The sequence below is a fragment of the Pontibacter qinzhouensis genome (assembly GCF_008017455.1).
Classification (GTDB): Bacteria; Bacteroidota; Bacteroidia; order Cytophagales; family Hymenobacteraceae; genus Pontibacter; species Pontibacter qinzhouensis.
Genome location: NZ_VRTY01000034.1, coordinates 1 through 55928, shown reverse-complemented (window position 1 = coordinate 55928; position 55928 = coordinate 1). Strand labels below are relative to the sequence as shown.

At 47.2% G+C, this 55928-nt stretch carries 42 protein-coding genes; 26 read left to right on the top strand and 16 right to left on the bottom strand.

Translation table 11 applies throughout. The features are described from left to right. The 6 genes from FVR03_RS10745 to FVR03_RS10720 all read left to right on the top strand — a co-directional run. A partial coding sequence (locus FVR03_RS10745) for a DUF808 domain-containing protein (RefSeq protein WP_147921750.1) occupies window positions 1-766 on the top strand: 766 nt, incomplete at its 5' end. A gap of 362 nt (window positions 767-1128) precedes the next feature. Then, window positions 1129-1389, top strand: coding sequence for a hypothetical protein (locus tag FVR03_RS10740; RefSeq protein ID WP_255474168.1), 261 nt, complete (start codon window positions 1129-1131; stop codon window positions 1387-1389). A gap of 512 nt (window positions 1390-1901) precedes the next feature. Next, window positions 1902-2882 carry an FtsH protease activity modulator HflK gene (gene hflK, locus FVR03_RS10735; protein ID WP_147921749.1) on the top strand — a complete coding sequence of 327 codons (981 nt, stop codon included), beginning with the start codon at window positions 1902-1904 and terminating at the stop codon, window positions 2880-2882. Beyond that, entirely contained in the window at window positions 2879-3817 is a 939-nt protein-coding gene (gene hflC / locus FVR03_RS10730) for a protease modulator HflC (RefSeq protein ID WP_147921748.1), read from the top strand. Before hflK ends, hflC begins: the two co-directional genes overlap by 4 nt. A gap of 221 nt (window positions 3818-4038) precedes the next feature. Continuing rightward, entirely contained in the window at window positions 4039-4368 is a 330-nt protein-coding gene (locus FVR03_RS10725; protein WP_147921747.1) for a T9SS type A sorting domain-containing protein, read from the top strand. Then, the gene (locus FVR03_RS10720) at window positions 4365-5039 is read left to right on the top strand and encodes a hypothetical protein (RefSeq protein WP_147921746.1); all 675 of its coding nucleotides are present in this window, start codon (window positions 4365-4367) and stop codon (window positions 5037-5039) included. Before FVR03_RS10725 ends, FVR03_RS10720 begins: the two co-directional genes overlap by 4 nt. Window positions 5040-5188: 149 nt before the next feature. On the opposite strand, the gene FVR03_RS10715 is transcribed toward FVR03_RS10720, so the two are convergent. The 3 genes from FVR03_RS10715 to FVR03_RS10705 all read right to left on the bottom strand — a co-directional run bounded on the left by FVR03_RS10715 (window position 5189) and on the right by FVR03_RS10705 (window position 8602). Further along, window positions 5189-6334: an FAD-dependent monooxygenase gene (locus FVR03_RS10715; RefSeq protein ID WP_147921745.1), complete on the bottom strand. Its 1146-nt coding sequence runs from the start codon at window positions 6332-6334 to the stop codon at window positions 5189-5191. A gap of 318 nt (window positions 6335-6652) precedes the next feature. Then, window positions 6653-7714 (bottom strand): lysylphosphatidylglycerol synthase transmembrane domain-containing protein, encoded by a 1062-nt coding sequence (locus tag FVR03_RS10710; protein WP_147921744.1) that lies wholly within the window; start codon window positions 7712-7714, stop codon window positions 6653-6655. A 123-nt stretch (window positions 7715-7837) separates the two neighbouring features. Further along, a complete protein-coding gene (locus FVR03_RS10705) occupies window positions 7838-8602 on the bottom strand; it encodes a segregation and condensation protein A (RefSeq protein WP_187270121.1) in 765 nt (254 codons plus the stop codon). A gap of 384 nt (window positions 8603-8986) precedes the next feature. On the opposite strand from FVR03_RS10705, the gene dxs reads away from it, so the two are divergent. The 3 genes from dxs to FVR03_RS10690 all read left to right on the top strand — a co-directional run bounded on the left by dxs (window position 8987) and on the right by FVR03_RS10690 (window position 13460). Continuing rightward, window positions 8987-10909 carry a 1-deoxy-D-xylulose-5-phosphate synthase gene (gene dxs / locus FVR03_RS10700; RefSeq protein ID WP_147921743.1) on the top strand — a complete coding sequence of 641 codons (1923 nt, stop codon included), beginning with the start codon at window positions 8987-8989 and terminating at the stop codon, window positions 10907-10909. 486 nt (window positions 10910-11395) lie between these two features. Next, window positions 11396-12172 (top strand): alpha/beta fold hydrolase, encoded by a 777-nt coding sequence (locus FVR03_RS10695; protein WP_147921742.1) that lies wholly within the window; start codon window positions 11396-11398, stop codon window positions 12170-12172. A gap of 100 nt (window positions 12173-12272) precedes the next feature. Continuing rightward, window positions 12273-13460, top strand: coding sequence for an MFS transporter (locus FVR03_RS10690; protein ID WP_147921741.1), 1188 nt, complete (start codon window positions 12273-12275; stop codon window positions 13458-13460). A 320-nt stretch (window positions 13461-13780) separates the two neighbouring features. On the opposite strand, the gene FVR03_RS10685 is transcribed toward FVR03_RS10690, so the two are convergent. Then, window positions 13781-14197 (bottom strand): hypothetical protein, encoded by a 417-nt coding sequence (locus FVR03_RS10685; RefSeq protein ID WP_147921740.1) that lies wholly within the window; start codon window positions 14195-14197, stop codon window positions 13781-13783. 223 nt (window positions 14198-14420) lie between these two features. Between FVR03_RS10685 and FVR03_RS10680 the strand changes: the two genes are divergently transcribed. Beyond that, complete coding sequence (locus FVR03_RS10680; RefSeq protein WP_147921739.1) at window positions 14421-14711, top strand: LysM peptidoglycan-binding domain-containing protein; 291 nt, start codon at window positions 14421-14423, stop codon at window positions 14709-14711. Between the two features lie 157 nt (window positions 14712-14868). Here the strand turns inward: FVR03_RS10680 and FVR03_RS10675 are convergent, their stop codons facing one another. Continuing rightward, window positions 14869-15288, bottom strand: a complete 420-nt coding sequence (locus tag FVR03_RS10675; RefSeq protein WP_147921738.1) for a nucleoside-diphosphate kinase — start codon at window positions 15286-15288, stop codon at window positions 14869-14871. A 247-nt stretch (window positions 15289-15535) separates the two neighbouring features. On the opposite strand from FVR03_RS10675, the gene FVR03_RS10670 reads away from it, so the two are divergent. From FVR03_RS10670 to FVR03_RS10660, 3 genes are read left to right on the top strand one after another with little or no spacing between them, the layout of a single operon-like run. Then, complete coding sequence (locus tag FVR03_RS10670) at window positions 15536-16555, top strand: DHH family phosphoesterase (protein WP_147921737.1); 1020 nt, start codon at window positions 15536-15538, stop codon at window positions 16553-16555. A gap of 25 nt (window positions 16556-16580) precedes the next feature. After that, window positions 16581-17561: an FKBP-type peptidyl-prolyl cis-trans isomerase gene (locus FVR03_RS10665; protein WP_147921736.1), complete on the top strand. Its 981-nt coding sequence runs from the start codon at window positions 16581-16583 to the stop codon at window positions 17559-17561. A 13-nt stretch (window positions 17562-17574) separates the two neighbouring features. Continuing rightward, entirely contained in the window at window positions 17575-18156 is a 582-nt protein-coding gene (locus FVR03_RS10660; protein WP_147921735.1) for an FKBP-type peptidyl-prolyl cis-trans isomerase, read from the top strand. A gap of 369 nt (window positions 18157-18525) precedes the next feature. Here FVR03_RS10660 and FVR03_RS10655 read toward each other — a convergent pair whose 3' ends face one another. From FVR03_RS10655 to FVR03_RS10635, 5 genes are all read right to left on the bottom strand, one after another. After that, entirely contained in the window at window positions 18526-19728 is a 1203-nt protein-coding gene (locus tag FVR03_RS10655) for an alpha/beta hydrolase family protein (RefSeq protein ID WP_147921734.1), read from the bottom strand. A 931-nt stretch (window positions 19729-20659) separates the two neighbouring features. Continuing rightward, window positions 20660-22102, bottom strand: a complete 1443-nt coding sequence (locus FVR03_RS10650) for a TolC family protein (RefSeq protein ID WP_187270120.1) — start codon at window positions 22100-22102, stop codon at window positions 20660-20662. Window positions 22103-22112: 10 nt separating this feature from the next. Then, entirely contained in the window at window positions 22113-23486 is a 1374-nt protein-coding gene (locus FVR03_RS10645) for an HlyD family secretion protein (RefSeq protein ID WP_255474167.1), read from the bottom strand. Window positions 23487-23489: 3 nt separating this feature from the next. Next, window positions 23490-25223, bottom strand: coding sequence for a peptidase domain-containing ABC transporter (locus tag FVR03_RS10640; protein WP_255474166.1), 1734 nt, complete (start codon window positions 25221-25223; stop codon window positions 23490-23492). A gap of 1 nt (window position 25224) precedes the next feature. Continuing rightward, the gene (locus tag FVR03_RS10635; RefSeq protein ID WP_147921732.1) at window positions 25225-25929 is read right to left on the bottom strand and encodes a TetR/AcrR family transcriptional regulator; all 705 of its coding nucleotides are present in this window, start codon (window positions 25927-25929) and stop codon (window positions 25225-25227) included. A 311-nt stretch (window positions 25930-26240) separates the two neighbouring features. Here FVR03_RS10635 and FVR03_RS10630 point away from each other — a divergent pair, with 311 nt between their 5' ends. Continuing rightward, a complete protein-coding gene (locus FVR03_RS10630) occupies window positions 26241-26963 on the top strand; it encodes an oxygen-binding di-iron domain-containing protein (protein ID WP_147921731.1) in 723 nt (240 codons plus the stop codon). A gap of 339 nt (window positions 26964-27302) precedes the next feature. Beyond that, window positions 27303-28571 carry a DEAD/DEAH box helicase gene (locus FVR03_RS10625; protein WP_147921730.1) on the top strand — a complete coding sequence of 423 codons (1269 nt, stop codon included), beginning with the start codon at window positions 27303-27305 and terminating at the stop codon, window positions 28569-28571. 60 nt (window positions 28572-28631) lie between these two features. On the opposite strand, the gene FVR03_RS10620 is transcribed toward FVR03_RS10625, so the two are convergent. From FVR03_RS10620 to FVR03_RS10610, 3 genes are all read right to left on the bottom strand, one after another. Next, window positions 28632-29120 (bottom strand): hypothetical protein, encoded by a 489-nt coding sequence (locus tag FVR03_RS10620; RefSeq protein WP_147921729.1) that lies wholly within the window; start codon window positions 29118-29120, stop codon window positions 28632-28634. Window positions 29121-29442: 322 nt separating this feature from the next. After that, window positions 29443-29997, bottom strand: a complete 555-nt coding sequence (locus FVR03_RS10615; RefSeq protein ID WP_147921728.1) for a dihydrofolate reductase family protein — start codon at window positions 29995-29997, stop codon at window positions 29443-29445. 105 nt (window positions 29998-30102) lie between these two features. Beyond that, on the bottom strand, window positions 30103-30537 hold the full coding sequence (locus FVR03_RS10610; protein WP_147921727.1) for a DUF2059 domain-containing protein: 435 nt from the start codon (window positions 30535-30537) through the stop codon (window positions 30103-30105). 297 nt (window positions 30538-30834) lie between these two features. On the opposite strand from FVR03_RS10610, the gene FVR03_RS10605 reads away from it, so the two are divergent. Beyond that, on the top strand, window positions 30835-31170 hold the full coding sequence (locus FVR03_RS10605) for a DUF2752 domain-containing protein (RefSeq protein WP_147921726.1): 336 nt from the start codon (window positions 30835-30837) through the stop codon (window positions 31168-31170). A 4-nt stretch (window positions 31171-31174) separates the two neighbouring features. Then, complete coding sequence (locus FVR03_RS10600) at window positions 31175-31537, top strand: TM2 domain-containing protein (RefSeq protein ID WP_147921725.1); 363 nt, start codon at window positions 31175-31177, stop codon at window positions 31535-31537. A 176-nt stretch (window positions 31538-31713) separates the two neighbouring features. On the opposite strand, the gene FVR03_RS10595 is transcribed toward FVR03_RS10600, so the two are convergent. Continuing rightward, window positions 31714-33672, bottom strand: coding sequence for a M1 family metallopeptidase (locus tag FVR03_RS10595; protein WP_147921724.1), 1959 nt, complete (start codon window positions 33670-33672; stop codon window positions 31714-31716). 394 nt (window positions 33673-34066) lie between these two features. Here FVR03_RS10595 and FVR03_RS10590 point away from each other — a divergent pair, with 394 nt between their 5' ends. The 8 genes from FVR03_RS10590 (at window position 34067) to FVR03_RS10555 (ending at window position 52799) form a co-directional block, all read left to right on the top strand. Then, entirely contained in the window at window positions 34067-34879 is an 813-nt protein-coding gene (locus FVR03_RS10590; protein ID WP_147921723.1) for an MOSC domain-containing protein, read from the top strand. Window positions 34880-35730: 851 nt separating this feature from the next. Then, window positions 35731-37392, top strand: a complete 1662-nt coding sequence (locus FVR03_RS10585; protein ID WP_147921722.1) for an amidase — start codon at window positions 35731-35733, stop codon at window positions 37390-37392. Between the two features lie 410 nt (window positions 37393-37802). Continuing rightward, window positions 37803-40205, top strand: a complete 2403-nt coding sequence (locus tag FVR03_RS10580) for a prolyl oligopeptidase family serine peptidase (protein WP_147921721.1) — start codon at window positions 37803-37805, stop codon at window positions 40203-40205. Window positions 40206-41452: 1247 nt separating this feature from the next. Beyond that, window positions 41453-44695, top strand: coding sequence for a SusC/RagA family TonB-linked outer membrane protein (locus tag FVR03_RS10575; RefSeq protein ID WP_147921720.1), 3243 nt, complete (start codon window positions 41453-41455; stop codon window positions 44693-44695). Window positions 44696-44707: 12 nt separating this feature from the next. Then, window positions 44708-46162 carry a SusD/RagB family nutrient-binding outer membrane lipoprotein gene (locus FVR03_RS10570; protein WP_147921719.1) on the top strand — a complete coding sequence of 485 codons (1455 nt, stop codon included), beginning with the start codon at window positions 44708-44710 and terminating at the stop codon, window positions 46160-46162. A gap of 1478 nt (window positions 46163-47640) precedes the next feature. Beyond that, window positions 47641-50757 (top strand): SusC/RagA family TonB-linked outer membrane protein, encoded by a 3117-nt coding sequence (locus FVR03_RS10565; protein WP_147921718.1) that lies wholly within the window; start codon window positions 47641-47643, stop codon window positions 50755-50757. A 13-nt stretch (window positions 50758-50770) separates the two neighbouring features. After that, window positions 50771-52249, top strand: a complete 1479-nt coding sequence (locus tag FVR03_RS10560) for a SusD/RagB family nutrient-binding outer membrane lipoprotein (protein ID WP_147921717.1) — start codon at window positions 50771-50773, stop codon at window positions 52247-52249. A gap of 25 nt (window positions 52250-52274) precedes the next feature. Further along, entirely contained in the window at window positions 52275-52799 is a 525-nt protein-coding gene (locus FVR03_RS10555; protein WP_147921716.1) for a hypothetical protein, read from the top strand. A 180-nt stretch (window positions 52800-52979) separates the two neighbouring features. Here the strand turns inward: FVR03_RS10555 and FVR03_RS10550 are convergent, their stop codons facing one another. Then, window positions 52980-53795, bottom strand: coding sequence for a phosphatase PAP2 family protein (locus FVR03_RS10550; protein ID WP_147921715.1), 816 nt, complete (start codon window positions 53793-53795; stop codon window positions 52980-52982). 294 nt (window positions 53796-54089) lie between these two features. On the opposite strand from FVR03_RS10550, the gene metK reads away from it, so the two are divergent. Next, on the top strand, window positions 54090-55343 hold the full coding sequence (gene metK / locus FVR03_RS10545; RefSeq protein WP_147921714.1) for a methionine adenosyltransferase: 1254 nt from the start codon (window positions 54090-54092) through the stop codon (window positions 55341-55343). A 445-nt stretch (window positions 55344-55788) separates the two neighbouring features. On the opposite strand, the gene FVR03_RS10540 is transcribed toward metK, so the two are convergent. Continuing rightward, the gene (locus tag FVR03_RS10540) at window positions 55789-55923 is read right to left on the bottom strand and encodes an HPF/RaiA family ribosome-associated protein (RefSeq protein ID WP_439651043.1); all 135 of its coding nucleotides are present in this window, start codon (window positions 55921-55923) and stop codon (window positions 55789-55791) included. Between the last annotated feature and the right edge of the window lie 5 nt (window positions 55924-55928).

Below are 55928 nucleotides of genomic sequence, written 5' to 3'. Positions count from 1 at the left end.
GCGGGAACTCTCGATTATATACCAGATCGCAAAAAAGTCGCTGCTAAACAAGGTGCTGTTGCTAAGCCCGGCGGCCCTTCTGCTCGGGTTCTTCGCGCCATGGGCCATAAGCCCCATATTAATGGTAGGAGGTGCTTTTCTGTGCTTCGAGGGCTACGAAAAAGTACATTCCATGTTTAGCAAACATCACACAGATGACCCACACCAAGCAGGCGAAGAAGTAGAGGTAATTACACCGGATGAATTAGAGAAAACACGTGTAAAAGGAGCAGTCCGTACCGATCTGATTCTTTCTGCGGAAATTGTAGCCATTACTTACTCTACGGTAGCCGACAAAGAATTAACGACCCAAATAGCCGTTATGCTGGCTGTAGCCATATTTATTACCTTCGCCGTTTACGGGTTTGTTGGGCTCATTGTAAAAGCCGATGATATTGGCATGCACATGGCCAAAGAAAATAACCATCCGCAAGTCAGGAAGTTTGGCCAAGGCATGGTGAAGGTTATGCCTGGTTTCTTACAGGCACTCGGGTATATCGGAACGGTTGCCATGTTATGGGTAGGAGCAGAGATTATTGCACATGGCATTCCTTTTACAAGCCACGCGCTGCATAACCTGGAGCATGCCCTGGAAAATGTACCAATTCTGGCCTGGCTTGCCAAAGCACTGGCTTGTGCTATTGCAGGTTTGGTAATAGGTGCTGTTATTGCTAAAGTAGTGGCCCTGGCAAGTAGCCTGAAACCTAAAAAGCAAGCGGTAAGTTAACTGTTGGTATTACTGTAACAAAAAGCAAAGCAGCTTTGGTGCAGCAGGAGCTTCAGGCAGGCATCTGGTCTTTTAGCTTTCTTATTAGAGCAGGCTAAAAGACCAGATGCGACGTATTTGCAGCAAAACCAGCACTTACTAAGTACATTTCGCTAAAACATATCGGGTGGACCCTTGGCAGAATTCGGATGCAAAATCTTCTGGAGGCTGTTTTCATTAGAATAATTTAGTGGCCAATACTGAACCGGTTACTATATCCGACAGAACTCCTTGGCAGGTACTTGGTTCGCAAATAAGCTTAAAATGAAACTAATTCGTAGCTGCCATACTTCATCAATAAAAAACAAATCAACCTGAGCACTTTGGAATATTCAATGTTTGAAAGGCTTCCGTTGCGGAGCCAGACAGAATCTTTAGCGAAAGACGGCATTGTGCTGGGCCGGCGGCAATATAAGGAGTGGCAGGTAACGCTGTACTCGCTAAATGGTGTGTTTGTGGAGCTATGGGCGGGTAAAGCAGCACAGGTTATCAGCACATTCAAAAAATCTGCTAACGCTGTTGCCGTAGTTGACCCTTATATTGAGCAAGTTGATTTTCAGGATTTCCTCACTCCGGATTTCTAGCCAAAGGGTTTAAATTTGCTTCTCTTTTACGCGCATGTTCTGCCACTACTGTCATTGCCTCAACTGAAGGTCTTCATTGTTATCTCTAAACCTGGTGTAGTTAGTAACAACACCTACATATTATTCGGCTAGAACAAACAGAACAGCAGAAGTAGTAAGGTGAGTCATAAACTAAGCCTTAAAATTATACAAGTTGACTGCCTCCACGTCTAATGCAGGATTCGAATTATTCGAATGAAAATAGCCTTCAGAAGGTTTTCTGGGTTTTACGGTCAAGGGTGCAAGCTATTACTCTATTTATTTTGGTCCGAAACTTTCACTAAATCAGATTTTTATCTTTTTTGTTTGGGCAGGTGCATGAGCTGCGCATGCTATGGGGTTATTACTGACCTTTGCAGATGCTACTTCTTTAAGGCTGCGGCACATTATTTATTTATTCTTAGCATAAGTTAGACTTTAGCACTATATTAGAATAAATCCTTAAATAGTTCAGTAATTGAGTCTGTAGCCTTATGTTCGAAGAAAATTACAAATTTCAATATTACCTGTATCTCTTTCAGAAACATTTTCGGAAGGTGCTGCTTGGTCTCTTTCTGCTGATTTTGATACTCACCTCGGTGAAGACTATTGGCCCCGAAGAAGAAGGCGTGGTGCTCTATGTGGGCCAGTATAACCGAACCGTGGAGCCAGGGCTGAGTTTTATTCTTCCGTTTGGGATTGAAAGAATGTACAAAATACCGGTGCAACGGCAGCTGAAGCAGGAGTTCGGCTTCCGAACGGCTAATACGGGCAACAACACCCGATACTCAAGCGAGAATTTTGCAGACGAATCGCTGATGCTGACCGGCGACCTGAACCTGGCCAATGTAGAGTGGGTGGTGCAGTACCGCATCGTGAACTCGTACTATTACCTGTTCCGGGTACGAGATGCCGAAAAAGCTCTCCACGACATGTCGGAGTCTGCAATGCGCAAAATCGTAGGCGACCGCACCGTGAACGAGGTCCTGACGGTAGGCCGCCAGGAAGTGGCCACCAGTGTGGAAGTGCTGCTCCAGAAAATGTGCGAAGAATATGAGAACGGCATCCGGATAGACCAGGTCGTGCTGCAGGATGTGAATCCGCCTGAACCGGTAAAACCGTCGTTCAATGCCGTAAACCAGGCCCAGCAAGAGCGCGAAACACTCATTAACCAGGCCGAGGCCGATTATAACCGCATTATTCCGCGTGCGCGTGGCGAGGCCGATGAAACGGTTCAATTGGCAGAGGCCTATGCGCTTACCAGGATAAACGGAGCCACCGGCGAGGCCGATCGCTTCACCTCCCTGTACCAGGAATACGCCAAAGCGCCCGAGGTAACCAAAAAACGCATCTACCTCGAAACCATGGAAAGAATCCTGCCCAAAATAGGCACCAAAGTAATTGTGGACGAACGGGGCAACAACGTGCTCCCCTTATTAAACCTCGACCAACAGCAACCCAAAAGTAACCCATGAGAACTTCCAGAATCATATATCTTGTAGTAGCCCTTGTAGTGGTGACCTTAGCTTTCAGCAGTGTTTTTGTTTTGGATGAAACACAGCAGGCTATTGTAACGCAATTCGGCAAGCCTGTGGGCGAGCCTCGCACAAAGCCGGGTCTCAACTTCCGGGTACCGGTTGTGCAGAAGGTGCAGTTCTTCGATAAGCGCTTTTTAGAGTGGGACGGCGATGCCAACCAGGTACCAACCAAAGACAAGAAATTTATATTTGTAGACACCTACGCCCGCTGGCAGATCACCAATCCGCTGCAGTTTTTTATCCGCCTCCGCGATGAGCGCTCCGGCCAGTCCAGGCTCGACGATATTCTGGACGGTGAAACCAGAAACGCCATAGCCAGCCACGAACTGCTGGACATCGTGCGCTCTACTAACCGTGAGCCAGAGGTATCTGAAGATTACATGGAAGACCTTGAGGTACTGGAAAAAATAACGGTAGGCAGAGAAAAAATTGAGGCCCTGATCTTAAAAAGAGCCAATGAGCGAACAGCAGACCTGGGCATCAGGATTCTGGACTTCAGGTTTAAGCGCATGAATTATGTAGATGAGGTGCGCAACCGGGTATACGACCGCATGAAAAGTGAGCGCGACCGTATTGCAGACCAGTTCCGCTCCGAAGGCCAGGGCGAAGCCCGGAAAATACAAGGCAACAAAGAACGCGACCTGGCCAAGATCAAGTCGGAGGCGGTTCGGGAGTCTGAGCAGATCAGGGGTAAAGCAGATGCGGAGGCTACCTCTATTTATGCCGCAGCTTACAACCGCAATACCCAGACAAAAGAGCTCTATAATTTCCTGAAATCGATGGAAACGCTCGAAAAATCTTTCGACGAGAAGACCAGCATCGTCGTGTCTACCGACAGTGAGTTGTTCCGGTACCTGAAGCGGGCTAATTAAGGTTTTGTGGTAAAAAATATTTAAATCTGTGCCTTGATTTCATAGCTGACAAATAATCAATATTGCTAAATTTATAAACCTTATTCAAATAGCAAACTAAAGCTGTCGTAATAAATCAGCAACCCGCAAATGAAAAACGGGTAAAAATGTCTTAATAAGGGCTATGAAAGCACATTATCCAACATTTCTAATTTTTAATTTGGCGAAGCTCTAAAGGCACCATGACAAAGTATATCTCAGCCTTAATTCTGGCTTGTATCTGTTTTATAAGTTGCAACGACAAACCTGACATAGAGCCAATCACTTCTCATGTACTGCAGGTATTCCCGAATCCGGCTTTCTATACTACGCAGATTATAGTAGACAACAGCGAGAACAAGCCTTACGTGCTGCAGGTATTTGATACAAAGGGGAAGGTGATGCTGGAACGGAACATTACCACCGGATCTAACAACTTTCAACTTGACTTAAGTGATCAGCCAGTTGGGAAGTATCAGGTAATACTGAAAGCAGATAAAATAGTCGCCACGCGTGCTTTTTTGAAACTATGAAGCTGACATGCTACCTGACGCTGTTTTTGCTGCTGGCAATTTCAGCGCCTTCATTTTGTCAAAATTCTGATAAAGAGTATTTTATAACCTTAAACGGCAACTTATATCTGCCGGTTCAGAATCCTGACAAGGGTGTATTTCCCATTTTATGGTACGACAAAGAGACAGATCCTAAATTGCTGATTGGGGGCATGGGTGCTGGCTTTACAATATTTAAGCCAACCACAATCCGTAACCTGAAACTGAAAGGGCAGGCAAACCTCTCCAGGTATACCTACTGGGATGAGCCCATGATCTTAATAGATGAGAACAATAACCCGCGCGAACCGTTCCTGGCAAGTTCTTCAGACTTCACAATAGGGGCGACAGGTACTGCTCATTACGCTTTCGCAGAAAAATTCTCTGTAGGCACAGGCCTTGGAGCGCAAGTTATGCTTTTTTCCCTGTCACGCCTGCCCGAAACAGAACATTCGGATAAATCGATCAGGCGGAACCGGCATTATAAGCCACTTGTGCCTATACTACCACTAGAACTTTCTTACAAGGCTCAGGCAACGCTGTTTAATCTTAGGTATGAACACGGCCTTATAAATAGAATAAGAGGTGATTTGAAAAACTACCGGACAGATAATTATGGGCTGCTTATTTTTGAAATAGGAGTCAGAATGTAAACAATAGCTGGCGCTCAGTAAAGGTTAATCTGCCGGGTTCGGCACCAAAGCCATTTACACCTAATTTGGCTCCGGAAGGCTGTTTTTATTAGAATAATTGAGGGATTAACCTGGCAAATGATTCGTGATGTCATAACTAGCACGGCTTCTCAAAAATCAACCTCATATAGCCATTCCATCTGGCGTTGCGTCATTGCTTTTGGCGTGAGCCGGAACAGCGCATTGCGGCTGCGATAAAGCAACGGATTCTCCCACTGCGATACTTCCCCTAACAAGCGCGAAAGCCTGATAACCTTTGCTGTGCGTGCTACTCTGCGCTTTTGGTAATTTTTTTCTAAAGCAACCGCTACATCCTGCTCCTGCTGCAGGCACTGCCCCAGCACCACAGCATCTTCTATGGCCTGGCACGCACCCTGCCCCATGTTGGGTGTGGTAGCATGAGCAGCATCGCCAAGTAACACAATACGGCCGTATACAAACTGCTTCAGCGGCTTCAGGTCGGCAATATCTCCCCAGATGAGTTGCCCGGGTTTGGTGGCCGCCAGTATGGCGGGTACGGCGGGCGGCAAGTTATGGAAATGCTCTGCCAGCTGCTGCGGTGTCATCAGGCGCATGCGTTCATCCTGTGCAGGCGCATTAAGGCAGGCGTACCAGTAAATCGTATTGCCCTGCAGCGGCGCAATGCCTACCCGCCCTTGCGGTGCCCAGGTTTCGGCAGAGATCATGTTGTTTATCTGCACGCCAGGGTTCTCGACAATGCCGCGCCAGCAAGTGTAGCCGGCATAGCGCGGCTGGCTCTGTGGCAACAGTTGCCGCCGCACCACCGAGCTTATACCATCTGCTGCAATCAGCAGATCGGTGGTGGTTTGGGTGCCATCGGTGAAAGTTACGTGTACCTGCTCGCCCTGCTGCTTTATGTGCTGGCAGCGCTTGTTCAGGGAAAGCGTATCGGGCTGCAGGTGCTGGTGCAGCACATCGTGCAGGTCGGCGCGGTGTATTACAAAGTTGTTGATGCCGTATTTGCTGCTGAGCGGGCGCGTGTCCATATCGCTGATTACGTTGCCACGCTCGTCCAGAATAGTCAGTGCCTGTAGTTGCTTGCCGCGAGCCACCACTTTTTCTGCCACGCCTAGCCTGGTCAGCGCCTGTATGGCATTGGCAGCCAGGCCTACACCTGCACCAACTGGTTTCAGTTCAGGAGCAGCCTCGTAGACTGTTGCCTCTATGCCCATTTGTTGCAGCGCAATGCCAGTGCACAAACCACCTATTCCACCACCAACTATAGCTACTTTCATGCTTCGCTTTCTGAGTTTAGATATTTCAAAAATAGCCTTGGCTCTTTGCATCAAAAAAACCATTGGAAGGCCATTTTCATTAGAATAATTGCTGCTTAAATTAGTTTAATGGCTTACTTGTTAAATGGTTGGTTTATAAAGGAGCGCTAAGACCTCGTAGCGTGCGCAGCTCCTGCGAGTGTCTGGGCAAAGCAGATGAACTATCAACAATCTCTTTCTCAGACATGCCTGAGGTCTGGCATCTAATACAGTTAAAAAGCTTCCGGAAGGGCTATTTCATTAGAAAAATTTAACTGCCTCCCAGCCCCGATATAGCGCTTAGCGGCGCAGTTCCTTTTCCGCAGCCGGCCTTCCGAACACTTTTGCCACCCACCTTGGCAGGAACACAGAACCTAGCAGCAGGTATGGGTAGTATGTTATTAAACGGTAGAGCACCACTACAATAGTACTGAAGCTGCCCAGAAAGCTGCCGAAAAAACTCGGGAAAGCCATCTCTACAATGCCTGCGCCACCAGGAGTAATAGCCACCAGCATCACGATCCAGAAAATAAGGTTGCGCGATATAATCAGCATGTGCTCGCCGAAGGTAACATCGGTAAAGGCAGCTATCAGGCAGTTGAGCAGGAAATAACGGGCGCTCCACACAAATATCGTAGAGATAATGGCACGGGCCCAGTAGTTGAAATCTTTGCCTTTGAGTTGCTGCGATGCCCACATAATTTCGTTGCCATGCTGAAAAGCACCAACCCGCCACCTGCGCAGAAAACCCCAGGAAGTAACCTTTAACAGCAGCCATTTAAACGCTCGCGGCCTTACGAAAAGCGCATATATCATGAGAAACGTATACACAGCAATAAGCATGTAGCTTACATAAAACGCCACTTGCAGGTTAGCTACAAAAGAAGGATCCAGGTCGAAGGTGGGGAAAACCTGCCCTTGTGTAGCCAGTAGCACCAACGGGGCCGCCAGTATAAAAAACATATTATCGAGCACAGCCGTGAACATAACATAGGCCAGCGACTTGCCCAGCGGTATGCCTTCTTTGTTCAGGATAATGGTAGCTACGGCAGTACCACCCACCACCGAAGGCGTAATAGCCGATGCAAATTCCCAGAGCATAATTACATCGAGGCTGTTGCGCCAGGTCAGAAACTTATCGGTAAGGCTCCTGATGCGGTACATGTAGCCCAGGTCGCGGATAATAAGCACCAGTACAGCGGCAAATAGCCATCCCAGGTGAGCTTGGGTAATGCCTTTTAGCTCACTCAGGCGGTCGTCCTTTATAAAAAGCCAGGCCGTAGCTCCAAGCCCCAGCAGCACCGGGATCAGGACTTTTACAGGGCTAAAACTCTTCAGTATTGTCTTTTTATTCTGGTCCATGTAGGTGTTGTGGTCACCTGCCTCCAATAGCAGCTGTTTCGCAAGTGGCAGGCAAAGAAACTAAAAGATTCTGATAAGCTAAATACTGCTTCGCTGGCAGTTTACCTGTATAACGTGTTCCTACTAACGCAGTTCTGTTACCTGGTTAGCGTCTCCCTCTGCTACCCTTAACACAAAATCGTTAAAGCCATCGCCTACTTCAATATCTATCTGGTTGAGTTGCAGCATTTCCAGTATGGCCAGGAAGTTAAAAATCATCCCGATCTTGTCAGGGAAAGCCGAAATAACCTCCGAAAAAGTCATCCGATATTTTGCTTTAATGGCTTTCAGAATATACTCTTTCTGATCTTCGATGGTGTAGGGGTAGGTAATAACCGTGTGCCGGGGGTGGTTCTGCTCCTCTTCGAAGCGGCGCATTACCTTGTCGAACACGCGCATAATTTTGTAGAGGCTCAGGTCCTGCAACTCGTACTCGAAGTGGTTGGCGTTGGCGATTTGCTGGAGTTCCTGGTGTATGTTGCCGCGGTTCTCCTGTGCCAGCCGTTGCTCCTCCATAGTGCTGAGGTCAGGTATAATATCTTTAAACCGCTTGTACTCGAGCAGGTGCTGCACCAGTTCCTGGCGTGGGTCAATTTCGTTGCCTTCCTCGTCTTTCTCGGTGCGGGGCAGCAGCATCTTGGCTTTTATGCGCATAAGGGTGGCAGCCGTCAGGATAAAATCGCTGGCGACCTCGATGTTCAGTTTCTCCAGCTGCCGGATGTAACCCACAAACTCGTTTGTAATCTGGAAAATAGGAATGTCATGAATGTCTAGTTCATCGCGTTCAATAAAAAAGAGCAACAGGTCGAACGGCCCCTCAAACAACGGTAATTTAATCTCGAAACTCACCTATATAGCTATAATTTAAGCGTAACATGCTTCACTTCACACAAAAATAAGTATTTTCAGGATAAGGAAAGCACCCTCGCCCGGCAACAACAGCTGTTCTTTTAAAATTCAGTTTTAAACTATTTGACCCTAAGCCCTGTATACAAAAACATTTGTTAGCCTAAAACTATTGAATGGTACTATGTTGGCTGGCAAAGCGCAGGAGGAAAGATAGTTTTGGAGCGGTCATATAGTTAATTTTATTTAACTTTACATTTTGGCTATAAAGAGTACCCGAAATTAATGTTTCTGTTTATGTATAAATTCTTTCGGGCATTGAAATGAGACTTACGCAAAGCAAACTTTTGCTGCAATAAATTGTTAGAAGTCTATAAAGACAATTCTATGATTCTTAAACCAGGAGAGCTGCTTGCCTCCATAGACAAACCTGCCGACCTCCGGAAACTGAAGGAAGAGCAATTGTTGCAAGTGTGTCAGGAGCTGCGGCAATACATTATTGACGTAGTATCGATTCATGGCGGGCATTTTGGTGCCAGCCTGGGTGTGGTAGAACTCACAACAGCACTCCATTATGTTTTTAATACGCCTTACGACCAGCTGGTGTGGGATGTAGGCCACCAGGCTTACGGCCATAAAATATTAACCGGCCGAAGGGATATTTTTCATACCAACCGCAAATACGGCGGCCTTTCCGGTTTTCCGAAACGCAAAGAAAGTGACTACGATGCTTTTGGTGTAGGACACTCCAGCACCTCTATTTCAGCTGCCTTAGGCATGGCAGTAGCCTCGCAGTACAAAAAAGAAAATAAGCGACAGCACATTGCCGTGATAGGCGATGGTGCCATGACGGGTGGAATGGCTTTTGAAGCTCTGAACCATGCCGGCGTTGCCAATGCCAACCTGCTGGTCGTGCTCAACGACAACTGCATGAGCATAGACCCGAATGTAGGTGCCCTCCGCGAGTACCTGACCGATATTACCACCTCCCGCACTTATAACAAGATGCGCGATGAGATCTGGAACTTATTAGGCAAAATCAGCAAGTTTGGCCCCAATGCCCAGCAAATATTATCTAAAGTAGAAAGTGGCGTAAAAGCGGCTCTCATGAAACAAAGTAACCTGTTTGAGGGCATGAATTTCCGCTATTTCGGCCCGATAGACGGTCATGACATTCATCATATGACGTCGGTGCTGAATGATCTGAAACATATTCCGGGTCCAAAAATACTGCACGTTCTGACCACCAAAGGCAAAGGATTTGCACAGGCCGAGAAAGAGCAGACCAAATGGCACGCGCCTGGCCTGTTCGATAAAATTACCGGCGAAATCTATAAAAAGCATTACGACACGCCGCAGGCACCTAAGTACCAGGATGTGTTTGGGCATACGCTGGTGGAGCTGGCTGAGCAGAACGCAAAAATAATGGGCGTAACTCCTGCCATGCCATCTGGTTGCTCGCTTAATATTATGATGAAGGCCATGCCAGATCGCGCTTTTGACGTGGGCATTGCCGAACAGCACGCGGTAACGTTCTCTGCCGGACTGGCAACACAGGGGCTTATTCCGTTCTGTAACATTTACAGCACCTTTATGCAGCGCGGTTACGACCAGGTAGTGCACGATGTGTGTCTGCAGAATCTGCCGGTAGTCTTCTGCCTCGACAGAGCAGGCTTTGCCGGTGCCGATGGCCCTACGCACCACGGTGCTTACGATATAGCCTATATGCGCTGCATCCCAAACATGGTGGTGTCGGCTCCTATGAATGAGCAGGAACTGCGAAACATCATGTTTACAGCCTCTCAGGATGGTGCAGGACCATTTACCATACGCTACCCACGTGGCGAAGGGGTGATGCCGCAGTGGCGTACACCACTGGAACTGATCGAGATCGGCAAAGGCCGTACGGTGCAGGAGGGGGAGGAAGTAGCTCTGCTAACCTTTGGACACATTGGTAATTACGCAGTGGAGGTTTGTCAGAAATTAAGCTTTGAAGGCATTACGCCTGGGCACTACGACATGCGTTTTGCCAAACCATTGGACGAGGAACTGCTGCACCACATCTTCAGCAAATACGATAAAGTTGTTACCGTGGAAGATGGCTGCCTGCAAGGTGGCTTCGGAAGTGCGGTGCTGGAGTTTATGGTTGACAATGGCTATACCGCCCAGGTGAAACGCCTTGGCATGCCCGACAAGATATTTGAACACGGTTCCCAGGAGGAGCTTCACAAGGAAGCTGGTTTCGACCAGGCTGCTATAGAACGTGCTGTACGCGAAATGGTGGGGGCGCGGGTAAAGGTGAAAATTTAGATAGCTGAAGTTATATTTTCAGCTAATCTTGCTTACTGTTAAATGCATGTTTATTCGTTCTGCCAACTGTATTGCAATCAGTTTGGTTTGCTACTTGAAGCTAGCTTTCACCTCGCCGGCTAGGCCTTACTTTTCTCCTTGCTGAGAATAGAGGGCCCCTGCACTCCCACTCGCTGAACGCTCTTTTTCGAGGGCCCCTTCCCCCACAAAAAATCGTCAATTGTGCACCTGGCAAACTTTTCAGCTTCGTAGCTTAAAAGGTTTTAATTTAATGTTTTAGGGTTCTACAAATTAGTTGATGACTATAAAGTTATTTGATTTTATGTAACATCATTTAAGCAAGACATAAATTACCAGAGAGCAGGCTATGGCACTTTCTCTGCCACAAATATAAACCAAACCGCCAGAGCTGCTGCAGCTTTGGCGGTTTGGTTTATATTTGTAACGTAAGCCACTACTTTAATTCAAAGCATCAAAACATAGACTATGGAAAACAAAACCTACTCCGATACTGGCTCCGGTCCTACACTGGTTTTTCTGCATGGCTTCTGCGAAAGCAAGCAGGTGTGGGAGGCGTTTACAAAGCCTCTGCAGCAGCAGTTCCGTATTATTGCCCTGGACCTGCCTGGCCATGGCGCTAATACCGGAAATAGCAGCAACTACAGCATGGAGTTCATGGCCGATGATGTAAAACGGCAACTGGATGAAATGCAGGTGCACCAATGTGTGCTGGTAGGCCACTCCATGGGCGGCTATGTAACCATGGCATTTGCTGAAAAGTATGGTAGCCTGCTCAAAGGTTTTTGCCTTTTCCACTCCTCCGCTCTCCCCGACACCGAAGAGAAAAAGGAGAACCGCAACAAAACAATAGCCTATGTGGAGCAGCATGGGGTTGATAATTTTATTAATCCGTTTATTGAGCCGCTATTTTTTAAAGGCAATCGTGCCCGCCTGAAGGCTGAGATTGAGTTGATGAAGACCATCGGGAAGCAGACACCACAGGCAGCTGTAACCGGAGCACTGGCTGCTATGCGCGACCGCCCCGACCGAACGCAGGTGCTACAGGAAGTAAAGTGCCCTGTGTTGTTCATTTTCGGGAAAGACGATGGTGCCGTGCCGCTTGAGAAGGCACTGGAACAATGCCACCTGCCATACAATAGTTTAGTACATTTTCTGGGGGATACTGGCCACATGGGTATGTTTGAGAGAAAAACCGAAACACAACAAACACTGCAGCAGTTCGCTGAAACCGTATTTGCCTAACAATAACCATGGCTGTGCCGGAAGCTGTTGATGCCTCTGACACAGCCATGCCTCCTTTAACTGCTGCTTTACATAAAGCCACTCCCATTCCTGTACTACCTTGACAACCAACGCCTCTTCAGTTCCCGGTATTATTCTGCCTGCCATTGTGGTATCGCAGTTTGCGGGTACCTCGTTGTGGTTTGCCGGAAATGCGGTGCTGCCGGAGCTGCAGCAGGTCATGCACTTGCAGAACGAAGCGCTGGCCCTGTTAACCTCAGCGGTGCAGCTTGGCTTTATTGCCGGTACCTTCTTTTTCGCATTCTTTTCTATTGCCGATAGAATATCGCCCCGGCTGCTGTTTTTGCTGTGCGCCTTGTTGGGAGCAGGTGCCAATGCCCTTATTTTGCCCCTGGCGCAAAACCTGACGGGAGTGCTGTTGCTGCGGACTCTCACCGGGTTTCTGCTGGCTGGTATTTACCCCGTAGGCATGAAGATTGCCGCTGGCTGGTACAGCAAAGGCTTAGGCAGAGCCATCGGGTACCTGGTGGGGGCGCTGGTGCTGGGCACGGCCTTCCCGCATTTATTACGAGCTTTTGATGGAGTATTGCCCTGGCGCATGCTGCTGCTTACTGTAAGTGCACTGGCTGCCGCAGGAGGCTTGGCTATGTACCTGTTGGTGCCCGATGGGCCTTACCTGAAAAAAGCTGCCCGGTTTGAGGCTTATAACATGCTGCTTGCTTTCCGCAACAATGCTTTCCGGAGGGCTGCGCTTGGCTATTTCGGGCACATGTGGGAGTTGTACACGCTGTGGGCTTTTACGCCATTTATTATAGCTTTTGCGCTGCCACAACTAGCCCCAGGCGAGGTTTCTCTGTGGAGCTTTAGCGTAATTGCAGCCGGAGCAGTAGGGTGTGTAGGTGGTGGGTATTTATCGCAGAGGTATGGGAGTGGGGAGGTGGCATTCTGGCAACTGCTGCTCTCGGGGCTTTGCTGCCTGCTGGCGGTGGTGGTGTTGCAGGTGTCTTCGGAGGTACTGGTGCTGTTGTTCCTGCTTTGCTGGGGTGTGGTGGTAGCCGGAGACTCGCCTCAATTATCGACGCTTACTGCGCAAACGGCTCCTGCACACCTGGTAGGCACAGCGCTAACCGTCGTTATTTCCATCGGCTTTGCCGTCACCATTATCAGCATTCAACTGATGGCTTTTCTTCTCACACGTTTTCCGCCGTATGCTGTGTTGCCTGTACTGGCTATCGGTCCGGCTCTGGGTCTGCTCTCGCTGCGGCACCTTCGCGTAGCCAAACGTTAATATTGCAGTGGCAGCGCTCTGGTTAGCCCACTACTCCGTAAATTATTCTAATCAAAATGCCCTTCAGAGGGATTTTCTGCGAAAAAAGACCAAGGGTATAAGTCTCTTTCTTATAAACTGAAGATTAGAAACCAGAAATAATTTTAAAATAACAATCAACAATTTAACAATCAACACCCAACTGCCAGCAATTATTCTAATGAAAACAGCCTTCCGAAGGCTTTTAGCTAGGTAGAAGGCCAAGGGTACCCCAAGCCACGAAAAACAACAACGGCTCCTGCTGTTAGTAGGAGCCGTTGCCAGTTATAGAATAGCCGGAGTTATTGAGCTTTCAGTTCCATCTTTTCACCATTTCCTCCTACCAGGCGCATTTCTTTTTCTGTGAGCTGCTCTACCGTAAAGTTCTCAGAAACATCTGCTCCCTGGAACTGCAGCGACAGGCGCTTAGCAGATTGGTCGAACGACCAGGTGCCTGTTTGCAAAGAACCGCCGCCACCCAGCGCAAACCGGCCGTCGGAGTAGAACTGCATGGTTTCAGCTTTCTCTTCTTTTGTTAGTTTATCTTTGTTGCCAGCAGCATCTAGTTCCTTATCGGCTTTCCAGGTTTTGCTGCTGCTACCCGAAATCATGTTCTGTGTGCCTACTTTCTCGTTTCCGCCACAGCTTACCAGTACCAGCATCAGCATGGCAAACATAGCTGTATACAGCTGGCTCATGTTCGATTTCATATTTTTCATAGTCTTATAGTTAGTTATACATGTACTCCTGTTGCCACTAGAGCCGTGCAGGATGTGTGAGTGATTACGGCTAAACACAAGAATAAGTTGATATGGCTTCTGAAAACTATATTGTTTGATCGGGGCTAAAACTAACTGAACCGGTTGGCGTATGAAACAGGTACGCGACAGGATAAAACCTCGGCAGCGTTGAAGTATATGTTTGATTTAAAATATTTTATATATGGGACTAAGTGATTTTTTTAAGAAAGGAAAGGAAGAGCCAATAAAGCCTGCTCCGGCAAAGGCTCCACAACAACCAGTTGCTGCTCCGGCGCCGCAACCCGCTCCTGCGGCTGCTGCTCCTCAGCAAGATGTTTACACGGTGGCTAGTGGCGATTCGCTCTCTAAAATTGCCAAGAAATTTTATGGCGATGCCGGATCCTGGAAAAAAATATACGAGGCAAACAAGGCTACTATCGGTTCAAACCCCGACCTGATTAAACCAGGTCAGCAGTTTGTGATACCGCGCTAAGCAGGAAAACACAGCAAAACAAAAAGCCCGCTGCACCAGGTTGTGCAGCGGGCTTTTTGTTTTGCTCAACTAAAAGCTTTGTAACGGCCAGAGGCCTCAGAATAATAGACACGAGCGAGGACGCTCGCACCAGCATAATTTTTAATTTGGCGAAGCCCTAAAAGCGCTCGTCAGCAGCGAAAAAGAAATCGCCTTCGATCTGTGCGTTTTCGTCTGAATCTGAACCGTGTACAGCGTTTGCTTCTATAGACTTGGCATATACCTTCCGGATAGTACCTTCTTCGGCCTGAGCAGGGTTTGTAGCACCAATCAGTTTACGGAAATCTTCTACGGCATTGTCTTTTTCAAGAATCATGGCTACGATAGGGCCAGAAGACATATATTTTACCAGATCGCCATAGAACGGACGCTCTTTGTGCACTTCATAGAATTTTCCGGCACGCTCTTCAGTCAGCTGCGTTTTTTTCATAGCCACCACGCGGAAGCCACCTTCTTCAATCATTTTAGTGATGCCGCCAATATGGTTCTCAGCCACTGCATCGGGCTTAATCATGGTAAACGTCTTGTTTGCTGCCATTTCTGTTGATCTTATAATTTTTGGTAGATATTTTGTTTTAGCGCCTTGCCAATTGCGCTGCAAAAGTAGTAAATTCTGGGCATTGTCACCTAGTTTTCAGTTTTACTTTATCTTTAAGCCCGGTTCCAGAGGTTCAGAAAACAAGATACAAAAGCGCCTGCAGGAGCAAATTAATTGCATTAGAAGTTATTTATGCTGAAATTCGCAACTTATTTCCTTATAAATCAGAGGAGTTATAACTGGCTGTATGCACGATATTGATGCTCTAAAAGAGCTTTTAAAAGAGCCTAAAGAGGTGATGATCACCACACACCATAAACCTGATGCCGATGCGTTGGGTTCTTCGCTGGGTCTGGCAGGTTATCTGAAAAAGAAAGGGCATCGGGTTACGGTGATCACCCCTTCCGATTATCCTAACTTTCTGGCCTGGATGCAGGGCAACGACGAGGTGCTGGTGTATTCCGATAAAAACGACGCGCTGGTGCGCCGTATCATTTCCGAATCGCAGGTTATTTTCTGCTTAGACTTTTCGGCTCTTTCGCGTATTAGCGAAATGGGCGAGTATATCCGCGAAGCAAAAGGCACCAAAGTGCTCGTAGACCACCACCTGGAACCCGAGAACTTTGCCGACCTCGACTATTCTAACAGCGCTGCCGCTGCCACTGCCGAACTGGTATACGACCTGATAAAGGCGATGGGCGATGGCGACATGATTGATACACAGATTGGCGAATGCCTGTATGCCGGCATCATGACCGATACCGGCTCTTTCCGCCACCCAAGCACCTCTAAAAATGTGCACCTTATTATTGCCGACCTGCTCCATATAGGGGTAAACACCTCCAACATTCACCGGCTTATTTACGACAGCTCTTCGGAACTGCGCCTGCGCTTTCTGGGTTATGCCCTAAAAGACAAGCTGGTGGTGCTGCGCGAGTATAACACGGCCTACTTTGCCATTACTGCCGAAGAACTGAAAGCCTACGACTCTAAAACCGGCGATACCGAAGGGCTGGTAAATTTTGCCTTGTCTATTGAAGGCATTGTGTTTGCTGCCATTATTATAGACCGTAGCCAGGCTGTTAAAATGTCGTTCAGGTCGGTAGGTAGTTTTTCGGTGAACGAGTTTGCCCGCCAGCATTTTAGCGGAGGCGGACACCGCAATGCCGCAGGAGGCATATCGTATGAGCCGCTGGAGGCAACAGTAGAGAAATTCGAAAGCCTGCTCCCGCTATATAAAACCGAGCTGCTCGGCAGCAACAATTAAACAAATAATTCTCAACAAATAAAAAATGCTATTTAAAACCAAACTCCTGTTGCCAGTTATAGCTGGTGCACTTTTGTTCCAGGCGTGTAACAAAAAAGACGAATTTCAGACGTCAGCAAACGGGCTGAAATACAAAATTTATGAATTAAACGATAAGGGTGAGTATGAGGCAAAAGGCAAAATTGCCGACTCCGATACATCCGGCGCACGCATGGGCCAGATCATCGCCTTCCATATGACCCTGAAAAACGACGCTGACTCTGTGTTGGTAGATACCCGCACCCAGAAACCAGCTTTCCCGGCAATGCTTCCTATTGTGGAGCCGAGCATGAAAGGTGGCCTCGAAGAAGCCCTGATGATGCTTTCTGATGGTGATAGCGCTGTTTTCAAGATAAATGCCGATTCGCTTTTTGCCCACACCTACAAGCAGCCGCTTCCTCCTTTTATTAAGCAAGGCTCTGACCTGACCTATTTTATTAAAGTAGACCGTGTTATGAACCGCGAGCAGGCGGAGGCTTACCAGCAGGAGGTAATGGAGAACATGCAGAAACAAGAGCATGCCGATATGCTGAAAAACCTGAAGACAGACAGCGCTATGGTATCGCAGCTCAAGGCCGACAGCACTATTATACAAAAGTACGTACAGGACCAGAAGCTGACAGGTGTGCAAAAATCGCCGCTTGGCGTATATTACACGGTAACACAAGCTGGCCAGGGACCACAGGCAGCAGCAGGCGATATGGTATCGGTGCACTACAAACTGTCTAACCTGAGCGGCAAGCAACTGGAGACATCTGAAGGCAACGAGCCGTTTAAATTCCCGTTAGGTCGCGGACAGGTTATACCAGGCTGGGACGATGCCATTGCACAGCTGAAAGAAGGTAGCAAAGCCACATTGCTTATTCCTTCTTCGTTAGCGTACGGTGCACGTGAGCAAGGCCCTGATATGCCAGCCAACTCTATCCTGCGTTTCGATATTGAACTAGTTGATGTAGAGAAAAATTAATTTAACTTTAGTTATGCGTTTATTACCTTTTATAACCAACAGCAGCCCGAAAAGCATTTTAGTAAAAGTGTTCTTCTTTTTTATGGTAGCTGCCTCTTTTTCAGCTTGTAAAGAACCTCAGAACCCGTATAGGAATCGTTGTTATCCTACTTTGGAAGAGAAGCTAGCTCAAAAGCCAAAAGATATAGACGTTATCAAGAAGCATTTTCGAGAAAAAGGTGTCGACACAACCAATATGCAGTCTACTTCATCTGGTTTGCACTACGTTATATTAGATAATGGCACCGGCGATCAAGTTAAAAAGGGTGATAGAGTGCTGGTGCATTATTTTGGAAAGACATTAGATGGATATGAATTTGATAATTCTAGACAAAGCAGAGATCCACAAATTGTTAATTCTGGCTTCTCTGTACAAGTAGGTGTATCCCAAGTAATTGAAGGATGGCATGAGGCTCTTGAGCTGATGAAAGTTGGGGATGATATTAGATTCTACATACCCTCATACTTAGCATATGGCCCTTGCGGAAGTGCAGGGGCGATTGGTAGCAATGAAGTTCTTATTTTTGAAATTCAGTTACTTCGGATAGTGAAATAATTAAATTTCACATTTTAATAAAAAAGAGACTGCTCATAACGGGCAGTCTCTTTTTTTATGGCTTTTTCTAAATTTGTTGTACTAACCCTTGGCGCTTTTCTGCCTTGTTCCCTTTGGAAGGCTGTTTTCATTAGAATAATTAGCGTGTTTATTATTGATTTATTAAATGGCAGATTAACGATATTCCGAAAGACCTCGCAGCGCGCGTAGCTCCTGTGAGGGTCTGGGCCAAGCAGAAGAAAGGTAGAACTCCGGCTTCAGCAAAAATCTAACAGCTACCAATTATTTTGGCCTCTGTCAATTATGCTAATGAAAAAGCCCTTCCAAAGGATTTTTGATTTTGGAAGGGCCAAGGGTTGGAAGGCTATTTTAGTTTGCTTTGATCCAGGGAATAACAGATTCGAGCATGGGTGCTAAGGAGCTGCCGTGGGTACCGCCTTGTATCGGGAAGAACTCGATGTTTTTTGCACCATTGGCCTTAAAGCCATCAAAAGTTGTTTGTGAGTTCTGGAACGGTACTATGTCATCGGCGGTGCCGTGGTAGAGGCGGGTAGGGCTTTGCGGAGTCCAGTTGGTAAGGCTATTGTCTTGCAGGGCTTTTTTCAGGGTTTGCTCTCCGTTGCTTTGCAGCAGGCCCTGGTAAAAAGCAGGCGTAAGGAGCTTTTGCGGGTTGCGGGGCAGTTCGCGGTTTATGATGCTGCCGCTGTTGCTACCGTTAAACAGCGCAGGTAGTTTAGCAGCATATGGTTCCTGAAACATGTCGGAGAGCGGACGCTGCCAGTTGTTGGTTTGGTTGTAAGCATGCAGAATATACGCCAGGTAAGCAGGGTAGGAGTAATCCTGGCCGCTGGTAACATCTTGTAGCATAGAAGTTAAGTCGTAGCCACCGGCACCTGCTGCCACTGCAGTTATAGTTAACCCATGAGCCGCGTTCGTCTCGATCTCTTGCTGTGCCGCCAGCGTTACATAGCCGCCCTCCGAGTAGCCAACCAAATAAAGCTTGTCGCTGGTGGCGATGTGTTGCTCTTTGTAAAACTCTTTGGCTGCCTTTAGCATGTCTACAACAGCCATGGCAGAGTGCTGCCGGTCGTAGTAAGGGTGCAGCACTTGTTTAGACTCGCCAAAGCCCAGGTAATCCGGAATAAGCGTAATGTAACCAGCCGAGGCAAACAGCTCGAACCCCGAAACACCCGAGAAATGGCTGGGAGCCTCGTTATGCGCGAAAATAGTGCCATGCTGCACGCTCAGCACCGGAGCCAGAGTCGACAAGCCATCTGGCACGCAGATCAGGCCGGATGCATTTATCTCTTTGCCCTGGTAGGTGGTTTTGTAAATCAGTTTGTAAACAGATACACCAAATTTAACCTCGTTGTGGTAGGCAGCATAGGGCTGGTTCGGCAGTATAGCCTGCAACGTGCTTAGCGGCACCGACAGTAGCAGCGAGGAAGAAACATAGCTGGCTGGCTGTGCATCGGTTACAACAGGTATGGGTTCGTCGGTAGCAGTTTTACAGCTTGTAAAGGAAAGGAAGCTGCTTAAAAAAAGAATATAAGCGGCAAGTATTTTTATCATGTTGCGTTAGGTTCAGAATGTTTGTTGTAGTTACAACATGCTGATACCAGGAAGAGTGCCATCGCTTTGCAACCGTACCAGGTTATTTGTTCTGCTGCTGGAGTGGTGTAAAAGATATTTGCCCAGCTATTTTGCAAGTTCTGCGCAGGCTTGCCTGTTCCTTCTCATCTCAGGCTTGCTCAACCAGTAAAAACAACCTGACTGGGAGGTAAAGCCAGTAAAATACCGACAACACCCTTGGCAAAATTCTGATGAAAAACCTTCTGGAGGCTAGTTTCATTTAAATAATTTGTAGTTGCGCACCTTCTGGTAAGTGGCACCTTTAAGTTTGTTCTAATACATTTGGTAACAGCTTCATCCGGTGCCTTAAGGCCTGCATGTTCCATCGTTTTACTCCGAGCGCTCAAGGCCGCGGGGCCTCGTTCTTTGGCATCGCGCTGCTGCATCTTTCCTGCCCGCAGGCGGGCTGCCGCTCCCGCGGCACCGGAAACCTGCAAAGGCGCTCAACCCAAGAACTGGGTTTTGCACTACGAGCCTCAGCTACAGCGCCAGCAAATTAAATTTTTGGGTTAGGAGTATAAAATTTAATTAAATATCCTTACTGCGTAACATCAATAAATAATTTGTAGTTGCGCACAAATTTATTTTGAGAGGGAGAGTCTCACTTTGCAGCTCCACTTGTAGAGAGAAATGAAGAGCTTCATTATCATGTGTTTTTAGTTGGTGCGAGCTTGCAGCTCGTACTTTCATCTTGCCTGATCAGTTAAATATAAGGGGGCTCAGGTTGTTAAAAGTGAATGCTTTACATGCTTTGCCCCAATCAGAAAAAAGGTACGAGTTACAAGCTCGCATCAGCGGCTGGTTTTCCTAAAACCTGTTAATTAAAATTATGAATGGCCGCAGCAGAATTCAGAGCCTGCCTGTTAACATTTTAGTTTACCTGAATTTCGCCGGCTGACCAGTAAAGCAGGGTTTTGGCTTTGGCGTATTTGGCACGTAGCGCAAAGAGTTTTAGCTGTGCCTCCATCGATTTCACTTCGCGGGAATTTACCAGGAACAGCGAGCTTTCGCCACTCTGGAAACGGGTTGCCTCGCCCTGCCGCAGAATTTCTGCATTAGCCACCATTTGCTCCTGCAACCTAATCTGCTCCTCCAGCGACTGCCACTCGTTAAAAGCTGCATGCAGGTTGTTTTCTACCTCACGAATTGCCTGCACAAACTCCATGCTGTTGGCCTGCTGCTTGGCCTTGGTCAGTTGCAGTTTTCCGCGCTCTTCGCGCAGGAAAATTGGCAAACTGAAACTTAAGCCCATTTTGTAGTTAGCGTTCATGTGCTGGCGCTCAAACATGTCGGTATTTCGGTAGAAGTCGTTTTGCAGCACATTGTACTCCACGTTTAGTTTGGGCTTTAGTTTGTCGGCCGCAAACTGCTGTTCTATCTGCAACTGCTCCCCCTTCAGACTGAGTTTGCGCAGGTCGGGGTGGTTAAGTTTGGCAATCTCGAGGAGGTGGTTGAGCGAGTCTTGCGGCAGCGAGGTGAGTTCGCTGCCGGTAAGAGCGGGCACTGTGCTCTCCTGCAACTCCAGTGGCACCTCGTTGTCGGCCCACAGGTGCGTGGCCACCATCAGGCGGGCGTTGTTGTAATTTAGTTGGGCCTGCTGCAGTATTACCTGCCGGTTCTGCACCTCTGTGAGGGCCTCCACAGTATCTATGGCGGCCAGGTCGCCTTCCTGCACCCGCGACCGAACGGCTTTCATCCTGAACTCCGCTAACTCCAGCGACTCCTGTATTAGCTGCACCTCGCGGTAATACTGTAGCCAGTCCCAGTAGTCTTTTGTTACCTGCAGGAGCAGCTTGTTGATAAGCTTTATGCGGTCTGCCTCAGCTATCTGCTGCATTAGGCGGGCCTGCCGCACAGTAGCGCGGCGGGCATCGATAAACAGCCCCTGCCCCAGCGGTACCGAAATGCCTGCAAAGCTCAGGCCATCGGCTGGGGTGCTATTTTCGGGGTTCAGGTAGTTGCCGGTTGTCTGGTCGTAACCTGCAATTAACTCAGGCCCAAACCAAAGCGGTACGCGCAGGGCGTTGTTCCAGAGCGTGTAGTACTCTTTGCCGCCAAACTCTTTTTTGTAGAGCTTGCTGCTAATAATCGGGTCGAAAGCACCACGCGCCATGCGTAACTCCTGCCGGGCCTGCTCTGTAAGCAAAGCCGCCTGCGAGGCAACCGGGTGGTATTGCAGCACCAGCCTATGAAAATCCTGCATGGTAAGTTCCTGCACCGAATCTTGTGGCTGTGTTGCCTGTGCCCTTGCTGGCCTTGAGAACAGGAACACCAGCAAGGGCAGCCAAAGTAATTTTAAAAAGGAATGTTTCATTTCTGACTTACTAGTCATATTTACCATCTGTATCAGAAGACTTTTTTTCTTGTCCGCCGCTTGCAGCGTTATCGCCGGTGTAGTCTGCCGGGAAGCTGTTAAGTTGTCGCCATATCTCGTACCAGATCGGCACTGTGTTTAACATGGCCCAGCCATACACACCTGATCCTACGCGCAATGCACTGGGCCAGGGCTCCTGGTCGGGGTCTGGTACTACCAGCATGCGGTACTGCCCGTTTGTTCCTGTATTATCGAGCACGGCCACAATGCCGCCAAAAGTACCAAAACTGGCACCGGGCCACCCCGAGAACACCAGGGCAGGCCAGCCTTCGAATTGCAGCCTGATGTCGTCGCCGATTTTTATGAGCGGCAGGTCGAGGGCGTTTACATACAGTTCTGCTGCCATCTGCGAGTTATAAGGCATAATAGTAGCCAGCGGCTCGCCTTCTTTTATGGTTTCGCCGATACCTGCTTTTAATGTGCGCACCAGGTTACCATCTTGCGGCGCCACAATGTGGTAATACTGGCTCCTGACTTCTGTGCTGCTCAGTTCGCTCTGCAGTTTCGATACTTCGGCCATGGTGCCGTAGAGGTAGGAGCGGGTGGAGCTAAGTTCTGCTTCTGCTTTGGCAATTTTATCTGCATATTCGGCCTGCAGCGAGTTCAGTTCGGTGCGGGCATTTTCCAGTTCGGCACGGGAGGCATCGTATTTGTTTATGCCTGATAGTAATTTGGCCTGCGACTCCTGCAGTTTCAAACGCCGAGCCTCCAGTTCTGTAAGTGATTTCAGGCCCTGATTATATAAATTCTCCTGGCGGCCAATCTGCGCTTCGGCAATGGCCAGGTCGGTGCGCAGGGCCACTACATCCATGCTGTCGCTCTGCATTTTCAGCCGCGTTTGCTCCACCTTGTTACGTCCTTTCTGCAAGCTGAACACTAAGCCTTCGCGCAGGGCTTTTATCTGCTCCTGCATGGCGCGCATTTTAGCTTCGGTGGCAGTAGCGGCATCGCGTTTGGCATTTGTCTGCTCTCCCAGGCGAGCTATCAGGTTAGGGTCCATGTACTTTTCCTTTATTTCGGAAATACTTACAATGGTATCGCCTTTTCTAACAAAAGCACCTTCCATTACATGCCATTTTTCTATGCGGCCTGCTATAGTTGCCTGCACAGTTTGCGGCCTGTCTTGTGGCGTAAGGGCCGTAAGCACACCTTGCGAGCGAATGTTCTGCGTCCAGGGCAGAAAGAGGCAGAGCACCACAATTATAAATATGGCGGCAATCCAGTAGGTTAGCATGCGGCCCTGGCGTGGCGTACTCACCTGCGACATGGCATTCAGGTGAGAATAGTCGCCCTGATGCATCTCTTTTTTTACTTCTGTAGCCATTGGTTAATAAGTTACGTCGGTGAGTTCTTTTAAAATATCAAGTTTCCGTATCTCTTCAAAATTGCCGGATGCTACCAGCTGGCCATCCTGCAGCAGTAAGGTGCGGTGGCACAGTTGCATCACGTCTTTGTCGTTAGAAACCATAATAATGGTCCAGTTAAACTCATCGGAAGTGAGCAACCGCAGAAAATGCATTTTATCGGCTTTTGGCATGCCTACCCAAAAATCGTCGATGATGAGCAGGCGTGGGCGCTGAACCACACTACGGGCCATCACAATTTTGCGGGCTACGCTGCCCGGCAGGCGCAGGCTTCCGCCTGTAAGGTTGGTGTGCAGCCCTTTGGGGAGCGCGTGTACAAACTGAGTCAGACCCGACAGTTCAATAGACCAGAGTACATCCTCCAGCGGAAGGTCGCGGCCAAGGGTAATGTTTTCGAGCAGTGTGCCATCAAACACCTGCTCTTTAGACATGTTATCGCCGATGAGGCTGCGCAGGTTGCCTATGTGCAGGTCGCGGAGCGAAATGTTGTTATAGGCTATGCTGCCTTCAAAAGAAGGGTACAAACCCAGAATTAAACTAACAAGCGTGCTCTTGCCTGAGCTGTTGTAGCCAGACAGGCAGATGTGCTCCGAAGGCTTTACATCGAAACTGATTCTATCGAGAACCTTTTTGTCGGATTCAGGAAATTTGTAAGACAGGTTGTTTACCTGCACACTGAAGCCTTCAGTTAATGGCATATCGCTCAGCTTCAATCCTTTGGCCTCCTCTAGGGGCAGGTCGGTTACATGGCCCAGCTTGTCGAGGCTGGTTAGTACATCGTATACCGTGTCCAGCTTAATAATTATTTTTTCAACAGCTGCCATAATCATAATAATTACGATCTCAGAGGCTACAAACTGCCCGATGTTTATTTCGCGCTGCACCACCAGTATACAGCCCAGCGTTAACAAGCCGCCGGTTATAAAGGTTTTAAAGCCTACAAAGCTGAAGTACTGGGTCATGAGAACGCTAAAGTGCTCTTTCCGCACCTTCAGGTAGCTGCTTACGTAGCCATCAGTGCGCTCCATGGGTAGGTTGGTGTGGCCAACGAGCTTAAAGGTGCTCATAGAGCGGGCCAGTTCCTCGAGCCAGGCAGCAGTTTTATATTTGTACTTCGACTCTACAATACTGGTCTCCACCCCTTTATCGCCGGTCCACCAGATAATGGCTACTAAGGCTATAATTAAGATAAAGCCCAGAAAAATGAAGTAAGGGTGGTAGAGCGAGAGCAGAATAAGGCCGAAGACAATTTGTATAACAGCCGTCGAAAAGTCTGTCAGGATCTTGGCCATTCCCTTCTGCAGTGTTACCACATCAAAAAACCTGTTTATGAGCTCAGGAGGGTAATATTTGTATAAGGCCTCGGGTTGTATGCGCGGAATTCTGAAAGCGAAGTCGAAGGCGGTACGGGCAAAGAGCCGTTGCTGCATATACTCCACCAGCCATAACTGCATAACCTGAAGTCCGCCCACAAGCAGCAGGGCCAACACCAGCAAAGCAATCAGCACTACCACCGACACCGAAATCTGGCCGCTCGACACAAACCCGATGATGCTCTGTATACCCAACGGCAACGAAAGGCTGATCAGGCCGGCTGCCATGGCATATACATATAAGTAAATAATTTCTTTTTTCTCCAGCGATAAGAGCTCCATTAGGCGCGTCATGGGGCTTTTGCCTTTTTTGTTGCTGCTCATATTAGGTGGTTAGGTTAGCTTCTTGTGGCTCTATGGCAGAAAATACCAGGTGTTTCAGAAAAGTAGTGTTTTCCTCTCTCAGGTGCTGTGCTTCGCAAATCTCGGTGAGGGAGGGCAGGTGCCGGGCAAAAAACATTTGCTGGTGCGCTGCCTCCAGCACGGTGCTCATAAGCGCGTGCGGGTATGGGTAAGCCGGGTTAATAGCCAGTGTCATGCGGGCCATACGGTCGCAGAGGTTTTTAAATTCCATAAAGTAGCCATCCTGGTTCTCGGAGTCAACTTCTTTGGTATGGTACACTTTCGTAGACTCTGCCAGCACAATGCGGTAGAGCATGCGCTCATCAATATAATCTACTGTGGGATCGTCTTCCTGAGCGGCTGTTGTAATGGCTAGAATGGCTCTGATGAGGCGCTCGCGCGGGTTATCTATGTTCTGAACCCGTAACGTAACGCTATAGTCTAGCCAGGCCCAGTACCACGACACCAGGTACACCAGCAGCTTGTGCTTGTTCTCGAAATAACGGTAAACCGAAGCCTCGGTAGAACCAATTTCGGCTGCCAGCTTTTTAAACGTAAACTGCTCAAACCCGAGCTCGTCTATCAGCCTGACACTCTCGCTGATGATTCTCCTGCCTAACTCCGTGCTTTCCGGCTCGCGCAGGTAAGACTTATGCGTTAACCTGATGTTGATGCTTGTTGTTGTCATGTTGCTTTATGCCGAAGCTAAATCGCATATATGCTGCAAAGATAATAAAGTTATTATATGTAATAGTAAAGCTATCATAAAAGTTTCAAACACTATCAAAAAAAAGATTAAGCTAATGTAAGGTTCATATAATCAGTTCTATAGCATAATAAAAAGATAAATTTTCTTATTTTTAAGTGCTTACTTCATCTATGTTTTCGGGGAGCTACCCTAAGATTTCGGAGATCAACATTTTATGTCCCCCATTTAAACAGGATAAAAAATCATCTTGTGTCCTTCTTTATATTATTTTACTTCTAACTGTTACAGCTATGGCCACTATTACAGAAATTGCTCCAGATGTATACAGAATCTGCTTATTTGTACCTGAGTATAATATGCAGTTCAACCATTTTCTTGTGAAAGACGAGGAGCCTATGCTCTACCACGCTGGTATGCGCCTGATGTTTCCGCTACTGAAGCAGGCCGTAGCCCGGCTCATAAAGCCAGAGCAGCTTCGGTGGGTAGGCTTCAGTCATTTTGAGGTAGACGAATGTGGTGCCTTAAACGAGTGGCTGCAGCTGGCACCACAGGCACAAGCCGTTTGCAGCGAAATTGGTGCGATGGTGAATATGGGCGATTTTGCCATCAGGCCAGCCAGAGGACTAAACCAGGCAGATGTGCTGGAGACAGGCAAGTATCGTTTCCGGTTTTTGCCTACGCCGCACCTGCCACACGGCTGGGATGCAGGTGTTCTCTTTGAAGAAAAGAACAAGACGCTCTTTTGTTCGGACCTCTTTCATCAGGATGGCGATGGTGTTGCGCTGACCGACCACGATATTCTGGGCGAGGTGCGCGCCTCGTTACGAGCCGGGCAATCATCGCCGTTGCCTAACTACATGCCTTACACGGCCAAAACAAAAGGCATGCTGACAGCACTTGCAAACCTGCAGCCTGCTACACTGGCAATTATGCATGGCTCCTCTTTCAGGGGTGCTTGCGGGCAGGCCCTGCTAGACCTCGATATTATTATGAAGGAAGAACTGGGGGAGTAGCCGTGCCGGTATTCACTAAGTCCGTTGAAGGAAGTTATGCCAGATAAATCAGCCTGTTTCAGTGTTAGCTTCTAAATTATTCGAATAAAAATAGCCTCCAGAAGGTTTTGCATCCGAATTCTGCCAAGGGTTTATCTGGTATGTTTCGGTTGAAGTTACTTAGAGGAAAGGTGGCTGCTATAGTTCAGGTGACAGCCGCTCTGGCAGAGCGCCATGCTCCTGGCTTGCGGCTGGGCAGCAGCAAAACGCTGCAGAAGCCAAAAGAAGCGTTATCTTTGTAACCTGCCACTGCCAAAGGTACTATACACAAAGCAGCAGCCACGCATAAACACCAGCACCATGAAGTTTGAAGATTACCGCATCTCTGATGAAATAAAGAAAAGCCTGAGCAAACTGGGCTTCGTAAAGCCAACCGACATTCAGTACAAAGCCATACCGCCCATTATGAAAGGCGAAGATGTGCTGGCTATTGCCCAGACCGGTACCGGAAAAACAGCTGCTTTTGCCATACCTGTGCTCGACATGCTGCAGTACGGCAAAAACAGGAGGCGCGAAGATGGCATAAAGTGCGTGGTGATGGTGCCCACCCGGGAACTGGCGCTGCAGATAACAGATGTGTTTAAACAGATCGGGCGGCACACGCGTGTAGAGACTTTCTGTGTGTTTGGAGGTGTGGAGCAGGGGCCTCAGATCGAGAAACTGGAAGATGGCATCGATATTCTGGTCGCAACTCCGGGCCGCCTTTTCGACCTGGTGAGCCAGGGTTACATCAGGCTGCACCGCGTAGAGATTCTGGTGCTCGACGAAGCCGACCATATGCTCGACCTGGGTTTTATTAAAGACATACGCCAGCTTATTACAAAATTGCCACGCAAGCGCCAGACGCTGTTCTTTTCTGCCACCATCAACGAAACCATCAAGGAGCTGGCTTACTCGCTCGTGAACAAGCCGGTGCGTATCCAGATATCGCCAAAAGACCCGGTGGCTAAAAACGTGGATCACTCGGTTATGTATGTGGAGATGGACGACAAACGGTTTTTTCTGGAGCGGGTTGTTAAGGAGAACCTTGACAAGAAGATACTGGTTTTTGTGCGTACCAAGGTGCGGGCAGAGCGGGTGCTCAAAGCCATGGAGCGGGTAGAGATAGCCAGCATGACCATACACGGCGACAAAGAGCAGAAAGACCGGCAGGAGGCCATGAAGCAGTTTAAAAAAGGCGACGTAAAGCTGCTGATTGCGACCGACGTGAGTGCGCGCGGCATCGACATACCCAACGTAGATTATGTGGTGAACTACGATTTGCCGGAACAGCCCGAAAGCTATGTGCACCGGGTAGGCCGCACCGGCCGTGGCACCCAGAAGGGTATTGCCGTTACGTTTTGCAGCCCCGAAGAAAAGCCTATTCTGGAGGAGATTCAGACCTACCTCACCAAAGACATTAAAGTACTGCAAATAGACCGCGAAGACTACGAAGCCACCATCGACTTTAGCCCCGCCGCCACTTACGACTGGAAAGCTCTGATGAAAGAAGCTGAAGAAAAAGAGGCGCTCGCTAAAATAGAAAAATCTAAACGAGCCAAGAAAAAGGCGAAAGGCAAGAAAAAGTAGCAACACCCTTGACACTAAAAGTCTTTTGAGGGCTTTAGAAGGGTATTTTGATTTAAATAATTAGTTACCCGCAGTCTTCCTTCCCACTTGTTTTTCCATCAGGCGCTCAATCCAGAAAATCAGGAAGAGGGCCACCAGGTTGATGCCGATAAATTTCTGACTTGTTTCGGAGCCGATAATAAACTGGAAAGAGGAGATGGCCATTCGGAATTTGATGGTCCAGGAGCCTGCCATGTCGAGGCCCAGACCCAGGCGCAAGCCCGCTACATACTGAAAGCTATAGGCGCCGAATGAAAAGTACAACACCTGCAGCACCTGGTTAATGAGCGAGAGGGTAAGGCCACGCAGTGGTTTCCGCCAGAGCATAACGCCGCACAAAATAGAAAACACAAACAAGCCGCAGGCGAACAGCGAGAGGCGCAACACCGGCACTGTTAGCACCATATCGCCTTGGAACAATACCCAGAGCGTGAGCACAATGCCTGCCACACCACCCAATACCTGGTAAAGCGCCAGGGCGCTAAGTTGAGTTTTTGTAGATTGAAGCACGTTAGAAAGTAGTAGGTCTTATATTTTAAACAGCGAAATGCTTCTCAAAAGTAACTAAGCTGATCAAAATTACCTATTTGCAACCAAAGGATTCTGGAATCAGGAACGGTGAGTTAAGCCAGACCCTTGACTAAAAATGGCCTCAAAAACTTTTGGAGGCTATTTTTATCTGAATAATTGAGTTGGTTGCTGATTGCCTGTTGCTGAAGCTTTTACGGCAGGTTTAGCAACATCTAACTAAAAACAACAAAATGCTTTTGAACAGGCCATTGAGGTGCCTTTTATACTATTTCTAATGTTAAGTTTTCAACCTGACTAAGTACTATTCAGAAGAGGGAATTGATTTTGCTGGCCGGAGGGTAAGTTGTACAAAACCGTTGTCGAAGCAATGGTTACTTTCTACCTGCAGTTTGTGCTCTTGCAAACCTGCCGCAAAAAGCGGAATTCCTGTGCCGAGCAGTATCGGAATGTAAGTGAGCACTATTTCGTCGAGCAGCCCCGCTTCCAGCACCAGCGTGTTTAACTGGCCGCCTCCAATTAGCCAGATGTCTTTGCCCGGCTGCTGCTTGAGTTCTTTTATAAAACCTGTGGCATCGGAACTTACAAACTTCACAAACGCATCATCCTGATGCTCAGGGTTCCTGGTAAACACGTAGTTTGTTTTGTCGGTGTACGGAAACGGCGTCTCAAAGCCTTGAATAACCTGGTAGGTGCTGTTGCCCATCAGGGTGGTATCTATGGTTTCGAGGAAACTGCTGTAATGAAAGTCTTCGCCGGGTAAGGCAAAATCCTCATCGTGGAGCCAGTCTATGTTGCCATCTGGCCGGGCAATAAAACCATCGAGGCTGGCAGCAATGTATAATATTATTTTTCTCATTATCTGGGTGTTAAAAGAGATTGATGAGGCAGGCAAACCGCTGTAGCTACGCGTGGCAAGTGCTCAAAAGTGCTACTGTAGCAGTAGCCTTTTACCGGGGGAGAATTAAATTTTACCTTCTGCCTGCAATTTTTTCACAACCTTCTCCGCCACCTGCTTGCCAAGCTCCTGGCCCATCTCCATCGACTCCTCCATAATAAGCGGCATGGTGCTAATGGCTTTTTTGCCGAGCGGTGTCTGGTAAAATTTAATCAGTTGTTTTACTTCGTCGTGGGTGTAGTGCTTGTCGTAAATCGGGGCAATGCTCTTTAAGAGGAGTTCAGCATTAAACTCCTTCTGAAACTCTGTAAAAAACTCAGTGGGTATGTTAGGGTTGCTGCTTTTAAGTGTCTGCATATTAGTCTGTAGCGCCTGCATCGCCAAATCTGCTGCGCCAGTAACTTCTAATAGCTTCTTGATGTCTTTGGTTTTGGCGTTGTCTTGTGCAAATGCCGGGCAGCAAAGCACAAATGCCACCAGTAAAAGGAAGATTGTTTTCATGGGTAGGAGGGTGACAATAAATTTTTTCTGATGTTAGATGCCTGTTTGAACATGGTTTTAATTCCAAATCAAATTAAAGCAAAATTTAGAGAATTTCCAGGTTTTTTTTAACGGGTTTTTACTCCTGATCTGCAAAGCCTGGTAAAGTATGGCTACAAACAGATTGCCGTAACAAAAGTCTAAGGGCATGTGTCTTATTAGCAGCCTGCCTCAAAATATGATTTGCATAAGACAAACTAAAAATATAACTTATACCAATGTTGTTGCCACTAGATTAACCTGTTTCTGCTTTTTATCGTGCATCAGCCATACACCCCAGCTCCTGCTGTAGTTGCCCGAAACCGCTACCTGCCGGAAGCTGCTGTTTGGGTGGTAGCGCTGGTTGCCTTAGCCTTTACAGACCCCGAGGCAAAACACTTGGTTAGCTTTTGTCCGGTAAGTTGGGTGTATGAAGGCGGTTGCCCTGGTTGCGGCTTGGGCCATGCCATTAGTTTTTTGTTCAGGGGGCAGATCAGTGCCTCCTGGCAGGCGCACCCTCTCGGTGTTCCGGCATTGCTGGTGCTGCTCTGGCGTGTGTATAAGCTTCTGAAAAAGTACCTGTTTCTACGATCTTTCCACCTTTCTATAAAATAAAATTATGATTAACATTCTGAACCTGATGCCCGACCTGGAGCCCGATGAAATGGCTTTTATACAGGGCATTACACGAAACATGAGCGAGGAGCAGGTAAAGCAGTTCGTGGTGATGTACCGCTCACGGCGAAAAGAACCCACGCTGATTCTGGCCACCACGCTGGTCGGCTTTTTTGGTGTGGCAGGTATACAACGCTTTCTGGTAGGGCAGGTCGGAATGGGGATTCTGTACTTTTTTACCGCTGGCCTCTGCTTTGTAGGAACCATTGTTGACCTGGTGAATTACAAAAGACTGGCGTTTGAATATAATATAAAAGAAGCCCAAATGGTGCAGGCCATGATGGGAACTTATCCTCCGTTTGGTTAAGAGAAGTATTTGATATAAGGCACCTAGCTATTCTCTGCTGCTGGAAAAGCCCCGCAGCGAATAATGCCTCCTGCAGTAGCAGCAACTTGGAGCGGCTACCGCAGGTGGCATTATATTAACCTTTATATGTACCTATTCATTCATTCATTCATTCATTCATTCATTCATTGCGACCTTTACTGTACCCGCACAAAGCTGGTGCGGTAGCTTTGGCTATTGCTGTTTAGCTGCAGCAGATAAAGCCCGGCTGGCAGGTTGGCAATCTGCACACGAACAGCATTATCTCCTGAATTGCTAATAGGCTGTTGACTTATTTTGCTGCCGGTGCTGTTGTAAATAGTAACGGAGGCGGGCGCAAAATGCAGGTCAGATATGAGCAGATGATCTTTGCTGGCAGGGTTTGGGTAAACTTTGGGCGCGGTAGCCAGAGCTGCAGGTGAGGATAATGTTATGTTCCGCTCGCTCCTGATCAACTCAGCTGGCATCCATTGGTTGGGGTCTAGCATTACCTGTGTTACTTCTCCGTCTACTTCCAGGTAATGCTCTACCCTTGGCTGGTTTTGTGGTAGCCGCACCACCATGTCACCTGTTGTGGTTCTGATGCGGTACTCTACATCTAGTTTAAAGAATGGCGTTACTGCTGAACTGGAGGTTTGCTCCGATACAAGCACCAGCCGGTTGCCAATCTGGTTCCATTCCAAAGCGAACATGGGGTAGCCTTCGCCATAAATCCATTGCTCAAAAAAGTAAGCTAAATCCATATCGGCTGTTTCTTCGAACACACGTTGCAGGTCGGCGGTGGAGGCGGTGCTGTCGCGGAACTGTGTCTGGTAGTTTTGCAGCGCTTTAAAGAAAAGCTCGTCGTTGTTGAGCACAAAGCGCAGCTGGTGCACCACTGCAGCAGCCTTCTTGTAGGTGAGCCTATAGTCGAAAATGCGGCGCACATTGGTGGTGTCGCTTACAAAAACACTGCCACCTGGTTGCTGCAGCACTGCCGTGTGCGTATTGTTTAGCCAGCTCCAGGCCGCGGAGGGGTTAAACTGCTGCAGGGCCAGGTATTCGGCGTAAGAGGCAAAGCCTTCGTTTAGCCAGATGTCTTGCCAGCTGGCGCAGGTAACGTTATTGCCAAACCACTGGTGCGCCAACTCATGGGCTGTCAGGGTAAACTCAAAGGTGCTTTGCGTGGTCATGGTCTGGTGCTCCATGCCGCCACCCATGGGCGCCATGCTGTGCCCGTATTTCTCGGCTGCAAAAGGGTAGAGGGTAAAGAGCCCCGAAAAATGCTCCATAAAAGGACCGGTCCTGTCAATTCCGGGTTTATAAGCGGCTAAAGTGCCCGGATAAATATAGTTTACAATCGGGATAGGAGCAGGCGCACCCGCAGGGTTAGCAAAGGTCAGGTACTCTTCGTAATTAGAAAGAGCCACCGAAATAAGGTAATACGCAATCGGATACTTCGATTTCCATTCGTGGCGTTTGCGGCCGTCGGGCAGATCGGCAACACGGGTAAGTAACCCATTAGAGCCTACCTTATTGTCGGCACTGGTCGTGACAAACACGTGCACCGAGTCGGCTTTGTCGGTGAGCACCTGCTTGCCCGGCCACCACTCATAAGCGGAGTAAGGTTCGCTCAGGCTCCAGCTCACCTGGTTGCCCAAGCCTGGTATGGTGGCCGACGAATAGCCGCTGCCAATGGCGGCATTGCCAACAGGTGCGGTGCCTTTGTAATAAACTGTAGCTGTAAGCTTATCGGGTCGGACTATGGGAGTTGCCAGTTTAACCGAAACATCGCCACCACTGCGGCTGATAGATTGTTGTCTGACACCATTCACCACCACCGAATCGATCTGGTGCGCCTCGTGCAGCTCAAAAGCAAAAGTATCGAGGCGGGCAGTGGTGAGGTTCGCGACAGTGGTTACACTGCCTGCTATGTATGTTGTGTTCCGCTCCAGCTCCAGGTCGAGTTTATAAAAAGAGACGTCGTATTGGTTCATGCACCGCACGTGATTAGGTGCAGAGATGGCTTTTCGCTCCAGCGAACCGATACGGCCGAGAGCACAAACTTCGGAGTTTTGAGCCGTAGCTGGCAGGCAGTAGCAAACAAGTAAGAGCAGGAGCAGGTAGCAGTTTTTCATAGCATAACGAATGGTTGGCGTAGGGCTTGGCCAAATTAAAAATTAGAAATTCAAAATTAGAAATGATGCTCTGAGCCAGCAATTTTAAACCTTTCTGGTTTCATATAATTCAAAAAAAAATTTGGAGGAGCACGAGATCTTTTAAGAGTTCAAAGGTATTCACTCACTCAAAATTACTATCATCATCAAATCAACCACTTAACTATGAAGCAATTTAACAAACATCAACTAACAACCAGCAAACAGCCAAATATTCAAATAAAAAAGCCCTTCCAAAGCCTTTTCCAGAAAAAATAGCCAAGGCCTTTAGACACGTAGTAGAAGCAGGCGCTAAGTTTTATTTTCAGGATGCGCCATAATATGCTAATTTGGTGCAGGGTACAAGGCAAAGAATATGACTACTTTCAAGATAACCGGAATAACTATTTACCCGATCAAGTCGCTCGGGGGTGTTAGCCTGCAGCAGGCACAGGTGGAGGAGCGGGGGTTCCGGCACGACCGGCGCTGGATGCTCATAGATGCCGATAACAACTTCCTGACGCAGCGGCAACACGCCCAGATGGCACTGCTGCAGGTAAGGCTGCTGCAGAACGGCCTCGAAGTGAACCACAAAAACGGGTTGCTGCAGCCCTTGCTGGTGCCTTTTGGCCAAACCGAAGGGCCTGAGCTGCAGGTCCGTATCTGGGACGACACCTGCACCGCCCTGGAGGTAAGTGCCGCCGTAAGCGCCTGGTTTACAGGAGCACTGCAGATGCCCGCCCGCCTGGTGTACATGCCTGCTGCCTCAGAACGGAAAGTAGACCCCAATTATGCGCAGCAAAACGAGATTGTAGGCTTTGCCGATGGCTATCCGTTTTTGCTTATAGGTCAGGCTTCGCTCGACGACCTGAACAGCCGCCTGCCGGAGCCTGTGCCGATGAACAGGTTCCGGCCAAACCTGGTGTTTACTGGCAGTGCTCCCTTTGCTGAAGATAGCTTTTTACGTTTTCGGATCGGGGAAACGCACTTTCGGGTAGCCAAACCCTGCGCCCGCTGCGTTGTTACTACCATCGATCAGGCTTCTGCCACCAAAAGCCCGGAGCCGCTCAAAACGCTGGCAACGTACCGTGTTCAAAATAAGAAAGTAATGTTCGGCCAGAACCTGGTGCACGAGGGGAGAGGTGAAATTAGGGTTGGTGATGAACTGGTAGTGGAGGAGTGGCAGTAGCGCAAGTGTTCTTTTGAATTATGTAAATGTTCAGATTCATTGTGTGGTAGCAAAATGATCATTTCTACATCCACTACCCATTGTCGTCCTGAAAGGATCTTGTGGGCAAGGTCCAAAAGCAAAGGCTACTGGTAGTTGGGTTCTAAGTTCGCATAGCTGCTGTTCTCTCTTTCGCTGCAGCGAATTTTTATTTTCATAATGTGCACCTGGCAATTTCGTCCTCTCTGCTGTTACCTGCCGAAATTGTTATAAAAGGACAATTACTTCACAAAGAATTATTCTAATTAAATTACCCTTCCAAACGTTTTTCCCCATTTCTTAGCCAAGGGCTCTGCGTAGAGAATAGGACATCAGGCATATTGATTTCATTAAGTTTGGTTGAGTATATTAACCTTTAAAATTAGATTTTTCGGGGAGACTACCTGGGAAAATGTGTTTACAAAGAAACAAGCTTTAATCGGTAGTACGGCGGCTAGCGCTTTTGCTTAGGAAGAAGTTTTTTCAGATATTGGAAGTTGGATTTCCTTCAGACTGGCAACAAAACCAGAGCATTGAACTTGTCTCCTCCAGGTAGCTGAATTGTTAAAAACAAGCTGTATTAGTTATAAGATTTGCCAACCCTTGATGTTAAAAAGCAAAATAACCCTCGGAAGGCCATTTCTATTAGAATAATTTAATTAGTTGTTGATTGTTAGTTGCTGATTGCTTAATGGTTAAATGGTTAATCTGGAGATGTGAAAATTTGAAGATATGTGAAGATGATTTGAATTTGGGAGGAGTGGCTGAGGGAATAACTTTTAACTAATAAAAGGTCTAGCGTCTAACATTTAAAAATTGCTATGGCTCACTGTATGAATAAAAATATAAGTCATTTCCTGATTGGTGCAGGATGCTTTGTATCAGGTGCTTTCGCTATGAAGGTTGCAGACGATAACAAAATAACAGTGGGTACGCTGCGCCAGGCACAGCAACTTATTGGTTTACATTTTTCAGATGCAAAACTCGATTCTGCCATTTCAGACTTGCAGGAGTTTAGGGCAGGATATGAACGCATACGAAAACAACCTCTGACTAACAATGTAGCTCCTGCCTTACAGTTTAATCCTTTGCCTGTCGGGTTCACTATCCATCAGAAAAAAGAAAAATTTAAGGTAAAAGCGCCAAAAGGTGTTAAGCTGCCTGCCAACAAAAACGAGCTGGCCTTTTACAGCGTGCCGCAGCTGGCAGAGTTGATCCGCACAAAACAGATTTCATCAGAAGAACTGACCCTGTTTTTTCTGCAGCGCCTCAAAATCTACGGGCCTAAGTTGGAGTGTATTACCTCGCTTACCGAAGAGCGGGCACTGCGGCAGGCGCGTTTAGCTGACCAGGAAATTAAAGCCGGCAGATATAAAGGCATGCTGCACGGCATTCCGTTTGGCGTAAAAGACCTGCTCGCCACCAAAGACTATAAAACCACCTGGGGCGCTATGCCTTACAAAGAGCAGCACCTGGACCTGGATGCCACGGTAGTGCAGCGCCTGGAGCAGGCAGGCGGGGTGCTGGTAGCCAAAACCACGCTTGGTGCATTAGCGATGGGCGATGTGTGGTACGGCGGCAAAACCCGCTCCCCCTGGGATGTAAGCCAGGGCTCCAGCGGTTCCTCGGCAGGTTCTGCCTCTGCGGTAGCAGCCGGCCTGCTGCCTTATGCCATCGGTACGGAAACCTTAGGCTCAATTGTGTCGCCTTCTACAGCGTGTGGCACCACAGGCCTGCGCCCCACCTACGGGCGCGTGAGCCGCTATGGTGCCATGGCCCTGAGCTGGTCTATGGATAAAATAGGTCCGATTGCGCGGTCGGCAGAAGATTGTGCTATTGTGTTCAATGCCATTTACGGACCAGATGTGAATGACTTGTCGGTGCGGGAGGCGCCGTTTAACTATAACACCAGCCTCGACCCGAAAAAGCTGCGGGTAGGCTACCTGAAAAAAGACTTTGAGCGAAATTACGGTTTCAAGGCGAACGATAGTCTGGCGCTGCTGGCCCTGCGCAACGCTGGCATAGAACTGGTGCCGCTCGAGCTGCCCGATTTCCCGGTGCGCGACCTGGTGCTGACGATTTCGGTGGAAGGTGCTGCTGCTTTTGATGAACTGACAAGAAGCGGGCGCGACAGCCTGCTGGTGCAGCAGCACAAAAATGCCTGGCCCAATACCTTCAGGGCAGCCCGGTTTATTCCGGCAGTGGAGTACCTGCAGGCGCAGCGCGTTCGAACCCTGCTTATTCAGCAAATGCACGAGCGGCTCAAAGGTATAGATGTGTACATCAGCCCCTCTTTCAGCTCCAACCTGACTATTACGAATTTAACCGGGCACCCCTGCGTAGTGGTGCCTACAGGCCTGCAGCAAAACGGCATGCCAACTACTATTACCTTTATGGGGCAGCTGTTTGGTGAGGCGCAGGTGCTGGCATTCGCAAAATTTTTCCAGGACCTGACCCCGTACGATGAGCAGCACCCGCCAATGGCATTTAAGTAAGAGAACACCATAAGGTTACGTCTTAACTTAACGGCATCATAAATTACAGCCCCTTGAAAAAAACGACATGCGGAGCACGACACACGACTTTTAAAAAAATTGTATGAAAGGTGAAATAAGATGCAGTAAGTTGTTGTGCTGACTATTGACACACACAGGAAAATACGAAATAGACCCTTGGCAGGATTTTGATGAAAATCCTTCTGAAGGCTGTTTTGATTAGAATAATTCAGCAGCTATTTATAAACTATGCTTTCGAGTGCAGCAAAAATTCTTTCAGATGCCTTGTACAGCCTCAGAGTAAACCGGGTTTTGACTTACTGCTTACTTTTATACTTTTGTTACCGCAGCAGAAGCTGTAACCTTGTTAACTCTTTAAATTCTACCTACATCAGTTCAAGTACTACCTTATGTTCTTAAACAAAATTTCGCCTGCCTTTCTATTGTTGCTACTAACACTTAGCGTCGGCACAGCCCAGGCACAAGAGGCACAAACACCCCTGAGTGTGGAGAAGATTATGCGAAACCCCACCTGGATGGGTACTTCTCCGAGTAATATTGCCTGGTCTGAAGATGGCCGCAAAGTCTACTTTAACTGGAACCCCGACGCTAACCGCAAAGACTCCCTCTACAGCGTATTGGCCGATGGTAAAAACATACGCAAGGTGAGTCCGCAGGAAAGGCGCAACCTGCCAACCGGTACCGGAAGTTACAACAGGGCCCGGACAAAGAGGGTGTACGAGAAGAACGGCGATATTTTTCTGCTCGACATAAAGTCCGGCAAGGTACAGCAGGTAACCAACACGGTTGAGCGCGAGATTAACCCCTCTTTTACCTTCGATGAACAAAAAGTAGCTTTCCTGAAAGATAACAACCTGTATACCTGGAGCCTGAACGGCGGTCAGCTCATGCAGCGCACCGATTTCAGGAAAGGAAAGAAACCAGCAGACGCAGAAAGCAAAGACCCTCAGAAAAAATGGCTGCGCGAACAGCAACTAGAGCTATTTGATATTATAAAGGAACGAGACGCTGATAAGAAAGCAGCCGAGAAACAGCAAAAGGCCGATAATCTTACCCGGCCCAAAGAAATTTACATAGAAGAAAAGCTGGTTGACAACGTGGTGCTGAGTCCCGATGAGCAGTTTGTTACGTTTCGGCTAATAAAGCGCCCAGCCGATGCCAAAGGGACCATGGTGCCGGCCTTTGTTACAGCCTCGGGCTATACCGAAGAGCTGAACGTGAGGACAAAAGTAGGCGATGCGCAAACGGATACGGAATTTTTTGTGTACGACACCCGCCGCGACACCACCTTTGCTGTGCTGATGAACAACATTGCCGGCATAGAAGAGCAACCTGCCTACCTGAAAGATCAGAAAAGCAAGGCCACTGCTACAAAGGCAGGAGCAGAAAAGTCTGATAAAAAGAATCTTCGGGCAACCGCTATCTATGGCCCCTTCTGGTCTGATAATGGCAAAAGTGCCGTAGTAGTAGCAAGATCTGCCGATAACAAAGACCGCTGGATTTTAGCCCTGGACCCTGCTTCCGGAAAAATGAGCCTGCTGGACCGGCAACACGACGATGCCTGGATTGGTGGGCCCGGCATTGGGTATGGGGCAGGCGATATAGGCTGGTTACCCGACAATGAGCATATCTGGTTTGTGTCGGAAGAGAGTGGTTATGCCCACCTTTACAAATGCCATGCTAAAACCGGGGAGAAAAGAGCCCTAACCAGCGGCAAGTTCGAAGTGTATAATGTGGCTCTTTCGGCTGATAAAAAGAACTGGTATTTTACTTCCAATAAAGTACACCCGGGGGAGCAGCATTTCTACCGCATGTCCCTGCAGGGTGGAGAAATGGTGCAGCTCACCACACAGGCAGGTGCGCACGAAGTTGTGCTCTCGCCCGACGAAAAGACATTGGCTGTGCGGTATTCTTACACCAACAAACCCTGGGAACTCTACCTGATGGATAACAAAAAAGGAGCGAGAATGCGACAGGTGACGAACTCGCTAACTGATGAGTTTAAGGCCTACAACTGGCGCGACCCGGAAGTAATTACTTTTAAAGCACGCGATGGAGCCGATGTGCATGCCCGTGTTTATAAGCCAACCACAGTGCAAGTCAACGGGCCTGCTGTCATTTTTGTGCATGGTGCCGGTTATTTGCAAAACGCGCACAAGTGGTGGAGTTCTTACTTCAGAGAGTACATGTTCCATAATTTTCTGGTAGACCAGGGCTACACCGTGCTCGATATCGATTACAGAGGCAGTGCCGGCTATGGGCGCGATGTACGCACAGGTATTTACCAGTTTATGGGCGGCAAAGACCTTTCGGACCACGTAGATGGAGCCAGGCACCTGGCAGAAAAGTATCAGGTAGATCCGAAGCGGATTGGTATTTACGGCGGCTCTTACGGCGGTTTTATTACCCTGATGGCCATGTTCACAGAACCAGATGTTTTTGCCGCCGGAGCAGCCCTGCGCTCTGTTACAGACTGGGCTCACTACAACCACGGCTATACCTCCAATATTCTGAACACACCACAAACCGATAGCCTGGCCTATGCCAAAAGCTCACCTATTTATTATGCCGACGGTTTAAGAGGAGCTTTGCTCATGTGCCATGGCATGGTCGATACCAATGTGCACTTCCAGGACATTGTGCGCCTATCGCAGCGGCTGATTGAATTAGGTAAAGATAATTGGGAACTGGCTGTTTACCCTGTAGAGGACCACGGTTTTACAGAACCAGCCAGTTGGACAGATGAGTACAAGCGGATTTATAAGTTGTTTGAACAACATTTAAAGCCATAACAGTAGTTGTATATTGCTATATTTTATTAAACACTTTTACCTGTTTCAGTATGTAGTGCAAAACCAATGAAAGTCATCTTCCTTTTTAAGTAAAAATACTTCTTCTTCTAATTGCTGAATTTATAATAATAAGGCCACTTAAAGGTTATCGGTTACAAAAACAGCAGTAGTAAGAAGAAGTATTTACCTACCATTAATTCTACAGAAAGAAACCTGCCATTACTTTTCTCGTAAAGCAAATATCCTTGCCGCTAATTTGGTGTTTTAACTCTTATTTGAATTAAAAAGACACTTACCCGACACTTCATTACTGCTATAGAAGTCGTCCTGATACAATAGTAATGCCTTCAGTTAGGCTTAACTATTTGTTTGGTTTACCTGATTACCTTTGTTTTTGTACATTACCTGTATATGCCTGCTATTATACTTATAAGTAAAATTACTTATAAGGTTAGGCCTGGTGCATGTTTTTTATAAGTAATTTTACATTTTACGTTTTATTTAACCAGTGGTTTGTGGCTGCGTACGTTTGTGAAATAGTTAAAGAATAAACACTGTTATTTGCTGTTTTTCAATATTAAAGCTAGATTAAAAAAATATTTAATAGTTTTTTAATCTGGATCTTGATGTATATATTTGATGATCGCTCTAATCCGTATAGCAATAGTTATAATCAGATAAGCTATGAAACAGACTCTACTTCTCCTACAGGTACCTGATTTGGAACTTCAGTTTTTCTGCCGATCCCAGTTACTTCCTACTTGATGCTGCAAGAGCTAACCCTATATAATTTGCTGGCTGCTTAAGACGGAGGCAAATTACTGGAAACAATGATTTGTAGCTTTATGATTAGTGCCACCTCTTGACCTTTGAATTGTTGTAAAACAGTTAATTTCTGCATATGTAGATCTTTTGTTATGCTGAGAAAAACAGCTGGCAGAACTGCATGAAACAACTAACACACTTAAAAAGGGCAGCCTTGACTAAGGTAACAGAAACATGCACTTTTTACTGAAATGCTTGATTATATAGAAAGGAATAACCATTTTAAGTACAGCAGTTTTGCTGCTGCGTCTGCACCGTTCAGAAACTAATACGCTACGCTGCAATCTTAACTTAGTTAAATATAATATTATTTGAATATTTGTATTTTAACACTCTCTAGTTAGTTTTTTTTATTCAGTAAGGCTATTCTTTTGTAGAATAGCTATAATTCCATTCTAATTCCTCACCTAAACAATCGTTCAATGAAAAGAATTTTATGCTTATGTCTTTTGTTTGTGGCTGTGCTGCTGCAGGAGGCAATGGCCCAGAGTAGAACAGTAACCGGTACAGTTACTGACAAAGCTACTAATGTGGGCTTACCAGGAGTTACGGTTTTGGTAAAAGGTACCACTACAGGTACTGCTACAGATCTTAATGGCACTTATTCGTTAACAGTGCCCGCCGAGGCCACAACGCTTGTTTTCAGGGCTATCGGCTATACAACTGTGGAGCGAAACCTGGGGGTTGCCACTTCCATCGATGTCTCGTTAGGTGTTGATGCCACTACATTGGGAGAAGTTGTGGTGACTGCCCTGGGTATTGAGCGAAACCGAAATGAGCTGGCTTACTCAGCGCAACAAGTAAGCGGCGACCAGGTTACCCGTGTCAGGAGCTCCGACTTTGTAAGTACACTTTCTGGTAAAGTGGCCGGTCTCGATATTCGTTCTAACAATACTATGGGCGGTTCTACTAACGTGGTTATTCGTGGTTACTCTTCTATTACCGGTAACAACCAGGCGCTATTTGTAATAGATGGTGTGCCGGTAAGTAATGCCAACAACAACACCAATGCCAGAGTAGCGCAGTCAAACCCTCAGTTTGGTAACCAGCAGTCGGGTGGGGTAGGTACCGACTTCGGTAACGCCGCAGCCGACATAAACCCCGATAACATTGAGTCGATTAACGTGCTCAAAGGTTCTGCTGCTACTGCCCTGTATGGCTCTCGGGCCGCTAACGGTGTTATTATGATTACGACTAAGAAAGGTGCTAAAAACAGCCTCAACATTAACGTGAACAGTGGCGTTACCTGGAGCCGGATCGATAAAAGCACTTTTGCGCGCTACCAGAAAGAGTATGGTGCGGGCTATTTCGATGCCTTCCGGGCCTCCCGCGATTTAGGAAGTGGCCTTGGGCCAGTGGTGCGTTTTCAGGACGATGCCTCTTACGGGCCAGCCTTTGACCCGGGCCTGATGGTGTACCAGTGGGATGCCATTGACCCATCTTCTCCAAACTTTGGCAGAATGACTCCCTGGGTGGCTGCCGAAAATGACCCCAGCACTTATTATGAGACAGGGGTTAATTCGAACCAGAGCATTGTACTGAGCGGCGGCGGCGACAAAACTACCTTTAACCTGGGTTATACCCGCAACGACATTAAAGGAAACCTGCCTAACAGCACCATCGATAAGGACCTGATTAACTTTACAGGAACTTATGAGGCTTCGAGTAAACTGACTGTAAGTGCATCTGGTAACTATTCTCGTGTAGTGGGTATGGGCCGGTACGGCACAGGCTACAACGGCCGTAACCCCAACCAGCAGTTCAGGCAGTGGTGGCAAACCAACGTAGATCTCGTAAAACAACGGGATGCTTATTTCAGAAACCGCAGAAATGAAACCTGGAACTGGAATAGCTCCAATACCGGCCCTATCTACTCCGATAACCTGTACTGGACCCGCTACGAAAACTACTCTAACGACAGCCGCGATAACTTCTATGGCTATGCCATGGCTACCTATAAGTTTACCGACTGGTTTAGTTTAATGGGTAGAGCTACCTTTAACACAACCACCGACATGCAGGAAGAACGCGTGGCCATCGGTTCTGCAGACTTAAGCCAGTATACGCGCTTTAACAGGAGCTTTAATGAGTCTAATTTTGACCTGTTCCTGAACTTCGACAAAAATATTTCTGACGACATCAGCTTTACAGGCCTGATTGGCGCAAACCTGCGCCGCGACCGTATGAGTTCGATCAGGGCCAGTACAAACGGTGGCCTGGTGGTACCGGGTTTCTACGCTCTATCGAACACTGTTAACCCGATTAACCCGCCGTTCGAGGAACTGGAGAAAAGAGGAGTTGATGGTATATTTGCAAGTGCCAACTTCGGTTTTAAAGAAATGGTGTTTGTGGAACTGGCAGCACGCCAGGATAAATCTACAACACTACCGCTTGACAATAACTCTTATTTCTACCCGGCTGCGGCTGCTAACTTTGTGTTCTCTAATGTAGTCGAAACTCCCTGGCTATCGCTTGGTAAAATCAGGGCAAACTACGCCGAGGTAGGTAACGATGCACCTCCTTTGAGCTTGTACGACATTTATTCAGCACAACCAGGCTTTGGCTCAATTCCTATTTTTTCGCTACCAAACATCCGCAACAACGCGGCTTTGTTACCTGAAAGAAAGAAAAGCTTTGAAGCTGGCCTTGAAGCCGAGTTCTTTAACAGCTTGTTTGGATTCGACCTGACGGTTTACAAAGAAAACACAGTAGACCAGATTTTGCCGGTAAGTACTTCAGCAGCCAGTGGTTACACCCAGCGTTACGTAAATGCCGGTAACGTAGAAAACAGAGGTTTTGAGATATCTGCTTTTGTGTCGCCAATAAATACCGAAAACCTGACCTGGACCATGAATCTGAACTTTGCGCGCAACAGAAACAAAGTACTTAGCCTGTATGAGGATGTGCAGAACATTCCGCTGGCAACGTTCCAGGGTGGTGTGTCGAGTAACGCAGCTGTAGGCCAGCCTTATGGTGTGCTCCGCGGAAACGACTTTGTATACTTAAATGGCCAGAAAGTAGTTAACTCCGACGGGTATTATATGCTATCTGATCGGGCTGATCTTTTTATCGGCGATCCTAACCCAGACTGGATGGGTGGATTTAACAACTCCCTTACTTTTAAAGGGGTAACGCTTGCCTTCCTGATTGATGTGCGTAAGGGTGGCGATGTGTTTTCGCTGGACCAGTGGTATGGTGAGGCAACAGGCCTTTACCCTGAAAGCGCTGGCCTGAACGACAGAGGCAATCCTTCGCGCCGGCCTGTTGAAGATGGCGGTGGTATTTTGTTGCCAGGTGTTAAAGAAGACGGTACTCCGAACGACATTTATGCAGAGAACCAGGATGGCGACGGTTTAACACCGTTTGGCTATGCTGCCAATAACTACGAAGGCGCACCCAGAGCCATGTATGTGTACGATGGCAGCTTTGTTAAACTACGAGAGGTGGCGCTGTCTTATGCTTTGCCACAGAGTGTGGTTAGCAGAATCGGGTTTGTAAAAGGTATTGATCTGCAACTGATTGGCCGTAACCTCTGGATCATCCATAAAAACATGAAATATTCTGACCCGGAAGAAGGCCTAAGCTCAGGTAACGTGAGAGGATACCAGAGTGGAGCATATCCGGCTATAAAAACATATGGATTCAATGTTAGATTAAACTTTTAATTAGTACAGAAGATGAAGAAAATCCTTATAAGCTTATTGTCGCTGGTACTGATGGTATCATGCGTTGATGATCTGGATGATTATAATATTGACCAGAAGCAGGCAACAACGGCTCCACCGGCCACACTGTTTACAGGAGCACTTAAAAACATGGCAGATGTACTGACCACTCCCAACGTAAATACCAATAACATCCGGTTTTATGTGCAGCACTGGACCTCAACCCAGTACCTGGATGAGCCGCGTTATAACATGACATCGCGGCTGATACCGCAGAACTACTGGCAGGCGCTTTACCGCGATGTGCTGGCAGATCTGAAGGAGTCGAAAAGGCTGGTGCAGGAAACGGAGGTTATTCCTACCTATCCGCAGGAAGTGAAAGATAACCAGCTGGCTCAAATTGAAATAGCTGAGGTATATGCGTGGTCGGTGCTGGTGAACTCCTTTGGCGATGTGCCTTACTCGCAGGCACTTGATCCCAGTAACTCGTTACCAGCCTACGACGATGCCCAGACCATTTACAACGACCTGATGGTTCGCCTGAACATGGCCCTGGGTATGATAGACACAGAAGCTGCAGGCTTCGGCAACGGTGATGTACTGTATGCAGGGGCCGGGCAAATGAGCAAGTGGCTGAAGTTCGGTAACTCGCTGAAGTTGAAGTTAGGCATGGTGTTGGCTGATGTTGACCCTGCCCAGGCTAAGACGCTGGTAGAGTCTGCTGCGCTTAATGTATTTACCAGCAATGCCGATAACGCCCGTTTCCCTTATTTGTCGACAACGCCAAACAACAACCCCATATCGTCTAATGTGAAAGGTCCGCTTACGACCAGAGAAGACTTTGTGGCTGCGAACACACTCGTTAATGCCATGAATGAACGGAACGACCCAAGAAGACAGTTTTATTTCTCGCAGGTGAACGGGCAGTTTATTGGCGGCGAGTATGGCTTCCCTAACACCTACACGTCTTACTCTACAGTGAGTGCTAAAGTAGCAGCCCTCGATTTTGAAGCCCTGCTGCTGGATTATTCAGAAGTGGAGTTCCTGTTGGCTGAGGCAGTAGAAAGAGGCTTTACCGTGCCTGGTGGTAGTGCGGCAGATCATTATAACAGAGCCATTACTGCTTCTATAGAGTATTGGGGCGGTACCGCTGCCGAAGCAACAACCTACCTGGCCCAGCCAAGTGTTACTTATGCATCGGCTCCCGGCGACTGGAAAATGAAGATCGGTACACAAAAGTGGATTGCTCTCTATAACCGCGGATACGATGCCTGGGTTGAGTGGAGAAGGTTAGATGCACCCACCTTGCTACCTCCTGCTGTAGAGGGTGCCGGTGCTTTGAATATTCCGACCAGGTTAATATATCCTATAAATGAAGGTACACTTAACGGCGCAAATCGCGATGCTGCTGCTGCGGCCATCGGAGGAGATGACCGTACTACCCGTTTGTTCTGGGATGTGCAGTAACAGGTTCAGGTAACAAGTACAAAAAAGCCTCCGTTAATCGGGGGCTTTTTTTTTGCTGGAAAGGCAGTGTGTCAGCAGTGTTAGTGCTCCACTAATTTAAAAATTCAAATGTACCATATACTTTTCCGTTCTCTAATTACCTGACTTGAACTTCAGCACTGCCTGCAAGGCCGTACAAATGGGGTTCTGTCTGGACTAGCTGCCGGCTTACAGAATAATGCCGATACTGCAAAAAGTTGTATGCCCGGTACCTGATAAAAATAATCAATCGTTGTTAGTAGCCTTTCGCAGGAGGAGGGCAACTTGTTATTATTCAGGAGGAACTCTGTAAAGGTAGCTTGTGTACAGGCTAGAAAGCCCCATGCAGGCTTGTAACCTGCCCCGCCACTCTCTGGCAGGTAAGAGTCAAATGCCGCAGATTCAGCACAAGCTGGTTATGTGTAACAACGGGTATGCGGAATACCTTTGCAGTTCTGAAGCCTTGGTATAAAACTGATATTAATTAAAGCCTCTTGTTATTAGAATGTCGCTGTGGAGGAGCTGCTGTAAATCCAGTTCTGAATTAGCTTTTACCTGGCCTTTGTTAATTGCCTGCATACTTATGGATGATCCACAACCCTTGGCAAAATTCTGATGAGAACTCTTTTGAAGGCTGTTTTCATTCAAATAATTTGAGTGTATAACATATGAAGGAGATTACATATGTGTTTTGCTGAAAAATAACTACATCTCTGCTGCGAGTTCAAAACTTGCGGCAGGAGTCCGGTTAAATATAGCTGATCTGAAAATGTTACATGCTAAAACAACTTCCACTTTAGAACTGTAGTGCGTATAGCTTGGGGCAAAGCTTCTCGAAATGCAGGCTCAGATCTATATTACCAATTGGCCCTTGCTGGTGGAACCAAATTGTTGAGGAAAAAGACAAATGTAAACTTATAAGCTAAGATTGTGTTAGGCCGAAGTACCGCTCTATAGGAAATCAGAGTTCCAGTAGCTTGGCCTTTTAATCCAATTTTGGATAAGGCTTTATACAAAGTCTGTTTCATCTATAATAGTATTCGATATAGAATTTATTATATATACTTGAAGTGTATAGCTAACAGTTGTTAAATTTTGATTATTGCTACACTGCTGCTTCCAATTGTATCAGATTTTTTTTATTTTTAGTTGCAAGGGTTAGTTCTGATAATCAATGTCTTATGTTTCAGTGGCAGAAGTAGTTTGTGTTTTAGTAGAAATGCTGTACATGTGGCCTTTTTAGTTCAGTTTAAAATTATAGAAAACTTGAGTAAAATTTTAAATAACTAACGTTTGTTATTTGCGGATTGCTTAAAAATTAACATTTGTTATTGAAAATTTTTGAATTTTCAGTCCGTGACAAAAAAATTATTAATAAGTTTTTAAATTGGTTAATGCTTTATATATTTGAAAAATAAACTATCCTATCTTAAACATTTTACAATCTAAACAACTCAAGTATGAAGAAGAGTATACTACTCAATTTCATTTTTGTGTTTGCGCTTGTCGTTCAAGCGTTTGCACAAGGGCGGACGGTTACAGGTAATGTAACTGATCAGGCCACGGGGCAAGGCCTCCCCGGTGTTTCCATTCAGGTTAAGGGCACCACTACCGGTACGGCCACTGACATCGACGGAAATTTTTCTGTTAGTGTTCCTTCTGAGAATACTACTTTGGTTTTCCGTGCAATTGGTTATCAGGCAGTGGAGCGTGCAGTTGGCACTTCTTCTACCATTAATGTAGTACTGGCTGTAAACGCACAACAGCTGAACGAAGTAGTTGTAACAGCGCAAGGCATTGAGCGCGACGTTCGTTCACTTGGCTACGCCACACAAAGTGTACAGGGTGAAGCAATTTCTCAGCGTTCTGAGCCAAACGTGCTTAACGCACTGCAAGGCAAAGTAGCTGGCGTAAACATTACTGGTGCATCAGGTGCGCCGGGTGCTTCTACCAACATCAACATTCGTGGTATAACTTCTTTTAACGGTAGCAACCAACCACTTATCGTAGTAGATGGTATCATCTTCAGTAACGATGTAGACAACTCTCAGAACACCCTGTTCGGTTCTCAGCCATCTAACCGTCTTGCCGATATTAACCCGGAGAGCATCGAGTCTATCAACATTCTGAAAGGACCGGCTGCATCTGTGCTTTACGGTTCAAGAGCATCTGCCGGTGTAATTGTTATTACAACCAAAAGCGGCAGAGGCATGAAAGGCAAAACAGAGGTTACTTTCAACTCTTCTGTTAACTTCCAGAACATAGCTTACCTGCCAAAGTTCCAGAACGAGTATGGCCAGGGAACGCAGAACAACTACGTAAACAACTCTACTGCCTCTTGGGGGCCACGCTTTGGAACACCAGGTTTCGATAATGTAACTACTGTTTGGGGCGAGTCTGTTCCTTACCGTGCGTACCCTGATAACATCAAAGACTTTTACCAGACAGGCAAGTTCCTGATGAACTCACTCAACATAGCTGGTGGTGACGAAAATACTAACTTCTCTACAGCGCTTTCCAGTACTTTGCAGGAAGGTGTAGTGCGTGAAAGTGGTTTCAACAGACACAGTGTGCAGGTAGGAGGTAACTCTAAACTGAACAACGGTCTTAAAGTTGGCGGTACGATTACTTATGTAAAGACTTCTCAGGAAGGTGCAACAATGGGTAACGGTGGTAGTGCCTTCGGTCAGATCACGCGTGTGCCCCGTAGCTTTAACCTGATGGGCATGGATCATATCGATGATATAACCGGAAGGAGTATTTATTTTCTTGCTCCAACTCAGAACCACCCGCTTTGGAGCTTAGAAAATGAGTTCTTCGAAAGCAACGTTGACCGTGTGTTCGGTAACCTTTCTGTAGGCTACGACTTAGCTGACTGGTTAAACGTGACCTACCGCGTAACTGCAGATACTTATTCTGACACTAGACGTCAGGTACTAAGAATAGGCGCTGCCAGAGCACCACAAGGTCAGATCGACGAAGATTTGAGAACAAGATCTGAATTAAACGGTGACCTCCTGATTACAGCCCGTAAAAACGACATCTTTACGGAAGGTCTTAATGCCAGCTTATTACTTGGTCAAAACATTAACCAACGATCTAGAAAAGAATCTGGTGTTATTGCCGAGTCTTTAACCGTTCCGGGAGGATTTGATAACGTAAGCAGCGGTACTGTATTTACAGGTTCTTATGAGAACAACTTCAGAAGAAGACTGTTAGGCCACTACGGTCAGTTGTCTTTAGACTATAAGTCTTACCTGTTCTTAGAACTTTCTGCACGTGTAGATAAGTCTTCTACTTTGCCAGCTGGTAACAATGCCTATTTCTACCCTTCTGCTGCCGTGAGCTTTGTGCCTACAGAAGCATTTAATTTTGAGTCAGACATTCTTTCTTACGCAAAAGTTAGAGCCAATGCTGCACGCGTTGGTCGTGATGCTCCTGAATACCAGTTGCAATCAGTTTTTTCAAGGGCCACATATGGGAATAACTTAGCAAGTGTTTCTTTCCCACTTGCAGTAGGTGGTAACATCCCGGGTTTCCAAATCGGTTCCCGCATTGGGTCACCAAACCTGAAACCAGAATTTGTGACTTCATATGAAGGTGGTTTCAACTTAGGTTTCTTCAACAACCGTATTGGTGTTGACTTCACTTACTTCCACTCAACCAGTACAAACCAGATATTTAACGTAGCTATCTCTAACGCATCTGGTTATGACACCAGAACCACTAATATTGGTGAAATGAGAAACAAAGGTATTGAGCTACAGTTATCAGGTACGCCAATCAGAACAAGTGACTTTGAATGGGATATTATGGTAAACTTTACCCGCATCCGCAACAAAGTGATATCTATTTCAGAAGGTGTTGACAACTCCAATATTACTGGTGACTCCTTTATTGGTATTGCTCCATCTATTGCAGTAGGTTACCCTTACGGTGTGATTATTGGTACTGCTAACGCCAGAAACGATGCCGGAGAGCTTTTGGTTAATGGTGCAACTGGTGCATTTGTGCCTGGTGTGGCTGGTGAGGTTATTTCTAACCCACAGAAAGACTATATCGCGGGTATTACTAACACCTTTACTTACAAAGGTCTTAGCCTGTCTGCCTTATTTGATATCAACAAAGGTGGCCAGATCTATTCTTTCTCTCAGGTAGACATGCGTCAGGCTGGTCAGACAGATGTTACAGGTGTTGATCGTGACCAACCACGTATTTTGCCAGGCGTTATTGCCAATGCCGACGGAACTTTCCGCCCGAACAACATCCAGGTTTCTTCACAAGCTTACTGGACTAACTTAGGTGGCCTTGCTTCTGAAGCAGCTGTGTTTGATGCTACTGCCTACAGATTAAGAGAAGTTGCGTTAAACTATGCTTTACCGGCAAGCCTGATTTCCAGAACTCCTTTCGGTGGCGTTTCGCTTGGTGTTAGTGGCAGGAACTTATTACTGTATGCTCCCGGTTTCCCTTCTGATCCGGAGATCAACACACAAGGTGCCGGCAACATCCAGGGTATGGATATGAATGGTATACCAACAACAAGAAACTACGGTATTAACCTTCGTGTAACATTTTAATTAAAAGACTTATATGAAATTTTCATTGATAAAGAAACATATAGTATTAGGGGTAACACTCGCTCTTTCAGCCTCATTGGTATCTTGCAATGACTTCCTGGATATAAACGAGACACCTAACAACCCACTTGCAGTACCGCCCTCTACTTTGTTGCCTACTGGTTTAGTGGGATCTGCCTTTGCGAACGCAAACGAGCTGAACAGGTTCACCAGCGCTATTATGAGTGTTACGGCAGGTGTAGCAGGTAGCCCGGTTGCCTACGACCGTTACAACACCAACGGAGCCGACTTTGGCAACCAGTGGCGTTTCGAACTTTACGGAGGAGCCTTGGTAAATTACCAGCAGCTGATTGATGCCGCAGAACGCGTTAATTCACCGGCTTACACTGGTATTGCTAAAATAATGAAGGCTTATACCTTTTCTATTGCGACAGATGTTTGGGGTGATGTGCCTTACTCAGAAGCCTTGCTTGGTGAGGAGAACACCCAGCCAGCCTTAGACTCTCAGCGCGATATCTATTTAGGAAACGAGGCGGAAGGAATTCAAAGCCTGTTCGATTTAGTAAGAGAAGGCATCGCCGATTTAGACAAAGCCAGTGCCACAAGGCCCGGATCTGATGACCTGGTATACGGTGGTACACTTGCTAACTGGAAAAAAGCCGGGAATACGTTGCTGCTTAAATTTGCCATGCAGATAAGTGTAGTAGAGCCAGCTGTAGCAAGAGATGTAATTAACGCTGTGGTTCAGGCAAACAACTATATCGTAGCTAACGATGAGAACCTGGCTGTTAAATTCGGTAGCGTGGTAGGTAGCCAGAACCCTATCCATACTTATACCAACGTTTCTTCTTTCAGAACCGACCAGATGATCAGCACACGTTTCGTAAGCTTGTTGCAAGGTCTGAATGATCCACGTTTAGACTTGTTCGTAACCAAGCCTACCGGTTCTTTTGTAACCATTGATAACGGGTTTGGAGGTACTGCCCCTGTTTATGCAAACAGATCGTTGTACAACACCTATGTAACAGGTCCGTCAACTGCTGCAGGTTCTGCTCCTGTGCGCCTGTTAACCAACTGGCAGCGTGCCTTTATATTGGCAGAAGCTGTTATCCGCTTAGGCGTAGCAGGTGATGCCCAGGCGTTGTTCACCGAAGGTATCCGTGCATCCATGACTGCAGCCGGTGTAACTCCTGCTGCTATAGATGCTTATTTCGCTGCTAACCCAACTGTTGTAACACTGGCCGGAACGCCTGAGCAACAAATTCAGCAGATTATCACACAGAAATATATTTCTATGTTCGGTAACGGCTTAGAGCAGTGGAATGACTGGAGAAGAACAGGTTATCCTACATTAGCACCTCACCAAAATGCTGTGGGTATAGATGGAACCAGACCAGTTCGTGCTCAATACATTGATCAGGAAGTAGCCCGTAACCCTAACTTCCCTAACAATGTGTACTCGAATGTTCCTGTATGGTGGGATGTTAATTAATCATAACTTATAACTTGTCTAAAAGATGAAAAACATATTAATCATTTTCTTTCTTCTAGGTGCTGTTACCCTTTCGTCATGCGATAAGGAGTATGGTACTTTCTATAGCGATAACAGACCTGTAGTACCTGTAACTTTTCCGGGTGCCACAACATACGGTTTTAACCCGTATATAACACATTCCATAGCTTCTGGTGGCGATATCACATTTACGATGTCTATCCCGGAAAACAGTGGAAGAACAATCAGAGAGATCACGAAAGTGGTTGGAGGTGCAACTGCTATCAACGCTGGTTCTGTAAACAGCGCTGTAGTAGGTGGTACTGGTTCAACTGCTGCCTATAACACTGCTGTTATTCCGGGCAACGGTACAACAGCTACGTTTACTACTAACCTGACTGAATTTGCTGCTAAAACTGGTGAAGCTGCTAAAACGGATGCCAACAAGCTAATCAAATCAGGTGGTGAGCTTGCCTTTATGTTCCTAGTAACTCTTGACAACGGGGAAACTATCATTCCTGTGCAGGTAAGAGTAAGACTAGTACAGTAGTTCATAACCTATCATATCAACAAAAGAGGCTGCTCCAATGGGGCAGCCTCTTTTTTGCTTAAAAGCCGATACACAATAGTCCCCGCTCAAATTATTCTAATGAAAATGCCCTCCCAAAGCTTTTTGCTACTAAACCTGTCGAGGGTAGCAGCGGGCCAGGTGAGGCTGCATGCTGCTCCGTTAGAACCTGTAACCAAGGGCGGCACCGTCGTAGCGGGCGCCCATAAAGCTACCCATGACCGGCGCTATAGACAAGCCTGTCTTGTTCGTTTTCTTGTGGAGCTGTGGCACCAGTATACCCGCTGCAGCACCTATGGTATAGCCAATAAGATTATCGCTCAAAAAGTGTTTGCCGGCTTTTAGCCTGAAGTACCCGACTGTGGCAGGTACGGCAGCAGCGGCAGCCCACACATATGGGCGGGCAGGCGAATCGGGGTTGAAATCGTGGAATACCTTGGCAAAGAAAAAGGCGGCACTGGCAGAAGCAGCTGTGTGCCCGGCATAAAAAGAATTTCTGGAATTAGCTCGCATCTTTTCTGCCATATCCACATCGGGGCTGTAGATCATGGGGCGGGTACGTGGGTTCAGGCCATTGGTCATGGTAAAGAGAGTGCCAGTTACAGCCATCGTTTCTACGTAGAGCGCAAACACCTGCCCCGCATTGTTCCGGATATTGTCGTTCAGAACCCATACAAAAGGCATGGCAAACGACGTGTAAAACGGAATGTCGCTGATAGAGTTTGCCCGCTCCGAATCCCAACCAGCCGAAAACCTGTCGAAGCTGTTTACATCGCTTTTCTGAAGCGCACCTATCTGCTGTTCTGTTAAACCATCTTTGGCCTGCATCAGGGTTAAGCCGTAGTAGCTAAGGCCCATGCCAGCTGCTGTAATAGGAGCATCTACCTTCCAGCTGGTTCGGTAAGGCGAGTCGTTTTGCGCCCGAAGCGTGTACACCTGCGATAAGAAAAGCAGGCACATTAGTATTTTTAGTTTCATGGTAATATCATATAGATGGTAGAATAATCGTTGGTGAAACGTGTATAGCCTAAAAAGGTTTATAGCCACCAGCCACATCACTTTGCTCGGTTTTCAGGTTGGCAAAGGGACATTCTGTAATAACTTGTAACTCAGGCAGGAGCAGCCAAATTTAAGGATTTGGGTGTGTTTGCAGGAATTTATGAAAAGCTATGACTATAAAATGTTTATAGTCTGCATTAATTATTATAGCTTTGTATATCTTTCAAATCTGGAAAGATATAGTTGTAAAACAGTACTTAATCTTATTTGCTAATGCCATATTTATTCACTTCTGAATCAGTTTCAGAAGGACACCCTGATAAGGTAGCTGACCAGATATCGGATGCCCTGATTGATAACTTTCTGGCTTGGGACGCTGATTCCAAAGTAGCTTGTGAAACCCTTGTAACCACCGGTCAGGTAATTTTGGCGGGCGAGGTAAAATCGAAAACCTACCTGGATGTGCAGCGTATTGCGCGTGATGTAATCAGGAAGATTGGCTATACGAAATCTGAATACATGTTTGAGGCAAACTCCTGCGGGGTGCTGTCGGCCATACATGAGCAGTCTGCCGACATAAACCAGGGCGTGGATCGCATCAACAAGCAGGAGCAGGGAGCAGGTGACCAGGGCATGATGTTCGGGTATGCTACCAACGAAACAGATAACTATATGCCTTTAGCGCTGGACCTGGCGCATAAAATACTTATAGAACTGGCTGCCATTCGTCGTGAAGCTACCCAGATCGCTTATCTTCGTCCTGATGCCAAGTCGCAGGTAACAATTGAGTATAGCGACGATCACAGGCCCATCCGTATCGACTCTATTGTTGTGTCTACACAGCACGACGATTTTGATACCGAAGAAGCCATGCAGCAACGCATTCAGCGCGATATAGTAGAGGTCTTGATTCCGAGAGTGAAGAGCCAGTTGAAAGAAGAGCTGCAGGCACTCTTTACTGACCAGATCACGTACCACATAAACCCGACCGGTAAATTTGTGATTGGCGGTCCGCACGGCGACACAGGCTTAACCGGCCGTAAAATTATTGTAGATACCTATGGTGGTAAAGGTGCTCACGGTGGTGGTGCCTTCTCCGGCAAAGACCCGTCTAAAGTAGACCGTTCTGCTGCTTATGCCACACGCCATATCGCCAAAAACATGGTGGCAGCTGGTGTAGCCGATGAGGTGCTGGTGCAGGTGTCTTACGCCATAGGTGTAAAAGACCCGATGGGAATTTATGTAAATACCTACGGAACAGCCAAAGTCGATCTCTCAGATGGCGAAATCGCGAAATTGGTTGGCGAGGTGTTCGACATGACTCCATATGGTATTGAAACACGCCTGAAGCTCAGAAATCCTATTTATTCTGAAACAGCAGCTTATGGCCACATGGGCCGCAAAAACGAAACAGTGACCAAGGTGTTCGAAGGTGCTAACGGCGAGAGGAAGGAAGTAGAAGTAGAGCTATTTACCTGGGAGAAACTCGATTACGTAGATAAAATTAAAGCAGCTTTCAGGTTGTAAGGCAACTTGATCTGAAGCCTTGGCCCTTCCGAAGCAGAAAACTACGATTTTCGCTTTGGAAGGGCTTTTTCATTAGCATAATTTGATTGCTGGTTGCTAATTGCCGTTTGCTGAATGGTTAAATTATTGAATGGTTAATCTGGAGATTTGACGATGGAGAAAATAAAAATGTAGATGAATAGGGGGTATAAGACAAGCTTAGAATAAAGATAGTTAAGACTTTAAAGCTCAACTATTTCAAGACCCTTGGCTAAAATGCAGCTAAAATTCTTTGGAGAGCCAATTTCATTAGAATAATTCATGTAGAGAGAGTTCTATAGGTCACCTCCTTTCTTCCCGGAATTATACTATTTGCTAGGTAGCTACAGGCACTAAATGCCTATAGCATAAAAGAGGCTGTCCCAACACGGAGCAGCCTCTTTTATGCTATAGGATAGTTTGGCTATTAGTGAGCCAGTTGTTTTTCTTTAAACTTTTTAAGCTGACGGCGCATGGCATCCACAGCGGCATCAGCGGCAGCCTCAAAAGAGGGAGCGTTCTCTTGCGAGAACAAGGTGCTGCCTGGCACAAAAAGCTTTATCTCCA

Coding starts and splice junctions, on each gene's coding strand:
- FVR03_RS10570 (WP_147921719.1), top strand. CDS start 44,708: ATGAAGAAAATCCTTATAAGCTTATTGTCGCTGGTACTGATGGTATCA.
- FVR03_RS10565 (WP_147921718.1), top strand. CDS start 47,641: ATGAAGAAGAGTATACTACTCAATTTCATTTTTGTGTTTGCGCTTGTC.
- FVR03_RS10680 (WP_147921739.1), top strand. CDS start 14,421: ATGGGACTAAGTGATTTTTTTAAGAAAGGAAAGGAAGAGCCAATAAAG.
- FVR03_RS10685 (WP_147921740.1), bottom strand. CDS start 14,197: ATGAAAAATATGAAATCGAACATGAGCCAGCTGTATACAGCTATGTTT.
- FVR03_RS10575 (WP_147921720.1), top strand. CDS start 41,453: ATGAAAAGAATTTTATGCTTATGTCTTTTGTTTGTGGCTGTGCTGCTG.
- FVR03_RS10635 (WP_147921732.1), bottom strand. CDS start 25,929: ATGACAACAACAAGCATCAACATCAGGTTAACGCATAAGTCTTACCTG.
- FVR03_RS10625 (WP_147921730.1), top strand. CDS start 27,303: ATGAAGTTTGAAGATTACCGCATCTCTGATGAAATAAAGAAAAGCCTG.
- FVR03_RS10590 (WP_147921723.1), top strand. CDS start 34,067: ATGACTACTTTCAAGATAACCGGAATAACTATTTACCCGATCAAGTCG.
- FVR03_RS10675 (WP_147921738.1), bottom strand. CDS start 15,288: ATGGCAGCAAACAAGACGTTTACCATGATTAAGCCCGATGCAGTGGCT.
- FVR03_RS10585 (WP_147921722.1), top strand. CDS start 35,731: ATGAATAAAAATATAAGTCATTTCCTGATTGGTGCAGGATGCTTTGTA.
- FVR03_RS10595 (WP_147921724.1), bottom strand. CDS start 33,672: ATGAAAAACTGCTACCTGCTCCTGCTCTTACTTGTTTGCTACTGCCTG.
- FVR03_RS10550 (WP_147921715.1), bottom strand. CDS start 53,795: ATGAAACTAAAAATACTAATGTGCCTGCTTTTCTTATCGCAGGTGTAC.
- FVR03_RS10655 (WP_147921734.1), bottom strand. CDS start 19,728: ATGATAAAAATACTTGCCGCTTATATTCTTTTTTTAAGCAGCTTCCTT.
- hflK (WP_147921749.1), top strand. CDS start 1,902: ATGTTCGAAGAAAATTACAAATTTCAATATTACCTGTATCTCTTTCAG.
- FVR03_RS10710 (WP_147921744.1), bottom strand. CDS start 7,714: ATGGACCAGAATAAAAAGACAATACTGAAGAGTTTTAGCCCTGTAAAA.
- FVR03_RS10725 (WP_147921747.1), top strand. CDS start 4,039: ATGACAAAGTATATCTCAGCCTTAATTCTGGCTTGTATCTGTTTTATA.
- FVR03_RS10560 (WP_147921717.1), top strand. CDS start 50,771: ATGAAATTTTCATTGATAAAGAAACATATAGTATTAGGGGTAACACTC.
- FVR03_RS10670 (WP_147921737.1), top strand. CDS start 15,536: ATGCACGATATTGATGCTCTAAAAGAGCTTTTAAAAGAGCCTAAAGAG.
- FVR03_RS10630 (WP_147921731.1), top strand. CDS start 26,241: ATGGCCACTATTACAGAAATTGCTCCAGATGTATACAGAATCTGCTTA.
- FVR03_RS10580 (WP_147921721.1), top strand. CDS start 37,803: ATGTTCTTAAACAAAATTTCGCCTGCCTTTCTATTGTTGCTACTAACA.
- FVR03_RS10715 (WP_147921745.1), bottom strand. CDS start 6,334: ATGAAAGTAGCTATAGTTGGTGGTGGAATAGGTGGTTTGTGCACTGGC.
- FVR03_RS10650 (WP_187270120.1), bottom strand. CDS start 22,102: ATGAAACATTCCTTTTTAAAATTACTTTGGCTGCCCTTGCTGGTGTTC.
- FVR03_RS10640 (WP_255474166.1), bottom strand. CDS start 25,223: ATGAGCAGCAACAAAAAAGGCAAAAGCCCCATGACGCGCCTAATGGAG.
- FVR03_RS10665 (WP_147921736.1), top strand. CDS start 16,581: ATGCTATTTAAAACCAAACTCCTGTTGCCAGTTATAGCTGGTGCACTT.
- dxs (WP_147921743.1), top strand. CDS start 8,987: ATGATTCTTAAACCAGGAGAGCTGCTTGCCTCCATAGACAAACCTGCC.
- FVR03_RS10615 (WP_147921728.1), bottom strand. CDS start 29,997: ATGAGAAAAATAATATTATACATTGCTGCCAGCCTCGATGGTTTTATT.
- FVR03_RS10555 (WP_147921716.1), top strand. CDS start 52,275: ATGAAAAACATATTAATCATTTTCTTTCTTCTAGGTGCTGTTACCCTT.
- FVR03_RS10695 (WP_147921742.1), top strand. CDS start 11,396: ATGGAAAACAAAACCTACTCCGATACTGGCTCCGGTCCTACACTGGTT.
- hflC (WP_147921748.1), top strand. CDS start 2,879: ATGAGAACTTCCAGAATCATATATCTTGTAGTAGCCCTTGTAGTGGTG.
- FVR03_RS10645 (WP_255474167.1), bottom strand. CDS start 23,486: ATGGCTACAGAAGTAAAAAAAGAGATGCATCAGGGCGACTATTCTCAC.
- FVR03_RS10600 (WP_147921725.1), top strand. CDS start 31,175: ATGATTAACATTCTGAACCTGATGCCCGACCTGGAGCCCGATGAAATG.
- FVR03_RS10720 (WP_147921746.1), top strand. CDS start 4,365: ATGAAGCTGACATGCTACCTGACGCTGTTTTTGCTGCTGGCAATTTCA.
- FVR03_RS10660 (WP_147921735.1), top strand. CDS start 17,575: ATGCGTTTATTACCTTTTATAACCAACAGCAGCCCGAAAAGCATTTTA.
- metK (WP_147921714.1), top strand. CDS start 54,090: ATGCCATATTTATTCACTTCTGAATCAGTTTCAGAAGGACACCCTGAT.
- FVR03_RS10610 (WP_147921727.1), bottom strand. CDS start 30,537: ATGAAAACAATCTTCCTTTTACTGGTGGCATTTGTGCTTTGCTGCCCG.